The following is a 55,926-nucleotide window of genomic DNA, read 5'->3' as shown; positions in this document are numbered from 1 at the left end:
GGTGGCGGATTGGGGGCCGCCAAGCGGCTTGGCGGAGTGTGAGGTTGAAAAGTCCGGCATCCGGCTCCATCTGGGCACTTCTCCACGACAAATCCGGCCGCAGACGCCCCCGACAGTCCGTCTCACGGCTGCGACCGCCACCAACCTGCCGCAGGCGCCCATCACGGGCACTCCTGGCGCCGGTGAGCGCGAGCAACCTGCCGCATCCGCCCACCGCTGGACACTTCTTGTGCCGGTGAGCGCCCGCCAACTACCGGCAGGCACCCGCCCACCGCACTGGACCTACCGATGAGCGCCACCAACTGCCCGCAGGCCCCCTCACGGGCACTTCTGGTGCGGGTGAGCGCCCACCAACTACCCGCAGGCGCCTGCCCACCGCACTGCACCTACCGATGGGCGCTGGCGACTACTTGCAGACCCCGCCCACCGCACCTCTACGGTTGGTGGGCGCCACCAACTGCCCACAGACCCCCTCACGGGCACTTCTGGTGCGGGTGGGCGCCGCCCGCCCACGGGACTTCTTGTGCTGGCGGGTCCGCCCACTGGCCGCAGACGCCTGCCCACGGCACGTCGTCTGCAGGCGGGCGCCCCGCCGACCGCCCGCAGACGCCCGCCAGCCCCCACACCCACCCCATCGTGGGCGGCTTATGTCCAGCCCATGCCGGTCTGATCGCCGCCCACTCACCTCAGCCGCGTAGCGATTAGTGGCGGCCTATTCCCAGCCCCAGACGGCCGCCGGACGCTAAGCCGATAGGAGCGCGTAGCGATTTGAGGCGTCTGCGGCTCCGGATGGGCTTCTCGCCGCTGTTTCGTGCAGGTAGGGCCGCCCCCGACCCAGGACCTGCCTGCCAATGGGCCCCGGGCTGAGATCTGCCTGGTGCCCGTGGCGCCACCTCTGCCCGGCCTGGGTGGTGGGGTTTGGCTGGTGCCGGGAACCGGGCGGTCGCTCCCTGATCTCCCCGTCCCTGTGTCCTCTGACCCGTGCCGTTCTTTTGGGGGGTTCCCGGCAGTCTTCGTATTTCCGTGGCGGGACGGCCTGTCAAGGGTGGCCGAAGGCCATCGCGAAGCGACGCGACCGCAGGGAGCGCCCTTGACAGGCCGGCCCGACACGGAGAGACGATGAGACTGACGGGAAACCCCCAAACCCTCCCTGATACCGGATAGCTGGGTCCCGACCCCCGAAGCCACCGACCCGCAGCGCGAACCCGACGGGCCGGCTTTCGTTCGCCGTTCGCCGCTCGTCCCGATCCGCTGGGGTGGGTGGGCAACCCCCGGCTGGCCCCCGTTACATGCTCAGCGACCGCGCATAGTTGATCTGCCCCATCACCCGCTGGTACGCCATCGCGTCCGTGGCCGGGAGCATCGTGGAGTGGTGGCGGCCGCCGCTGGTGACCGTGATCTGGATGTAGCCCGTGGTCTTCTTCTCCTTCATCAGGAGGAAGAGCAGGCCGAGCAGGCAGAACAGGAAGAAGATGACGGCGAGCACGATGGCGTGCGCGGGGATCTTCTCCTCGGTGCGCGAGAAGTCCGTCGCGTTCCACATCGCGCCCCTGAGCGGCATCGAGCCCGACGGGGTGATGATCTGGTCGCCGGCGATGCTGATGTCGCCGAGGGAGAAGCCGGCGCCGCCCGGGGCGGCCGTGGGGTAGGCGGGGGTCGGCATGCCCGTGCCGCCGATGGTGGGCTGGTAGGCCGGGGCCACGGGGTAGGGCTGCGGGTAGCCGTAACTGGCCTCGCCCGGGCCCCACTTGTAGTCGCCGCCCTGGCTGGGGTCGCTCGCGTAAGGATTCGGCTGCTGCTCGCTCATGCGGCCGATCCTTCCACAACGACCCGCGCTCACATACCCCGGTCAGAGAGCCGCTTCGACAATCCCGACGACGCGCGCGATGACGTCCTGCTTGGTCGCCTCCGGGGTCGGCAGGAAGGAGTAGGTGACGATCCGTCGGCCGCCGGCCGTGCCGAAGGCGCCGTTGGAGTACTGGGCCATGCTGCCGGTCTTTCCCCAGACCTCGGTTCCGTCCGACAGTTTGGAGTACGCCAGCCCGCCCTGGCTGTACGGAAGTTCCTTGGAGGTCGCGGCGAGCTTGGGCATGACGAACAGCTGTGCCTGCTGCGCCGGCGGCAGCAGGCGGCCGCCCAGCAGGGCCTTCATGAAGCGCTCCATGTCGGGGGCGTTGGAGATCATCCCGCCCTCCGCCCACGCCCACGGCTCCTTCGGGGTCGGTTCGGCCAGCGACGGGCTCGGCATGGAGGCGTCCCCGGTCCGCGGGAGGTAGGTGTGGCGCAGGCCGAGCGGGCGGGTGATGCGGCGCTGGAGCTCGTCGGCGTAGGAGCGGCCGGTGACCTTCTCGATGGCCAGGCCGAGGATGAAGTAGTTGCCGCCGTTGTACTGCTGGGTGGTGACGGGGTGTTCGGGCGCCGGGCAGCCGTCCGCGGTCCAGGCGGCGACGACCTTCTCGGGGGTCAGGCCGAGCCCGTCCCGGAGGTCCCCGCAGGGCGCGCGCAGGCCGCTGGTGTGGCTGAGGAGCTGGCCGATGGTGATCGGCGCCCAGTGCGCGGGGATGGTGTCGGGGAGGACCTCGCGGATCGGGGTGTCCAGGGTGAACCGGCCCTCCGCGACCAGCTGCAGCACCAGGGTGGAGGTGAAGAGCTTGGTCATGCTGCCGATCCGGAAGGAGGCCGCCGGGTCCTGGGAGACCGGGCCCGCCGCCTTCGTCCAGTGGATGCCGGGGACGCCGGAGCCGGACACCCGCACCATCGTCCCGTTCGCGACGCCGTCGGGGGTCATGAGCTGCGCCAGCTTCTGCTCGTCGAGCGCGTACCGCTGGTCCCCGATGCGGGCGGTCGCCGGCGCCGGGGCCGGGTTCTGCCGGGCCGAGGCCGGCAGGGCGCCCGCGGTGACGGATGCGAGGGCCGCGCCGGCGGCGACCAGGGTGATCCAACGGGCTCTGTGGGTAGCGGAGTTGGAGGACTTCGAGGGCTTCGAGGGCTTGGGGTTCGCGGGGTTCGTCATGGCTGTAATGCTGCCGTGAGGAAGATCCACCGGACATGGGGGACGACCCCCACCCACCCCTGACGCGGCCCTGACCGGATGGAGGGTCCCGCCCCTGAGCGGACCGGCCGTTGTCAGTGCCCAGCCCTATGGTCGGGGGCATGGGAATGGTGACCTTCGTCGACGAGACGACTGCCGGGGGCCGCGCCGACGGCTGGGAACTGGAGATAGCCGAGGAGCGGCTGGCGCTGCGCGAGCTGATCCGGCGCAGGGTGTTCCAGGAGGTCGCGGAGTACCACGCGCAGCGCCCCGAGGTCTTCCGGGGACTGGTGCGGCCGGAGGGGACCGAGAGCATGCTGAACGGGTACGCGCTGCGGACGCCGCGCCGCATCGACCCGGAGCGGCAGACCGAGCTGGCGCTCAAGGCCTTCGAGCGGAACGGGTTCCTGGTGCTGGTGGGGGACCGGCAGGTCACCGCGCTGGACGAGGAGGTCGACCTTCCGCTCGGCACCGAGGTCACGTTCCTGAAGCTCGTCGCGCTGGTGGGTGGCTGATGACGACGAGGCACGAAGTCGAGGCGGAAGCGGTCGAACTGCTCGGCAAGGCACTGGGCGGGCGCTTCGGCCATCCCGAGGTGAAGGAGCAGCTCGCCCGGGTGCAAGCGCGCCCGGAAGCGGACCGGCGCCGGATGATCGAGGTGGTCGCCGACCGCTACCGGCGGGAGACCGACACGGAGAAGGTGCAGTGGCAACTGCTGACCCTGATCGCGATCGCCGGCCGAGGTCTGGACGCTCTCCCGCTGGCGCAGGAGCGGATCGCCCGGCTCGATGCCGTCTCCCGGACCCACACCTATTGGTACGGCGACCGGCACGAGGCCCTGGCCGAGGCCGAGCTCGCCGCCGGGCACGCGCTCTCTCCCGCCGTGATCGCGACCATCCGGCGCAGCGCCATGAGCGCGTACGGGGAGCGCGTCCTCACCGACCTCGCCGGGCGGCTCACCGAGCCCGTGCTCAATGTCGGCGAGGAATGGGCCGAGCGGGCCATGGCGGACGACCGCTCGCGGGAGCTGCTCGGGTACGCGCTGACCGCCACCGCCGCCAAGCCCTCCGCGAAGTGGGAGAAGGGCGGCCGGGCCGTCATCGAGGCGCTCGGCGCCGACACCGTCCGCGAGGCGGTGCTGTCGTGGCTCGCGCTCGTGGGGCGGCCCCGCACCTTCGAGCTGGAGCGGGGGCAGTACGAGCCGGACGTCAACAGTGCCTTCGATCCGTACAACGCCAACGCCCTGCGCGGCCTGGCCTGGCTGCTGTCCTTCCTCCCGCCGCACCCCGCCACGGTCCGCGCGCTGGGCGCGCTCGTGGAGAGCTCGCTGCGCAAGGCCGCCGGGCTCGGGCCGCGCAACCCCAAGGTGGCCAATGCGGCGGTCAACTCCCTGGCCCGGATGGAGGGTGAGGCCGCGCTCGCCGAACTGGCCAGGCTCGGCACCCGGGTGACGTACAAGGGCACCGCCAAGCTCATCGACGCGGCGCTGGAGACGAGGGCGGCGGCGCTCGGGCTGAGCCGCGAGGAGATCGAGGAGCTGGCCGTACCCGCGTACGGGCTGACCGGGGTCGGCCGCGTCGAGTACCGGCTGGGCGAGGTCGAGGCGCTGCTGGAGGTCAGGGGCAACCGCGCCGTGCTCTCCTGGCGGAACGCGGCGGGCAAGGCGGTCAAGAGCGTTCCGGCCGCCGTGCGGCGCGAGCACGCGGAGGAGCTCAAGGAGCTCAAGGCCGCCGTCAAGGACATCGACAAGACCCTGTCCGCGCAGGCGGAGCGCCTGGACCGGCAGTTCCTGGCGCGCCGCAGCTGGTCGTACGGGCCGTGGCGCGAGCGGTATCTCGACCACCCGCTGGTCGGTACCGTCGCCCGCCGGCTGCTGTGGACCGTCGACGGCACGGCCGTCGGTTTCGCGGACGGGGAGCTGCGCACCCTGGCGGGCGATGCGGTCACCGAGGGAGCCGATGTCGAGCTGTGGCACCCGGTGGACCGGGAGCCCGCCGAGGTGGTCGCCTGGCGGGAGTGGCTGGAGCGGCACGCCGTGACCCAGCCCTTCAAGCAGGCCCACCGCGAGGTGTACCTGCTCACCGACGCCGAGCGGAGGACGGGGAACTACTCCAACCGCTTCGCCGCGCACTTCCTGCGCCAGCACCAGTTCCACTCCCTGGCGTCGGTCCGGGGCTGGCGCAACAAGCTCCGGCTGTGCGTGGACGATTCGGCTCCGCCGGCCGTCCGCGAGCTGCCGCAGTGGGGGCTGCGCGCCGAGTACTGGATCGAGGGCGAGGGCGAGGACTACGGGGTCGACACCACCGAGGCGGGGACCTATCTGCGGCTGCGCACCGACCAGGTCCGCTTCTACCCGATCGACGCCCCGGAGAACCGGGCCGGCACGTACGGCGGCGAGTACACGATGTGGGTGCGCGACGGCCGGGACCGCGTCGAACCGCTGCCGCTGACCGGGATACCGGCGCTCGTGCTGAGCGAGGTGCTGCGGGACGTCGACCTGTTCGTGGGCGTGGCCAGTGTCGGCAACGACCCGACCTGGTCCGACGGCGGGCCCGAGGGCCGGTTCCGTGACTACTGGACCTCGTACGGCTTCGGCGAGCTGAACCAGAGCGCCGAGACCCGGCGGGTGCTGCTGGAGCGGCTGGTGCCGCGCCTGGCCATCGCCGACCGCTGTACGGTCCAGGGCCGTTTCCTACACGTGCGGGGCGAGCTGCACACGTACAAGATCCACCTGGGCTCGGGGAACATCCTGATGACGCCGGGCGACCAGTACCTGTGCATCGTGCCCGGCGGGTCGGGCGCCTCCGGAGCCCCCGAGACCGGCTACCTGCCCTTCGAGGGGGACCGCACCCTCGCGGTCGTCCTCTCCAAGGCGATGCTGCTCGCGAAGGACACGGAGATCACCGACCCGACGATCACCAGCCAGCTCCGCCGCTGACGGCCCACGGGAACGGACGAGGGCCCCGCCCCCGGGTGAACCGGGTGCGGGGCCCTCGTACAGGCACAGGCGGAATCAGAAACGGCGCGTGATCAGCGCACGCTTGACTTCCTGGATCGCCTTCGTGACCTCGATGCCACGCGGGCACGCGTCGGTGCAGTTGAAGGTCGTGCGGCAGCGCCACACGCCGTCCTTGTCGTTCAGGATCTCCAGCCGCTGCTCGCCGGCCTCGTCACGCGAGTCGAAGATGAAGCGGTGCGCGTTGACGATCGCGGCCGGGCCGAAGTACTGGCCGTCGTTCCAGAACACCGGGCACGAGGACGTGCACGCGGCGCACAGGATGCACTTGGTGGTGTCGTCGAAGCGCTCGCGGTCCTCGGCGGACTGCAGGCGCTCGCGCGTCGGCTCGTTGCCCTTGGTGACCAGGAACGGCATGACGTCCCGGTACGCCTGGAAGAAGGGCTCCATGTCGACGACGAGGTCCTTCATCACCGTGAGGCCCTTGATGGCCTCGACGGTGATCGGCTTCTCCGGGTTGATGTCCTTGATCAGCGTCTTGCAGGCGAGCCTGTTCTTGCCGTTGATCCGCATCGCGTCGGAGCCGCAGATGCCGTGCGCGCAGGAGCGGCGGAAGGTCAGCGTGCCGTCGAGGTCCCACTTGATCTTGTGGAGACCGTCGAGCACGCGCTCCTTCGGGTCGATCTCGATCTGGAAGTCCTGCCACTGCGCCTCGTCCGAGATCTCGGGGTTGAAGCGGCGGATCCGGAACGTGACCGTGATGAAGGGGGAAGCGGCGGCCGCCTCCTCCATCTTGTCCATCTTGTCCGTCTTGGACAGGGTCGGGGTTCCCATCAGTACTTACGCTCCATCGGCTGGTAGCGGGTGACGACGACGGGCTTGTAGTCCAGCCGGACGGAGTCCTTGCCGTCGTCGCCGACCTCGCGGTACGCCATGGTGTGGCGCATGAAGTTGACGTCGTCGCGGTTCGGGTAGTCCTCGCGGTAGTGGCCGCCGCGGGACTCCTTGCGCGCCAGCGCGGACACGGCCATGACCTCGGCCAGGTCGAGCAGGTTGCCCAGCTCGATGGCTTCCAGCAGGTCCGTGTTGAAGCGCTTGCCCTTGTCCTGGACGGACACGTTCTTGTAGCGCTCGCGCAGCTCCGCGATCTTCTCGACCGCGGTCTTGATGGTCTGCTCCGTACGGAACACCATCACGCACGCGTCCATCGTCTCCTGGAGCTCCAGGCGCAGCTCGGCGACCCGCTCCTTGCCCGTGGAGTTGCGCAGGTGCTCGACGAGGTCGATGACCTGCTGCGCCGGGTTCTCCGGCAGCTCGACGTAGTCGTTGGCGTGGGCGTACGCGGCCGCCGCGATGCCCGAGCGCTTGCCGAAGACGTTGATGTCCAGCAGCGAGTTGGTGCCCAGGCGGTTGGCGCCGTGCACCGACACGCACGCGACCTCGCCGGCCGCGTACAGGCCCGGGACGACGGTGGTGTTGTCCATGAGGACCTCACCCTCGACGTTCGTCGGGATGCCGCCCATGGCGTAGTGCGCGGTGGGCTGGATCGGGATCGGGTCCGTGTACGGCTCGATGCCCAGGTAGGTGCGCGCGAACTCGGTGATGTCCGGGAGCTTCGCGTCGAGCTGCTCCGGCGGGAGGTGCGTCAGGTCCAGGTACACGTGGTCGCCGGCGGGACCGCAGCCGCGGCCCTCGCGGATCTCGGTGTAGATGGAGCGCGAGACGACGTCACGGGACGCGAGGTCCTTCATGACCGGCGCGTACTTCTCCATGAAGCGCTCGCCGTCCTTGTTGCGGAGGATGCCGCCCTCACCGCGGGCGCCCTCCGTCAGCAGGATGCCCATGCGCCAGATGCCCGTCGGGTGGAACTGGAAGAACTCCATGTCCTCCAGCGGCAGGCCGCGGCGGTAGCAGGCCGCCTGGCCGTCACCCGTGAGGGTGTGCGCGTTGGAGGTCACCTTGAAGAACTTGCCGGTGCCGCCGGAGGCGTAGATGACGGACTTGGCCTGGAACACGTGGATCTCGCCGGTGGCGAGCTCGTACGCGACCACACCGGCCGACTTCTTGACGCCGTCCTCCTCGACCAGGAGCTGGTCCAGGACGTAGAACTCGTTGAAGAACTCCACGCCCTCCTTGACGCAGTTCTGGTACAGCGTCTGGAGGATCATGTGGCCCGTGCGGTCCGCGGCGTAGCAGGACCGGCGGACCGGCGCCTCGCCGTGGTTGCGTGAGTGGCCGCCGAAGCGGCGCTGGTCGATGGTGCCGTCCGGGGTGCGGTTGAACGGCAGGCCCATCTTCTCCAGGTCGAGGACCGCGTCGATGGCCTCCTTCGCCAGGATCTCGGCGGCGTCCTGGTCGACCAGGTAGTCACCGCCCTTGACCGTGTCGAAGGTGTGCCACTCCCAGTTGTCCTCTTCCACGTTGGCCAGCGCGGCGGCCATGCCGCCCTGCGCGGCGCCCGTGTGGGAGCGGGTGGGGTAGAGCTTCGTCAGCACGGCGGTGCGGCTGCGCTTCGTCGCCTCGATGGCGGCGCGCATGCCCGCGCCACCGGCGCCGACGATGACGGTGTCGTACTTGTGGATCTTCATGAGTCGAATCGCCTCAGCCCGTGCCTAGCGGATGTTCGGGTCGAAGGTGAAGATCACCAGCGTGCCCAGAAGGATGGTGAACACCGTGGCGGTGTAGAGCAGGCCCTTCAGCCACAGCCGCGTGTTGGCGCGCTCCGCGTAGTCGTTGATGACGGTACGCAGACCGTTGGCGCCGTGCAGCATGGCCAGCCACAGCATCAGCAGGTCCCAGACCTGCCAGAACGGGGACGCCCAGCGGCCGGCCACGAAGGCGAAGCCGATCTTGGAGACGCCGCCGTCGAGCACCAGCTGGATCAGCAGGTGGCCGATGACCAGGACGACGAGGACGATGCCCGAGAGGCGCATGAAGAGCCACGCGGCCATCTCGAAGTTGCCGCGGGTCGAGCGCGGGGTCTTGCCGGTGCGCTTGCGCGGGGCCTCGATGTACGGCGCGGGGTTGTCGGTGTCGTAGAGGGACACGCCCTCGACGTCACCGATGCCCTTTTCGAAAGAAGTGTCAGAAGACATGCGTGTCACTTCCCGAACAGTTCGAGGTACGCGTGGTTCAGGACGGGGTACACGGCCCCGGCCATCAGCACGATCCAAATGCTCACGACGGTCCAGAGCATCTGCTTCTGGTAGCGCGGGCCCTTGGACCAGAAGTCCACGGCGATGACACGGAGACCGTTGAGCGCGTGGAAGAGGATTGCGGCGACGAGGCCGTACTCCAGCAGCGCGACGATCGGGGTCTTGTAGGTAGCCACGACATCGTCGTACGCCTCGGGGGAGACGCGGACGAGAGCGGTGTCGAGGACGTGTACGAACAGGAAGAAGAAAATGAGGACGCCGGTGACTCGATGAGCCACCCAGGACCACATTCCTTCCCGGCCGCGGTACAACGTTCCAGCCGGCACGGAAAACCCTCCGGAAGCGGGGCGGGGGCCAGCCGGCTTCTTTGTCGGTCGGGCCCGGCCGGGTACGGTCCTCCGGCCCCGGACATCGTAGCGACGCTTTGTCGGTTCCCTCGCCCGGGGTCCTCCGGTGTGATCAAACAGGCACGTACGGGCTATCCCACAGGGGCGAATAGCCCGATTTCCGGAGCAGACGGCCCATTCGCAGAGGTCAGCCAGCGCGTCAGGTCCAGCAGTCGGGCCTGTGCGACCCGGCGCAGCTCGTCCGCGGAGATCGAGCGCTCCTCGTCCACCTCGTGCCCCATCCGCCGCCGGATCGCCGCCAGCAGCTGGTCCGCCTGCTCCTCCGGCGGATGCCCGTCGAGGCAGATCACGAAGGCGTGGCCGAACTTCCGTTCGTACTCGGCGTGGGCCGCGTCGAGGGCCAGCAGCGCGGCGTACGGGGCCCCGTGGGCCAGTTCCACCGAGAACTCGGCGGCCAGCGCCTCCGACAGGTCCGACTGGGAGAGGTCGTAGGAGGCCTCGTCCGCGGCGGCGAGCAAAGCGCCGGAATCGGGGTAGGGGCGGTGTGCGGCCACCCGGTGCGCCCAGCGCAGACTGCCACAGCAGTGCATCAGGGCCGCACGGGCGGCTTCGGGGGACAGGGCGTTGAACCGCGCCAGCCCGGAGCCGTGAGAGGAGTCGGAGCTGCCGCGGGCCTGTGCCGGAAGGTGGCTGGTGGACAGCAGGGGGCTCCTCGGGGCGTGGCGCGGGTGTACCGCCACGCTATCGACGCAAGGCAGGCTGTGTCGTACCCATTCGGGGATTTCACCCGGAAGTGAGCCGAAAGGATGACGTGGGCGCCAGAGACGGGAACGAGAAGGGGAGGGCGACCGAGGCCGCCACCCCCCACAGGAGAGGCCCCGGCCGCCATCCGTCACGGACTCGTGCGACAAGCCCGTACCCCTGTCAGCGCCCTGAGTGCGTTTTGTGTCACACCTCGCTCCGCGCAGGATTGGTTGCTCGTTGTACAACTCGTGGACGAGAGGTGCTTGAAAGCCGTAACGTGCTGATTTGCGCCACACGTACAGGACAGTGAACGGGTTGGGGACTTTGCTGGGGGACGACGCGGAGCTGACCGCCGCGGTGCTCGCGGCACAGGACGGCGACGAGAACGCGTTCCGTGCTGTGTACCGCGCCGTGCACCCGCGCCTGCTCGGATACGTACGCACGCTCGTCGGGGACGGCGAGGCGGAGGACGTGACCTCCGAGGCCTGGCTGCAGATCGCCCGCGACCTCGATTCCTTCACCGGCGACGCCGACCGCTTCCGCGGCTGGGCCGCCCGTATTGCCCGCAATCGCGCCCTGGATCACATCCGGATGCGCGGCCGCCGGCCCGCCATCGGCGGCGATGAGACGGAACTCACGGGCTGGGCCGCCGAGTGCGACACCGCGGGCGCGGCGATGGAGGCCCTCTCCACCGGAATGACCATGGCGCTCATCGCGCAGCTTCCGCAGGATCAGGCGGAAGCGGTCGTTCTACGGGTCGTGGTCGGACTGGACGCCAAGAGCGCCGCCGAGACCCTCGGCAAGCGGCCCGGAGCCGTACGCACCGCCGCGCACCGGGGCCTCAAGAAGCTGGCGGAGCTGCTCGGCGACGATCCGGACTCGGATCTGGAGGGCCGGGTCGGCCATAATGCCGGTGGCCAGGCACGGGACGGCGGGGGCGGGAGGGATCTCGACGCCGTACCCGCACAGCGCGGCCATGGCGGGGGCCTCGTAGAACAAACCGGTGTGACGCATTCACGTTGGCGGACGCAGAAGGACATGTGATGGCCGACGAGCGCGACAGGTGGCTGGACGCAGCCGCGGCGGAACGACTGCTGCGCGGAGAACCGGTGGAACCTGTGGGGCCGGCCGCCGAAACCCGAGGCCGCAACGAAGCGGCCCGGCTGCGCGCCGCCCTCGACTCCCTCGACGCACTGCGCGCCCCCGCGCCGGCCGGCGCGGAACTGCCCGGCGAGGCCGCGGCGCTGGCCGCCTTCCGCGCGGCGCGCGGCGCGGCCGGTCCGGCAGCGGCCGGCTCCCCGGCTCCGGGCTCCGGCGAACCCCTGGTCGACCTCGGCCGCACCGTCATCGGCAGCACCGCGGTCTCCGTACCCCGGCGCGGCCGGCCCGTGCGCTTCGGCCTGGCGGCGGCCCTGGCGAGCATCGCGGTCGGCGGACTGGCCGCCGCGGCCGGGGCCGGACTGCTGGACCAGCCCCGGCGCACCACCGCGGGCCCCGGCCCGGCCATGTCCGTCAGCGCGGACGGCAGCCCGACGCAGGGCGCCGCCGGCGAGTCGCCCACGCTCGGCCCGCAGCTCCGGCCCGATCCGCTGCCCCACGACCCCGGGGCGTCGGCGTCCGCGGGCACGGGGCGGACGCCGGGCGGCAGCGGGGAACTGTCGACGACGGACGGTGGAACCGCCGCGGGCTCCGGCGCCTCGCCGGGCGCCGGCGCGACCGGCGGCTCGGGCAAGGACGCCCAGGGCGGCAAGGACGGGGACCGGCAGGGCTTCGGCAGCGGAGGCGGAACCGGAAGCGGCGACAAGGACCGCGACCGGGACCGCGAGAACCACCGCAGGGCCGTGGACCTCTGCAAGGACTACCGGGCCGGCCACCTCAACGACGACCGGCGCAAGCGGCTCTCGGCCTTCGCAAACGGTCTCGCGCGGATCCCGTTCTACTGCGAGGCGCTGCTCGACGGGGTCACCGACGGCAGCCGGCGTGCCGAAGCCCCGGTGGACGGCGTGCTCAAGGCCCCGACCCTGGCGCCGGCCCTCTCGGGAAGCCCGACGACCGGCCGCTGACCGGCTGCCGATCCGCTGACGATCCGCCGTGGATCTGCCGTGGATCCGCCGCCGGGACCCGGGCCGGGACCCGATCCGGCACATGACCTGACGCATATGCCGACCCGCCTGTAACACTTTTCGAACCGGTGACGCAGTACGTAACGAGCCGACTGGTCATCGGCCGCGCATGAGCCGGGGTTCCCCCCGTACCTCTGGGCTCTGCGCAACCGGCGCGGGCGGGGCACGTTCCCCCGGCCCTGCCCGCGCCCTTTACTTCTGACCGGCCCGCCCGAGGGCGGCCGGCCCCCGGCCTCACCAGTAGACGACGACCTTGTCGCCGACCTGGACCTGGTCGAAGAGGGCGGACAGCTTCCCCTTGTCCCGGACGTTCACGCAGCCGTGCGAGGCGCCGTTGTAGCCGCGGGCCGCGAAGTCGGCCGAGTAGTGCACCGCCTGGCCGCCGCTGAAGAACATCGCGTACGGCATCGGCGTGTGGTAGATCGTCGACGTCCAGTCCTTGGCCTTCCAGCCCACGTTGAACACGCCCTCGCGGGTCGGGGTGTTCTCCGAGCCGAAGCGCACGTCCATCGTGGAGAGGACCTTGCCGTCGATCATCCAGGCGAGGGTGCGGCTCTCCTTGCTGATGCACATGACCCGGCCCTCCATGCAGCGCGGGTCCGGCGCGTCCGGCTCGTTGACCGTCGGCGGGTTCAACTCGTCGGCGGTGGGCTTCTTCGTGTCGCTCTGGATCTTCTTCCAGGTGGCCTCGTCGACCGAACCGGTCGGGTTCAGGCCGTTCTTCGACTGGAAGGACTTGACCGCCGCGGTGGTCTTCGTGCCGTAGAAACCGGTCGGTGCGACCGACATCAGCTTGAGCTGCCGCAGGCGTGCCTGGAGCTCGCGCACCTGATCGCTGTCGTCGCCGTTGGCCATGATCTGCTTCACGGCGGGCGAGGACGAGGCGGACGGGGACGCCGAGGCGGAGGCGGAGGGCGAGGCCGAGGTCGACGGCGAGGCCTCGGCCGGCTTGTTGTCCGTGGACGGCGATGCTTCGGGTGTGGCCCCCGCCGCGGGCGAGGACGGAGCCGAGGAAGCGGAGCCCGTGGACTCGGCCTTCTGCGGTCCGCAGGCGGTCGCGGCGAGCGCGACGGCGGTGGCCACCCCGAGCGCGCGGATTATGACTCTCTGGCGGTGCATTGCAGTCCCCCGATTTCTACGTCGTGTATCTAGGTGATGCCTCGCGCGCGTGGAGAGTTGCACTCCGTCCCGGGATGTTGCGCCATTGTGACCAGGGCCCGTCCGCGGCCTTACGAAGCGATGAGCGACCGGGGCACTCCCGGCGTTCGCCGGGGGAGTTGTATCAGCCCCGGGCCCGGTCGCTCTACGGAAGGTTCGTCACATGGCACGCACCGAGAGCGGAAACCCGATCGAACCCGTCTACGGGCCCGGCGATCTGACGGGATGGGACCCGGAGGTCGAACTGGGGCAGCCGGGGGCATTCCCGTACACCCGGGGCATCTACCCGAGCATGTACACCGGACGGCCGTGGACCATGCGGCAGTACGCCGGCTTCGGCACGGCCGCCGAGTCCAACGCCCGGTACCGGCAGCTCATCGCGGGCGGCGGGACCGGGCTGTCCGTGGCCTTCGACCTGCCGACCCAGATGGGGCACGACTCCGACGCCCCGCTCGCGCGCGGCGAGGTCGGCAAGGTCGGGGTCGCCATCGACTCCCTCGACGACATGCGGATCCTGTTCGACGGGATCCCCCTCGACCGGGTCTCCACCTCGATGACCATCAACGCGCCGGCCGCGCTGCTCCTGCTGCTCTACCAACTGGTCGCGGAGGAACAGGGCATCTCGGGCGCGCAGCTGACGGGCACCGTCCAGAACGACGTGCTGAAGGAGTACATCGCGCGCGGGACGTACATCTTCCCGCCCGGGCCCTCGCTGCGGCTGACGGCCGACACCTTCCGCTACTGCCGGGCCGAGATCCCCAAGTGGAACACCATCTCCATCTCCGGCTACCACATGGCCGAAGCGGGGGCCTCGCCCGCGCAGGAGGTGGCCTTCACGCTCGCCGACGGCATCGCGTACGTCCGTACGGCGCTGGCGGCCGGGATGGCGGTCGACGAGTTCGCACCCCGGCTCTCCTTCTTCTTCGTGGCCCGCACCACCCTGCTGGAGGAGGTCGCGAAGTTCCGGGCGGCCCGCCGGATCTGGGCCCGGGTCATGCGGGAGGAGTTCGGGGCGCGGGACCCGAAATCGCTGATGCTGCGCTTCCACACCCAGACGGCCGGGGTCCAGCTGACGGCGCAGCAGCCCGAGCTGAATCTCGTACGGGTGGCCGTGCAGGCACTGGCCGCCGTGCTCGGCGGCACGCAGTCGCTGCACACCAACTCCTTCGACGAGGCCATCGCGCTGCCGACGGAGAAGTCCGCCCGCCTCGCGCTGCGCACCCAGCAGGTGCTCGCGTACGAGACGGACGTGCCGCACACCGTGGACCCCTTCGCCGGCTCGTACGCCGTGGAGCGGATGACGGACGAGCTGGAGGCGGCCGCCCTCGACCTGATGCGGCGGGTGGAGGACCAGGGCGGGGCGGTGTCCGCGATCGAGAACGGCTTCCAGAAGGGGGAGATCGAGCGGAACGCCTATCGCATCGCGCAGGAGACCGAGAGGGGGGAGCGGGTGGTCGTCGGCGTCAACCGCTTCGCGCTGGAGCGGGAGGAGCCGTACGAGCCGCTGCGCGTGGACCCGGCGATCGAGGCGCGCCAGTGCGAGGCCCTCGCCCGGCTGCGGGCGGAGCGGGACGGGGCGGCGGTGGAGACCGCGCTCGGGGCGCTGCGCGAGGCGGCGGCGGGGACGGAGAACGTGCTCCCTCCGATGAAGGAGGCACTGCGGGCCCGGGCCACGGTGGGGGAGGTGTGCGGGGCGCTGCGGGAGGTGTGGGGGACGTACGAGCCGACGGATTCCACATGGTGAAACCCATTGGACTGTCAGGTGCGTCCTCATGGGACACTCCTGCACATGCTGGGTGTCACCGATCTGCCGACGTACCTCGCCGGCCTCGTACTGATCATTCTTCTGCCGGGTCCGAACTCGCTGTACGTGCTCTCCGTAGCCGCACGGCGCGGGGTGCGCACCGGCTACAAGGCCGCCGCCGGGGTGTTCACCGGCGACGCCGTCCTCATGCTGCTGACCGCGGTGGGCGCCGGGGCGCTGCTCCAGGCGAGCCCGCTGGTGTTCACCGTGGTGAAGGTGCTCGGAGCCGGGTACCTGGCATGGCTGGCCGTGGGGATGATGCGGGGCGCCTGGGCGCTGTGGCGCACGCGCCGCGAGCGCGGGGAGGCGCCGGCCGCCGCCCCCGCCGATCCGGGCGAGAGCGAGCGGCCCTACCGGCGGGCGCTGCTGATCAGCCTCCTCAACCCGAAGGCCATCCTCTTCCTGATGTCCTTCTTCGTGCAGTTCGTGGACCCGTCCTACGCCTACCCGGCCCTGTCGTTCCTGGTCCTGGGCGGGCTGCTGCAGACCGGCAGCTTCCTGTACCTGACGCTGCTGATCTTCGGCGGCACCCGCCTGTCCGCCGCCTTCCGCCGGCGCAAGCGGCTGTCGGCCGGCGCGACCTCGGCGGCGGGCGTGCTGTTCCTCGGTTTCGCGGCCAAGCTCGCCGTCAGCTGAGGACGCGGCGCAGCCGCCGGGCCACGCGCCGCACCGCCCGGCTCCGCGGCAGGAACGACAGCTGGGCGGGGATGCCGCCGGGCAGGCCGAGGGAGGTCAGCCGGCGGCGGGTGAAGTAGCGCCAGGTGCGGTCGGTCAGGTGCCGGGCCAGGTAGTCCTCGGCGGCCGGCCGGCGCGCGGTGAGGATGTTGGGCTGCATGGTGAACCCGACGGCGGTGACCAGTCCGGTGAGGTCGGCGGGCGACTCGCGGGGCTCCGCCCCGGCATCCGCCAGGTCCGGGACCAGGGCGTCCACCAGCGTCAGCGGGATCCGGTTGCTGTTCGGGTACGGGGTCAGGCGGGCCAGTATGGTGTCGGTACCGGTCCGGGCCACCGGGAGCCCGTACAGCGTGGCGGCGGTCAGCAGGCCGGTGGAGAAGCAGCCGACGACCAGCGCCGGCTGCAGCCGCTGGTAGAGGGCCTCGGCCAGGACCGGAGTGCCGATCACGGTCATGCGGGCGCCGAGCCGCTCGGCCTCCGCCTCCGCGCGGCGCGAGTAGGCGACGGGGGCGCTGGGGTGCGGTTTGAAGACCAGCTCGGTGTGGCCCAGCGCGTGCGCGCCCCGGACCATCGAGACGTGGAGCTCCTCCTCCTCGTCCGGGGTCATGAGGTCGAGCGCCGAGAGGTACTGGCCCAGGAGCAGCGCGGGGGACGCGCCGATGCCGTCCAGGTCGGGGTCGTGCGCGGGCAGCTCCGCCAGGACCTTCAGGAACGGCTCGGTCGGCACCAGCTCGGCCCGTACCCCGAACTCGGTCAGCAGCAGCGGCTCCAGTCCCGGTACGAGGTCCAGGTGGAGCACCCGCCGGACCCGCATCCCGAGCTGCGGGTCGAGGCGGAAGCGGGTGGGCCCGTAGCTCATCAGCCCGTCCGCGTAGACGTCGACCGCGGCTCCCGGGAAGAGCCGGCACAGGGTCTGGGCGGGCGGCACCTGGAGGGACTCGACGATCAGCTCGACGCGGTCCTCGCCGAGGCCCCACAGGGTGCGCAGCTGCCGTTCCCACAGGGGGACGTCCTCCGTGCGCGGGGCCCATGTGCTCGGGTGCTGCGGGGCGATGGTCCGGTTCCAGTCGAGCACCTCGTCGAAGCGGGTGCGCAGGGTGGCGAAGCCCGGCATGTCCGCCACGCCGGGGCTGACCTCGGCGGTGACCGAGTGGTTGCTGGTCAGCAGGATGCGGCGGTCGGCGGGCGGGAAGGAGCCGGCGTCGATGCCGGCGGCGAGGGTGGCCGCGCCGTAGAGGGTGGAGGCCAGGAAGATCTGCGTGGGCATCAGGCGGTCGCCCCCGAGGGGGAGGCGGTGCGGCCGACGCGGCCCCTGAGGCCGGCCAGGCCGGTGAGGCGGCCGCCGGCGCGCACGCGGCGCAGCAGGGTGGAGCGTTCCACGTCCATCGAGTCCAGGACCCGGTCCAGCACGTCCTGGGGCATGCGCGCGAGTGCGTCCGTGCTCATCGAACGGAGTTTTTTGGCCACAGCCGGTTCGAACCTCTCGATGGAACCGAAATGGTGCGCGATAATCGCGCAATATGTTCGGACGGCTTTCGGGAGCAGCAGGTCGGATTCCCGGTCGATGAGGACCTCCGACAGTACTTGATCAAATGCGCGGATGAAATCGAGCTGCCGTTCGTCACCGATTTGCGTCAGCGAGGTGGAAACCCCGCGCCGGTAGAAGATTCCGGGCAATCCGACCGCGGCGAAGGACTCCGCCTCACGGTGCAGCCGCCAGATCCACGGCCGGTCCTCCGCCGTCCGCAGACCGTCGGTGAAGTGCAGCAGCCCGCGGTCCAGCAGCCGCCGGTGGTACATGCCGGCCCACGCGTACGGGTAGTCCACCGAAGTGGCCCGGTCGGCGGGCAGGATCGCGGAGCGCGGGTCGGCCACGACCGACTGCGGACCGTACGGGACGCGGCGCACGCTCCGCGCCCTGCCGGTGCACTGCACGTGGTCGGTGCGGACGAAGTCGCATCTCAGGGCCTCTATGGCGGCCAGCGTGCGGGCCAGGTGGCCGGGGGCCAGCCAGTCGTCCCCGTCGAGGAAGGCGAGGTACTCGCCGCGGGCCGCGTCCAGACCGGTGTTCCGCGCGGTGGCCAGGCCGCCGTTCCGCTCGTGTCTGAGGAGCACCGCCCCGGGCAGCTCGCGCGCCGCCCGCTCCAACAGGCCGGGCGTCCCGTCCGTCGCGCAGTCGTCGACGAGCAGGAACTCGAAATCATCCCGGGCGTTGAGTTCGAGACTCTTCAGGGCATCCGGTGCGTATGTCTGCACGTTGTAGAACGGCACGACAACAGAGAGCTTGGGCACCCGCACGACATTAGGACGCCGCTTGGCATTCACTGTGGCCCGGATGAGGATTCCACATGAACGGCGCGGGGCGGGCGCATTAACCCAGACAGATTCGCATGACGTAGACGGGTTGTTAACCCTCTGTTGTGCATTCGTTGGGCCGATCACCGAATTTGCGGAATAGCTTCTGCCGCGTGCCAGAACGCAAACGCGTCGCCGTACTCGCCGATTCCGATACGCGATGGAAATGGGGCGCACTCACCGCCCGCCGTCTCGTGCCCGACCACCAGCTCACCGGATACCTGCTGCGCGGCAGAGCCACCCCCACCGCGCGCCAGCTCGGCGAGGTGGGGGTCCAGGCCGACCGGCTGACCGAGGTGACCTGCGCGGAGTTCCTCACCGAACTCGGGCAGGAGGAATACGACGTCGTCGTCCTCGCCCTCGTCGGCGGGGCCGTCCAGGCCGTCCTGCACGGGGCCCGCGCCCTGTGGCCCGCGCCGGCGGCCCGGCCCGTCCTCGTCACCGGCTACGTGGGCGTCGTATACGAGAAGCTCGCCGACGGGCTGCTGCTGCGGCACGGAGCCGACCTCGTCCTCGCCAACTCCCGCCACGACGCGGAGCGGTTCCGAGCCGTCTACGAGGGGGTCGGGGCGGACGCGGACGCCGTCACCGAGACCGCGCTGCCCTTCCTCGGCGGTGCGCCGTACGAGCCGGCCGGGAGCCGGGCCCACACGGTGGTCTTCGCCGTCCAGCCCTCGGTGCCCGACGGCCGTGCCGACCGCGCCTACCTGCTGGAGCGGGCGGCCCGGCACGCGCGGCTGCACCCCGAGCGGGAGGTGCTGATCAAACTGCGCAGCCGGCCCGGGGAGCACACCACGCACCTGGAGGAGCAGCCCTACCAGCGGCTCGCCGCCAAGATCCCCGGCGGGCTGCCGCCCAACTGCCGCCTCGTGTACGGGAACATGGGCGAGGTGCTGGACGGCACCGACCTGCTGGTCACCGTCTCCTCCACCGCCGCCCTGGAGTCCCTGCACCGCTCCATCCCGACGGCCGTCCTCACCGACCTCGGCATCCGCGAAGCCCTCGGCAACCACCACTTCCTCGGCTCGGGCTGCCTGGCCTCGTGGGACCAGCTCGACGCGGGTCTGCTCCCGCAGGGGGATGCGGAGTGGCTCGCCGCCCAAGGAGTCCGCCCTGCCGGGGCGGCTGCCGGGCATGCTGCGCACGTGGCGGGCTCGGCTGAGCCGGCGGTCGCCGCGCCGGCTGCGCCTGGGTCGGCTGCGCCTGGGTCGGCTGCGCCTGGGTCGGCTACGGCTGGGTCGGCTACGCCGCACGCGGCCCCGCCGGGTCCCGCTGCCGCGGGCGCGGACGCCTACACCGCCGCGCGGGCGCGGGTCGCCGAGCTGGTGGGACGGCCCCAACTACCCTCTCCCGCCCCGTACTACACGCTCACCACCGCCCCCGGGTACCTGCCCGGGATCCTCGCCCGGCACCACCTCGCCCCCGACGGGACACCGCTGCCCAGCGCTGCCCGCCCGACGGCGCGTGAGTCCCGGCTGCGCCGCCTGCTCCGCGCCCACCTTCGCGACGCCGCCCGGGGGGCGTACCGGCACGGCGTGCAGCGCGTGGCCCCCGTGATCCGCCGGATGGGGGAGCTGTGAGCGCCCGCCGCGGAACGCCCCGCGTGCTCGCCGTGATCCCGGCGCGCGGCGGCTCCAAGGGGGTTCCGGGGAAGAACCTCGCCGAGGTGGCCGGGGTCCCGCTCGTGGCCCGGGCCGTCCGGGCCTGCCTCGCCGCGCCGACCGTCACCGACGTGGTGGTCTCCACCGACTCCGCGGACATCGCCGGCGCGGCCCGCGCCGCCGGAGCCGATGTGATCTCCCGCCCCGCCGCCATCTCCGGAGACACGGCGAGCAGCGAAGCCGCCCTCCTGCACGCCCTCGACGCCTTCGAGGAGCTGCACTCCCTCACCGTGGACGTGGTCCTCCTCGTCCAGTGCACCAGCCCCTTCCTCACCCCCTCGGACGTCGAGTCGGTCGCCGCCGCCGTCGCATCCGGCGCGGCCGACTCGGCCCTCACCGTCGCCCCCTTCCACGGATTCCTGTGGCGGGACCACGACGGGGAGGGCGCCGGCGTCAACCACGACAAGGCCGTCCGGCCCCGCCGCCAGGACCGCCCCCAGGACCTGCTGGAGACCGGCGCCGCCTACGCCATGGACACCACCGGCTTCCGGGCCGCCCGGCACCGGTTCTTCGGCCGCACCCTCCCCGTCGCCACCGACCCCGCGCGGGTCCTGGAGATCGACGACCCGCACGACCTGGAGCGGGCCCGCCTGCTCGCCCCGCTGTTCGCCCCACCGCACCACGCCCCGCGTACCGAACGAAGGACGTCACCTGCCATGACCGCCGTCACCCCCAACTCCCGCCTGCGCCCCTTCGGTTCGCGCATCGCCGGCCCCGGTCACCCGGTCTACGTCGTCGGCGAGATCGGCATCAACCACAACGGCGACCTCGGCAATGCCTTCGCCCTCATCGACGCCGCCGCCGAAGCCGGCTGCGACGCCGTGAAGTTCCAGAAGCGGACCCCCGAGATCTGCACCCCGCGCGACCAGTGGGACATCGAGCGCGACACCCCCTGGGGCCGCATGACCTACATCGACTACCGCCACAAGGTCGAGTTCGGCGAGGCCGAGTACCGCGCCATCGACGAGCACTGCACCAAGCGCGGCATCGACTGGTTCGCCTCCCCGTGGGACACCGAGGCCGTCGCCTTCCTGGAGAAGTTCGACCTCCCCGCCCACAAGGTCGCCTCCGCGTCGCTCACCGACGACGAGCTGCTGCGCGCCCTGCGCGCCACCGGCCGCACCGTCGTCCTGTCCACCGGCATGTCCACCCCGAAGCAGATCCGCCACGCGGTGGAGGTGCTCGGCAGCGACAACATCCTTCTCTGCCACGCCACTTCGACCTACCCGGCCAAGGCCGAGGAGCTCAACCTGCGGGTGATCAACACCCTGCAGGAGGAGTACCCCAACGTCCCGATCGGCTACTCCGGCCACGAGACGGGCCTGCAGACCACCCTCGCCGCCGTCGCCCTCGGCGCCGCCTTCGTCGAGCGGCACATCACCCTCGACCGCGCGATGTGGGGCTCCGACCAGGCCGCCTCCGTCGAGCCCGGCGGCCTCACCCGCCTGGTCCGCGACATCCGCACCATCGAGACCGCCCTCGGCGACGGCATCAAGCGCGTCTACGACTCCGAGCTCGGCCCCATGAAGAAGCTCCGCCGCGTCCAGGGCGAGCTCGCCGCGGTCTGACCCGCGGTCTTGCCCCGAGATGAGCGGTCCGCCCCCGATATGAGGAGTACGCCGTGCCCCCTTCCGGCCCCACGCTGGCGTTCGTCGAGAGTCCGGTCCAACTCCTGAACGTGCTGGAGTGGGCACACGCGGAAAGTGCCGGGCCCCGAGGCCCGCGGCTGGACGGCGTCCCGCGCCAGGCCCGCCGCGCGGTCGCGCAGGACGCCGTGGCCGACCCCGCTGCCGGGCCCGCGTCCGACCCGGATCCCGACGCAGGCGCGGACGGGGCCGGCCCCGACCTCGACCACCGCCGGGCCGGCGCGGCCGAGTGGCTGCGGATCGTGGTCCTGCCGCCCACCGACCCCATGTCCAGGGGACAGCTGCGCCGGATCGCCGCGATCGCCCGCGACGAGGGGTGCGCCGTCCAGTGGCAGGAGGCCCGCGGCGGCTCGGGGGCTCCGCTCAGGGCGCTCGCCGCCCTCGCCGGGGACGTCCGCAAGGCCGGGCGGATCGTGGTGGGCGACCCCTTCTCCCGCTTCGTGCAGCTGCTGCTCTTCCCGGCCCGGGCCGCCGAGCTGGTGGTCGTGGACGACGGCACCGCGACCATGGAGTTCATGGCGCAGCTGGGCCGCGGGGAGCGGCTGCGCCGCTGGCACCGCACCGGCGGCGGGGCCCTCTCCCGGGTGCGCGAGCTCGTGTACGCCCCGGTCTCCGGGCGGGCCCGGCGGCAACTGACCCCCGGTGAGGGCCGCAGCGTGGAGGTCTTCACCTCCATGCCCGTCGTCCCGCTGCCCGGCATGACCCTCCGGGTCAACGACTTCGCCTGGACCCGCGCCCGCTTCGGCCCGCCCCGGCTCACCAAGGGCACCGACCTCGTCGGTACCTCGCTCGTGGAGACCGGGGTGGTGGACCCGGCCCGCTATCTGGACGCGGTGCGCGCCCTGACCGTGGAGCACGGCGCCACCCGCTACTTCGCGCACCGCCGGGAGTCGCCGGAGAAGCTGCGCGCGCTCAGCGAGGCGACCGGGCTGGAGATCGTACGGCCGGACCTGCCGCTGGAGCTGATCGCGCGGCGCGGACCCGTCGGACGTACGATCGTCAGCTTTCCGTCCACGGTCGTCCACACGCTGCCGTACGCCCTGGCCGGTACCGGTGTGACCGTCGCCGTATGCGATATCGACCCCGACTGGCTCACCGGGTCCGCGTCCCCGCGCGCCCGCAGCTTCCTCGCCGGGGTCACCGACACGGCCCGCGATGTGCACAGACTCGCAGCCCAGGCGGCTCCTGCGGCCGGATGAGCGCGCGAGTTTACCCCCCGGTCTGCCCGGTCATGCGTCCAGAGGCCGGGTTTCTTTCCCCTAACGGCATGAACTTTTCGTGATCCCCGGCCAGTTGACCCGTCCGTGCGCCTACCCTTCAACGGGTGAACCAGTTGATGTCCCGCGAGTCCCAGACCGCCCAGCCCGCCGTGTCCGAGCGGCCCGAGCTGCCCGGCAAACTTCCGGACCACCTGCGTGCCGAACTGATCGCCTTCCGCCGGGACTTGCACATGCACCCGGAGCTCGGACACCAGGAATTCCGCACCACGGCCGCGATCAAGGCCCGGCTCGAGAAAGCCGGCCTCCGACCACGGGTGCTGAAGTCCGGCACGGGTCTGATCTGTGACGTGGGCACGTGGGAATCAGAGGGGGCGCGCAGCTCGTTTGAGGGTGGTGGTGGGCGACGGGCGGGCGTACGGCCGATGCTGGCCCTGCGCGCGGACATCGACGCCCTGCCCATTCCGGACGCCAAGACGCACGTCTCGTACCGCTCGACCTTCCCGGACCGCGCCCACGCCTGCGGCCACGACGTGCACACCGCCGTCGTCCTCGGCGCCGGCCTGGTCCTCGCCGAGCTCGACCGCCAGGGCCTGCTGCCCCGGCCGGTGCGGCTGCTGTTCCAGCCCGCCGAGGAGGTGCTCCCGGGCGGGGCGACCGACGCCATCGAGTCCGGGGTCCTGGACGGAGTGGGGAAGATGATCGCCGTGCACTGCGACCCCCGGGTCGACGCGGGCCGGATCGGGCTGCGGCCCGGCCCCATCACCTCGGCCTGCGACCGGCTGGAGGTCAGCCTCTCCGGCTCCGGCGGGCACACCGCGCGGCCGCACCTGACCACCGACCTGGTGACGGCCGCCGCGCGGGTGGCCGTGGACGTCCCGGCCCTGCTGACGCGGCGGATGGACGCCCGGTCGGGCATGTCGGTCACCTGGGGCCGGATCGAGGCCGGACACGCCTGCAACGTCATCCCGATGCACGCGGAGCTGTCCGGAACCGTTCGGTGCCTGGACCTGAACGCCTGGCACGAGGCCCCCGACATGATCCACGCGGCGATCGACGAGGTCGCGACCATGCACGGGGCCAAGTTCGAGATCAACCACGTCCGCGGAGTGCCGCCGGTGGTCAACGACCCGGTGATCACCGAACTGCTCCGCGAGTCGATGACGGTCCGCTGCGGCGCCGAGTCGATCGAGGACACCGAGCAGAGCCTGGGCGGGGAGGACTTCTCCTGGTACCTGGAGCATGTCCCGGGCGCCATGGCCCGCCTGGGGGTCCGCATCCCCGGTGACACGGCCAAGCGGGACCTGCACCGGGGCGACTTCGACGTGGACGAGTCCGCGATCGCCGTCGGAGTGGAGTTCTTCACGGCCGCGGCCCTGCTGGACGGCCGCCGCACCGGCCATGTGAGGTAAAGCCCGGGGCAAGGTCCGTACAACATCTGCGCGCCTCCCGGCGCAGGTGTCCAGCCCTTGGTACACAAGGGCTGGACACCAGTCGTGTTACCGATCGGTCACTGTCCGGTTCACGACGATCCGATAACGACTCATGAACGGGCCTTTAACTGACATCTACGCGCGTTACGATCGCGGCGAAACCAGCGCCGGTCGTGGCGCTTCGGTCAGGTTTTGAAGGAGCCTCCCCTTGCGCCGGATCACCAGGATCGCCACCGTGGGCATCGCGTCCGCGGCGCTGGCCCTCTCGGCCACCGCCTGTGGCGGTAAGAAGTCGTCGGACACCGGATCTTCCCCCTCGGCGGGCGAAGCCAGCGCCGCCATCGCGTACGACATCGGTGGCCGCGGCGACCAGTCGTTCAACGACGCCGCGTTCGCGGGTCTCGAGCAGGCCAAGAACGACCTGAAGATCAAGACCGCCGAGGCGGAGCCCACGGACGGCGAGGGCGAGGCCGACAAGGTCCAGCGCCTCACCGAGCTGGCCCGCAAGGGCAACAACCCGGTCATCGGCGTCGGCTTCGCCTACGCCCCGGCCATCAAGAAGGTCGCGCCGAAGTTCCCGAAGACCACCTTCGGCATCATCGACGACACCTCGGTGACCGGCCCGAACATCGCCAACCTCGTCTTCAACGAGGAGCAGGGCTCCTACCTGGCCGGCGTCGCCGCCGCCAAGGTGTCCAAGACCGGCACGGTCGGCTTCATCGGCGGCGTCGAGGTTCCGCTGATCAAGAAGTTCGAGGCGGGCTTCGCCCAGGGCGTCAAGGACACCAACCCGAACGCCAAGGTGCTCTCCCAGTACCTGACCCAGCCGCCGAACTTCGACGGTTTCGCCAAGCCCGACCTCGGCAAGGCCGCCGCGCAGGGTCAGATCGACGCGGGCGCCGACGTGGTCTACGCCGCCGCCGGTCTCGCCGGCTCGGGTGCCATCGAGGCCGCCTCGGCCAAGGGCAAGTGGGCCATCGGTGTCGACTCCGACCAGTACAACCAGGCCGGCCTGGCGAAGTACAAGGAGCACATCCTGACCTCGGTCACCAAGGACGTGCAGGACTCGGTCTTCAACCTGATCAAGTCGGTCAAGGACGGCAAGCCGGAGACCGGTGAGATCCGCTACGGCCTGGACAAGGACGGCGTCGGCCTGGCCGACTCCAACCCCGAGTACAAGAAGATGGCCGACGTCATCGCCGCGGTGGAGAAGGCCAAGGCCGACATCATCGCCAAGAAGATCAACGTCAAGACCGCCCCGTAGGGCCGTCTCTGACAGGTAGTCGTGGTCTCCGGGGTCCGGGAAGCGGTCTCTATCGCTCCCGGGCCCCGGACCGCGTCCGCCCTTGAGTCCGTGATCCGCGTGGCCGGTTGGCCACAGGTTTTCACTTTCGACAGTGCTACGCGCGTAGAAGCATCGTGGACGCGATACTTTCTCTCCCCGCCCTGTCCTCCTGCCTCCCGCTCCTTCCGCGCCAAGGAGAGTGCGTCATCAACGCGTCCAGCCCCCCTCTCGCCGTAGAACTGCACGGCATCACCAAGCGTTTCCCCGGCGTCGTCGCCAACAAGGACATCGCGATCAGCGTCCGCAAGGGCACGGTCCACGCCTTGATCGGCGAGAACGGTGCCGGCAAGTCGACCCTGATGAAGATCCTCTACGGCATGCAGAAGCCGGACGAGGGCACCATCGCCATCGACGGGGAGCAGGTCTCCTTCAGCAGCCCCGGCGACGCCATCGCCCGCGGCATCGGCATGGTGCACCAGCACTTCATGCTCGCCGACAACCTCACCGTCCTGGAGAACGTGGTTCTCGGCGGCGAGAAGCTGTACGGCATCGGCGCGAAGGCCCGTAAGAAGATCAAGGAGATCTCGGACGCGTACGGCCTCGGCGTACGTCCCGACGCCCTGGTCGAGGACCTCGGTGTCGCCGACCGGCAGCGCGTGGAGATCCTCAAGGTCCTCTACCGCGGCGCGAAGATCCTCATCCTCGACGAGCCGACCGCCGTGCTCGTGCCGCAGGAAGTGGACGCGCTCTTCGACAACCTGCGCGAGCTCAAGGCCGAGGGCCTGACCGTCATCTTCATCTCGCACAAGCTGGGCGAGGTGCTTAAGGTCGCCGACGACATCACCGTCATCCGGCGCGGCACCACGGTCGGCACCGCCGACCCGAAGACCGCCACCACCAAGCAGCTCGCCGAGCTGATGGTCGGCTCCGAGCTGCCGTCGCCCGAGACCCGCGAGTCCACGGTGACCACCACCCCGATGCTCAAGGTCGACGGCCTGCGCCTGGCCGCGACCGACCCGGACGGTGTGGTCCGCGAGGTGCTCGCCGGCATCGACTTCACCATCCACAAGGGTGAGGTGCTCGGCATCGCCGGCGTCGAGGGCAACGGGCAGACCGAGCTCATCGAGGCCCTCATGGGCATGAGCATCCCCGACGGCGGCACCATCGCGCTGGACGGCGCGGACATCTCCACCGTCGCGACGCGCAAGCGCCGCGAGGGCGGCATCGGCTACATCCCCGAGGACCGCCACCGGCACGGCCTGCTGCTGGAATCCCCGCTGTGGGAGAACCGCATCCTCGGCCACGTCACCGAGGCGCCCAACTCCAAGCGCGGCATCCTCGACCCGAAGGCCGCCCGCAAGGACACCGAGCGGATCGTGCGCGAGTACGACGTCCGCACGCCCGGCATCGAGGTCACCGCGGCCTCGCTCTCCGGCGGCAACCAGCAGAAGCTGATCGTCGGCCGCGAGATGAGCCACAACCCGAAGTTCCTCATCGCCGCCCACCCCACCCGCGGTGTGGACGTCGGTGCGCAGGCGCAGATCTGGGACGCGATCCGCGAGGCCCGCCGCGAGGGCCTGGCCGTGCTCCTGATCTCCGCCGACCTGGACGAGCTCATCGGCCTGTCCGACACCCTGCGTGTGATCTACCGCGGCCGCCTGGTCGCGGACGCCGACCCCGCGACCGTGACCCCCGAAGAGCTCGGCACCGCCATGACGGGCGCCGCCTCCGGGCACCTGGAAGCCACCGACAACCACTCCGCCGCCGGTACCGACGCTGGTACCGACTCCCCGGAGGACGAGGTCCGATGAAGAAACTCGACAAGGACCGGCTGCTCCTCGGCTTCGCCGGGCCCGCGCTCGCGCTCCTCAGCGCCTTCCTGCTGACCGTGCTCGTGCTGGCCGCGACGGGCATCGACCCGATCGAGCCGCTGCGCCTGATGGTGGAGAACGCCGGCTACGAGGACGTCCAGGTCCTCATCGTGAACCAGGCCGGCACGTACTACCTGGCAGCCCTGGCCGTGGCCATCGGCTTCCGGATGAACCTCTTCAACATCGGCGTCGACGGCCAGTACCGCCTCGCGGCCATGCTCTCCGCCGTGGTCGGCGCGGCCGTGGCCCTGCCCGGTCCGCTGCACCTGCTGCTGATCGTCCTCGTGGCGATGCTCGTCGGTGCCTTCTGGTCCGGCATCGCCGGTGTCCTCAAGGCCAAGCGCGGGGTGAGCGAGGTCGTCTCCACGATCATGCTGAACGCCATCGCGACCAGCCTGATCGCCTGGCTGATGCTGACGAAGAACCTCGGCGTCCAGCTGGAGGGCTCCAACGACCTGACGACCGGCGACATCGCCGAGTCGGGCTGGTTCCCCGCCGTGACCATCGGCGACGGGCTGGAGATCTACGGCTTCACCTTCGTGGCCTTCGCCCTCGGCATCGTCTACTGGTTCGCGCTCAACCGCACCCGCTTCGGCTTCGACCTGCGCGCCACCGGCGCCAGCGAGTCCGCCGCCCAGGCCTCGGGCGTCGACGCCAAGAAGATGATCATCACTGCGATGCTCATCTCCGGCGCGGTCGCGGGCCTGGCCGGCATGCCGCAGCTGCTGGGCGAGACCCACACGTACAACCTGGCCTTCCCGACCGGTGTCGGCTTCACCGGCATCACCATCGCGCTGCTCGGCCGCAACAGCCCGGTCGGCATCCTCTTCGCCGCCTTCCTGATGGCCTTCATCGACAAGGCCTCGGCCTCGCTCGACCAGGCCGGGTACGCGAAGGAGATCGGCACGATCATGAAGGGCCTGATCGTGATCGCGGTCGTCGTCTCGTACGAACTCGTCCGCCGCTACGGCATCCGGCGCCAGCAGCAGAAGGTCGGCGAAGAGCTCGCCGCCGGGCACGCCATCAAGACCGACAAGGAGGTCGCGGCGTGAGCACCAGCACTGTTTCCGCGACGGCTGCCGCCCCGAAGAAGTCCGGCGGCCGCAAGAAGCTCACCCTGCCCTGGATCATGCTGATCATCGCGGGCGGCCTCGCGCTCGTCTCGGTGGTCCGCCTGATCAGCGGGGCGAACGACCTGACCTCCGTCGGCCAGGTCTCCGGCGCCCTCTCGCTCGCGGTGCCGATCGGCCTCGCCGGTCTCGGCGGCCTGTGGGCCGAGCGCGCGGGCGTCGTCAACATCGGCCTCGAAGGCATGATGATCCTCGGCACCTGGTTCGGTGCCTGGGCGGGCTACCAGTGGGGTCCGTGGACCGGTGTGCTCGTCGGCATCGCCGGCGGCGCCGTCGGCGGCCTGCTGCACGCGATCATCACGGTCACCTTCAACGTCAACCACATCGTCTCCGGTGTGGCCATCAACATCCTGGCGCTGGGCTTCACCCAGTACCTGTCGAACTTCACCTTCGCGGACGCGCCCGGCGGCTCCTCCAAGCAGTCGCCGCAGGTCGAGCCGATCTACAAGATCACCGTGCCGGGGCTGTCCGACTGGATGTCCGATCTGCAGGGCAAGCACTGGTTCTTCATCTCGGACCTCGCCGGCGTCATCGGCGGCCTGGTCACCGAGCTGTCGCTGCTGACGGTCGTCGCCCTGCTGCTGATCCCCGGCACCTGGTGGGTGCTGTGGCGGACCACCTTCGGTCTGCGGCTGCGCTCCTGCGGTGAGAACCCCACCGCAGCCGAGTCCCTCGGCGTCAACGTCTACAAGTACAAGTACATCGCCGTGATCGTCTCGGGCGCCCTGGCGGGCCTCGGCGGCGTGTACCTGTCCGAGGTCGCCAGCCCGATCTACCAGGAGGGCCAGACCGGCGGCCGCGGCTACATCGGTCTCGCCGCCATGATCTTCGGCAACTGGATGCCGGGCGGCATGGCGCTGGGCGCGGGCCTGTTCGGCTTCATCGACAGCCTCAAGCTGCGCGGTGGCGCCACGAACGTCCACGCGATGCTGCTGCTGATCGCGATCCTGCTGGTGCTGGTCTGCGCCTGGCAGCTGTACAAGAAGAAGTACCTCCAGGCCGGCATCTCGGCGGTCTGCGCCGCGCTGCTGTTCCTCTGGTACGCGCTCACCGACTCGGTGCCGAGCCAGTTCGTGGACGCCGCCCCGTACGTGACCACCCTGCTGGTGCTCGCGCTGTCCGCGCAGCGCCTGCGGATGCCGAAGGCGGACGGCATGCCGTACCGCAAGGGCCAGGGCAAGTGACGACGGCGCACACCGTCGACTGGGAGGCCCTGCGCGAGGCCGCCCGGGACGCCATGTCCCGGGCCTACGCCCCGTACTCGCACTTCCCGGTCGGCGTCGCCGCGCTCGTCGACGACGGCCGCACCGTCGTCGGCTGCAACGTGGAGAACGCCAGCTACGGACTCAGCCTGTGCGCCGAGTGCGGGCTGGTCTCCTCCCTCCAGGCCACGGGCGGCGGCCGGCTGACGCACTTCACCTGCGTCGACGGCCGGGGCGAGATCCTCGTCCCGTGCGGCCGCTGCCGCCAGCTGCTGTTCGAATTCGGCGGACCGGAACTGCTGGTGGAGACCCCGAAGGGGATCCTTCCGCTGGCGGAGATGCTGCCGCAGGCCTTCGGGCCCGACCACTTGAGATAGCCGTGCCGACGGCCCTCCACCCTCCTGGGCGGAGGGCCGTCGTACTTCCGCAAACCCCTCTCTCTATGCGCGTAGAAGGAAGCACCACATGGACGTCATCTCCGTCATCCGGACCAAGCGGGACCGCGGTGAGCTGAGCCCCGAGCAGATCGACTGGGTCATCGACGCGTACACGCGCGGTGTCGTCGCCGACGAGCAGATGTCGGCCCTGGCGATGGCCATCCTGCTGAACGGCATGAACCGGGCCGAGATCGCGCGCTGGACCGCCGCGATGATCGCCTCCGGCGAGCGCATGAACTTCGACTCCCTCTCCCGCCCGACCGCCGACAAGCACTCCACCGGCGGCGTCGGCGACAAGATCACCCTGCCGCTGGCCCCGCTCGTCGCGGCCTGCGGCGCGGCCGTGCCCCAGCTGTCGGGCCGCGGGCTCGGCCACACCGGCGGCACCCTCGACAAGCTGGAGTCCATCCCCGGCTGGCGCGCGCTGCTGTCCAACGAGGAGATGCTGCACGTCCTGGACACCACCGGCGCGGTCATCTGCGCGGCGGGCGACGGCCTGGCCCCGGCGGACAAGAAGCTCTACGCGCTGCGCGACGTGACCGGCACGGTCGAGGCCATCCCGCTGATCGCCTCCTCGATCATGTCGAAGAAGATCGCCGAGGGTACGGGCTCGCTCGTCCTGGACGTCAAGGTCGGCAGCGGCGCCTTCATGAAGAACATCGAGGACGCGCGCGAGCTGGCGCGGACCATGGTGGGCCTGGGCACCGACTCGGGCGTCAAGACGGTGGCCCTGCTCACCGACATGTCCACCCCCCTCGGCCTGACGGCCGGCAACGCGCTGGAGGTCCGCGAGTCGGTCGAGGTCCTGGCGGGCGGCGGTCCGGCGGACGTGGTCGAGCTGACCATCGCGCTGGCCAAGGAGATGCTGGACGCGGCGGGCATCAAGGACGCCGACCCGGCGAAGGCCCTGGCCGACGGCTCCGCCATGGACCACTGGCGCCGGATGATCGCGGCCCAGGGCGGCGACCCGGACGCGGCCCTGCCGGTGGCCCGCGAGCAGCACGTGGTCACCGCCCCGGCCTCGGGCGTCCTGACCCGCCTCGACGCGTACGCGGTCGGCGTGGGCGCCTGGCGGCTCGGCGCGGGCCGCGCCCGCAAGGAGGACCCGGTGCAGGCGGGCGCCGGCATCGAGCTCCACGCGAAGCCGGGCGACACCGTCACGGCCGGGCAGCCGCTGATGACCCTGCACACGGACACCCCGGAGAAGTTCGCGTACGCCCTCGCCTCCCTGGAGGGCTGCCACGACATCGCCCCGGCGGGCACGGCCGTCTCCGCCACGCCGATCGTCCTGGACCGCATCGCCTAGCCCGCGGGTTCGGAAGGGGCCCTGTCGGGCCGTCACCTCCCGTGCCACAGTGGACGGTCCCGCGCCGGTGCGCATGTGCGCCCGGCGCGGGACGGGTGACGGACGTCTGGGGGGACGCATGGGTTCTGCAACCGACCTGCAGGGTGACGGCAGGCCGTACGTCCTGGTACGCGATCTGGTGCGTGCGGTCGTGTCCGGTGTGGCCCCCGAGGAACTGCCGCTCGTGGACGGGCTCCGGCGCTTCGACGACGCGACGGTGGTGCGGCGGCTGAGCGGCCGGGGCCGGCGCCGTGAGCCGCTGGGCTTCGGCGCCGGTGAGATCGCGATGCTCGTGACGCCGGTGGTGTGGCTCGTGCTCGACGGGGTGGGCCAGCGGATGCTGACCGCGACGGTGGACCGCGCCGAGCAGGGGGTGATGGCCGCGCTGCGGCGGATCTTCCGGCGGCGTGCCGCTCCGGTCGGGGTCCCGCCGCTGACGCGCGAGCAACTGGTGGAGGTACGGGCCCTCGTCCTGGAGACGGCGGAGCACCGGGGCCTCTCGCGACGGCGGGCCGAGGAGATCGCGGACGCCCTGGTGGCCCGGCTGGCACTGTCGGACGAGCTCGGCTCATCCGCTCCCGGCGCTCCGGCCGTATCGGACACGGCGGCCGCTCCGGCCGTATCCGGCGCTCCGGCCGTATCGGCCGCTCCGGCCGTATCGGCCGCTCCGGCCGTATCGGCCGCTCCGGCCGTATCGGCCGCTCCGGCCGTATCGGCCGCTCCGGCCGTATCGGACACCCCTAGCACCCCGGCTGCCCAGGTCACCGCGGCCACCCCGAGCGCCCCGGCCACCCCGAGCGCCCCGGCCACCCCGAGCGCCCCGGCCACTCAGGCCGCCGCGGCCACCCCGGCTGCCCAGGCCACGCCGGCGACCCCGGGCATCGGCACCGGCCCCGGCCCCGGTACCGGCCAGGGTTAGGCGGGCGCCGATACCCCTGCCCGGGGCTCGGCCTCATGCCCCGGCCCCGCCCCGGCCCGAGCCGCGGATCGACGAGCGGGTGCTGGGCGCGGGAACCAGCGTCCGCCTGGCACGCGTACACCGTCCGGGGCGACCAGGGCGGCAGACGCTGCATCGAAGCCCTGGACGCGCGCGACAAGCCCGCCCTGCTGAACGCACTGCGCGGCCTGATCGCCGCCGGCCGCTGCGCGGCGTCGGTCAACGCCCGCATCGACAGGATGCCGCGGGACGACGGCCGGCGGGGCACGCTCCGCCCGCCCGCGACGGGGGCCGCCACCACGTGCGAGCGGCCGCCGATCAGACGCCCTGACCCGCCCGGAGCAGCGGCAGGGCCTCGCGCGGGAAGGGCTCGCGCCGCTGCTCCAGCCAGAACAGGTAGCCGCGCAGGTACGCCTCCAGGCCGTCGTCGAGGTAGGCGACGAAGTCCCGGTGGCCCTGCGCGGCTTCGTGGTGGTGCGCCGCGTACCGGGGGTCTTCGTCGTACGCGCCCCACTCGGCGGCGGCGGACACCGCCCACTCACGGACCCGCCCCCGGTCCCGCCACCAGTCGCGGACGGTCTCCACGGTCCAGTGGTCGTCGCCGTCCCAGCCGTAGTTGGTGTAGAGCTCCAGCTCGGCGGCGCTCACCACGGCCTCGGTCTCCAGGACGGTCACCGGCTGGCGGAAGACGAACTCGTGCTCGCCGTCGTAGGCGATGTGGTGCGGCGCCTCGTACCGCCCCATCTCCATGCAGTCGGTGTCCGCGCCGTAGAACGGGCCGGGCACGTTGCGCCAGTTCCGCTCGGCCCAGGTCCCGCAGAACACGGGGCTGCGTGTGGTTCCGTTCCCGATGATCCGGCGGGCGTGGGGCAACGGGTCCCAGTAGGCAGGTCGCATGCGGTCATTCTGCGGGCCCCCCGATGAGTTCCGGCAGGCAGGGGAGTCATCCCCTCGTGAAGATCAGACGACTCGTGCTGCCCGGACCCAGCCCGACCGGACGCGACGCCGCGCGGCTGTGCGAGCGGCTGGCCCGGCTGTACGCGGACGGGGCGACGGCGGTGGAGTGCGATGCCGGGGCCGTCACCGCGCCCGGGCTCGGCGCCGTCGAGGTGCTGGCGCGGCTGCGGCTGGCCGCCCGGGCGCACGGCGGGGCCTTCGCCGTCACCGGCGCCGGCCCCGCGCTGCGGGCGCTACTGGACCTCGTAGGCCTCGTCGAGCTGCTCGGGGAGCCCGAAGAGCGGGAACCACCGCGCGGTGTCCAGGAAGGCATTGAGCCCGACGATCTTGCCGTCTGAGATCTCCAGCACCTGCAGCGCCCACGGGACGTGGCCCGATCCGGAGGCCGCCGGGCGGTACTGGCCGAAGGCCGGCATGCCGTTCGCCGTGGTCGGGATCAGGCGGGAGCCCTTGCAGCCGATGCCCTGGTTCAGATGCCAGGCCGCGATGTCCTCGATGCCCCGCAGCCACAGGTCGAACGGCGGCATCGACAGCACCGCGTCCTCGTGCAGGAGGGTGGTGAGCCGCGAGATGTCGTACGCCTCGAAGGCGGACAGGTACTGCTCCAGCAGCTTCGCCTGGTCCGCGTCCAGCGGATCGGCGGCCTCGCTCTCGCGGATCCGGCTGCCGGCCAGCGTGGCCCGCGCCCGCTGCAGGGCGCTGTTCACCGAGGCCACCGTGGTGTCCAGGAGCTGCGCGACCTCGTCGGCCTTCCAGGCCAGGACCTCGCGCAGGATGAGCACCGCCCGCTGCTTCGCCGGCAGGTGCTGGAGCGCCGCGACGAACGCCAGCCGGACGGACTCCTTGGCCAGCGCCATCTCCGCCGGGTCGGCGGTCTGCGGCAGCACCCGGCCGTCCGGGACAGGCTCCAGCCAGGTCACCTCGGGCCGCTCGTTCAGCACGGCGGAGGCCTGGTGCTGCGGTGCGGTCAGGTCCATCGGGCGGGCCCGCTTCTTCCCCGCGTTCAGCAGGTCCAGGCAGACGTTGGTGGCGATCCGGTACAGCCACGACCGCAGCGAGGACCGGCCCTCGAACTTGTCGTGGCTGCGCCAGGCTCGGACGTACGTGTCCTGCACCGCGTCCTCGGCGTCGAAGGAGGAGCCGAGCATCCGGTAGCAGTAGCCGGTCAGTTCGACGCGGTAGCGCTGCATCGCCGCATCGAGGTCCGTGTCCGTCGCGAGGTCTGTCATGTCAGCCGATCCCCCTGGTAGAACCCGATACTTCGGAAACTACCGGAGGGCTCTGACAGCCGCAGCCCGACCGGCGGGATACCGCCGGGTACGACCCGGCGGCTCCTCTAGCGCGCCGCTGCCGCCCCGGCCGGGAGCCGGCGCTCCGCGCGGGCCGCGTGGGACCCGTACAGCGTGATCGACACGACGCCGAGCACCGCGAGCAGCGCGATGCCCACCGTGGCCGCCCACCCCGCGGAGTGGTAGGCGAGGGCGCCCAGGGTGCCGCCCGCACTGGAGCCCAGGTAGTACGCCGACTGGTAGAGGGCGGAGGCCTGCGCCCGGCCCGTCTTCGCCGTCCGGCTCACCGCCGCGGACGCCACCGCGTGGCCCGCGAAGAAGCCCGCCGTGATCAGGACCAGGCCGAGCAGGATCGCGGCCAGCGAGTCGGCCAGCGAGAGCAGCAGCCCCAGCGCCGTCGTCGTCACCGCCAGGTACAGCGCACCGCGCCGGCCCGTCCGCGCCACCAGCTGCCCGGCGGCCGCCGAGGAGACCGTACCGACCAGGTAGACCAGGAAGATCGACCCGACCACGCCCTGCCCGAGCGAGAACGGCTCGTCGACGAGGCGGTAGCCGATCACGGTGTACACCGCGCCGAAGACGGTCATGAACAGCGCGCCGATCCCGTACAGCCGCAGCAGCAGCGGATCGCGCAGGTGCCCGGCGACCGTACGGGCCACCGCGCGCGGGTTCAGCGACGCCGGGCGGAAGAACCGGGCCCGGGGGAGCAGCACCAGGAAGGCCACCGCGCAGGCCAGCGACATCAGCCCGACCGCCAGCAGGCCCGCCCGCCAGCCGCCCAGCTGCGCCGCCCAGCCCGTGACGAGGCGGCCGCTCATGCCGCCGATGGAGTTGCCCGCCACGAACAGGCCGATCGCACCGACCAGGGCCTTCGGCTTGACCTCCTCCGCCAGGTACGCCATCGCGGAGGCCGGGATCCCGGCGATCGCCGCGCCCTGCACGGCGCGCAGCGCCACCAGCCATTCCAGGCTCGGCGCGAAGGGCACCAGCAGGCCGACGCCGACGGCCACCGCCATCGACCAGGTCATCATCCGGGTGCGCCCGAACCGCTCGGACAGCGCGCTGAGCGGCAGGACGAACAGCGCGAGCGCGCCGGTGGCCGCGGACACCGTCCAGCTGGCCTGACCTGCCGTCACCCCGAAGCCGTCGGAGATCGCGGGCAGCAGCGCCTGGGTGGAGTAGAGGAGGGCGAAGGTGGCGAGACCGGCGGCGAAGAGCGCGAGGCTCATCCGGCGGTAGCCGGGGCGGCCGGGCTCCCGGCCCTCGGGGGTGCGGGTCTCGGGGTCCTGGAACGACAAGGTGGAGGCACCCGGGATGACGGGTGCCCCGGTATGAGCGGGAGGCATACGTCGAAGGTAGGCCCGTCGTTTTGATGCGTCCAATGCACGGATTCGCGATAATCGATCCACTCACGCATCAGCACAGCTCAGGGCGGCGCATGTCGATGAACCGTTACGAAGAAGACTTGTCGGTGACACGTTTGCTGGCCCCGCGCCTCGCGTACTTCGCGGCCGTCGCCCGGCACGAGCACGTCACCCGCGCCGCCCACGAGCTGGGCGTCCCGCAGTCCACCCTGTCGCGGGCCATGGTCCGCCTCGAACAGGACCTCGGCGTCACGCTGTTCGCCCGCAAGGGCCGCACCGTCGCCCTCACCACGGCCGGCCACACCTTCCTGGCCTCCGCCGAACAGGCCCTCGACGGCATCGCCCGCGCCGCCGAATCCGTCCAGCAGGACGCCGACCCGGCCTTCGGGAAGGTCGCTTTCGGCTTCCTGCACACCCTGGGCTCCGAGACCGTACCCGGCCTCATCCGCGCCTTCCGCGCCGACCACCCGCGCATCCGCTTCTCGCTCGTCCAGAACTACGGCGAGGCCATGCTGGAGAAGCTCCGGGCCGGCGAGCTCGACCTCTGCCTGACCTCACCGCTGCCCGACGCCCCCGACCTCGTCGCCCGCCGCCTCGACGAACAGCGCCTGCGCCTGGTCGTCCCCGACGACCACCGCCTCGCCGTCCGCAAGCGCGTCCGCCTCGCCGAGGCCGCGGAGGAAACCTTCGTGACCCTCGAACCCGGCTACGGCCTGCGCCGCATCACCGACGACCTGTGCGCGGAGGCCGGTTTCACCCCGCGGGTGGCCTTCGAGGGCGAGGAGGCCGAAACCCTGCGCGGCCTGGTCGCCGCCGGCCTCGGCGTGGCCCTCCTGCCACCCCCGGCCGTCGCCCGCCCCGGCGTCGTCGAACTGACGGTCACCGCCCCCCGCGCCGTCCGCGAAATCGGCGTCGCCTGGCTCGACGGCCACCCCGACACCCCACCGGTGGCGGAGTTCAAGCGCTTCCTCCTCTCCCGCCGGGGCCGCCTGATCGATTCCAGCCTCGCCGGCGTTTGAGGCGAACCCAGCCGGCTCTGCCGGGCGGACGGCAGCAGCCAGATCCAGCCCCGCCGGCGTTTGAGGCGCAGGGTCTGGGGCGGAGCCCCAGGTCCGGGCGCAGCCCGGCTAGCCCTCCGGCGGAGCCGGGGCCGGGCCTGGCCCCGGGGCCAGCAAATACCCCGCCTGAAACCGGGACTTGGCCCCAACCGCGCGCATGATCTCGGCAATGTGCCGCTGGCACGTCCGCTCCGACATCCCCAGCCGCCGCGCGATCACCTTGTCCTCCAGCCCCTCCGACAGCAACCGCACGATGTTCTGCCGCAGCTCGTCCGAGATCGACCGCGCCGCCTCCGGACTCACCGTCGTCGGGAACGGCTCCGCCCCCACCCACGACCGCTCGAACGCCGAGGTCATGAAGTGCACGACATTCGGTTCCCGCACCACCAGCGCCGCCCCGCTCCGGTCCGGCACCGCCATCAGCCCCGTGTGCCCGTCGAAGACCAGCATCCGCATCAGACCGTCGCCCAGCGTCCGTACCTGCGCCCCCAGCGCCGTCACCCGCTCGACGTACGCCGCCGTCGGCCGGGAGTACCGCGCCGTGTGCTGGTAGATCGTCCGCATCCGCACCCCGCGCGTCAGCAGCTGCTCGTCCCGCCCGATCGACTCCTCCAGCGTCTCCAGAGGCCGGCCCCCGCCCGGCTGCGAGGTCAGCAGCTCCGTCTCGCACGCCGCGACCAGCTCCGCGATCAGCCCCCGCACCGCACCCAGGTCCGTGACCAGCTCCAGGCGCCCCGCCCCGCTCAGGTCCCGGTGCGCCGTCCCCGCCTCGTACGCCGGCACCAGCGCCTCCAGCCGCCCCCGCAGCCGGTCCATCTCGTCGTGGGTCTCCCGCACCAGCAGGGCCAGCGGGGCCAGCGCCCGGGCCGCCGCCGCCCGGGGTGCCACCGCGCTCCACCGGTCCGGCGCGCCGCCCGGCGCCCGCTGGAGCAGGTGCGCGGCGGCCAGCTCGGTGATCGCGGCGGCCGCGCGCACGCCCAGCGCCTCGGTGGCCTCGCCCGTGTCAAAGGCGTGCCGCTCGACCGCGTACGCGTAGAGGCGCCGCGCCGCGGGGCTCAGGTCACCGGCTTCTTCGGCTGGCATATGCGTATTGGTCCCGGATTGCATGCCTTTATAAACCCCTCGTGTTCCCGCAAGGCGGCAAGACGACGCCTGGCCGGCGGCAATCGGCATATGCCGAAGGGGCACAGTGGCTCCACGGCGTGAGGGGGGAGCGCGGTATGCAGGAGCGGACACCCAGTAGGGGGCGGGGGCCCGTGGCCGTCCTGCTGAGCCCGCGACCAGCCGTGGTGGCTGCCGCCCGCCGTGCGGGCGCGCGCACCGTGGTGGTCGCGCCGGGTCCATCGGTGCCATCCGACCGTGAGGGGGCGGAGCGGCGGGTACGGACGGACTGGCGCGACCACCGACTCCTCGTCGGGGCGGTCGGCCGGCTGGAGGCGGTACGGCACGGCCGCGCCGCCGTCTTCGGCTTCGACGCCGCCGGAGCGCTCGCGGCCGCCCGCGCCAACGAGGAGCTGGGGCTGCCCGGCACCCCCACCTCCGCCGTGACCGCCCTCATGGACAAAGCCGCCCTGCGCGCCCGTTCCAACACCCTGCACCCCGCCCGGCCCGTGTCCTTCGCGCGCTGCGGCCGCGCCGCGACGCTCCCTTTCCTCACCACCCTCATCGGATACCCGTGCGTCATCAAGCCCCGCGCCGGCACCGAAGGCGAAGGGGTCCGGCTCGTCCGCGACGAGGCCGAGGCGCGCGCCGCCGCCCGCGGCTACCCCGAGGTCACCGACCTGCTCGTCGAGGAGTACCTCGAAGGGCCGGAGCTCACCGTCGAGGCCCTCTCCCGGACGGGCCGCCACCGCATCCTCGGCTGGAGCCGCCGGCTCACGGGCCCCCGGCTCACCGCCACCGGCCACGACGTCCCCGTCGCCCTGGATCCGGCGACCGCCGAGGCCGTACGGGCCCTCGTACGCGGCGTCCTCGACCTCGCCGGGCACCGCGACGGCCCCTCCCACACCGAGGTCATCCTCACCGCGCGCGGGCCGCGGCTCGTCGAGGCCCATGCCCGCCCCGGCGGCGAGGAGTTCAGCCGGCTGCTGCGGGCCGCCCACGGCACGGACGTCCTCGGCCTCGCGCTCGCCGCCGGGCTGGGCCTGCCCGATCCGGTGCGCAGCCCGCGCGCCGCTTACGCCGGACTGCGGTACGTGGACTTCCCGCCCGGCCGCCGCGTCGACGGCTTCCGCCCGGGACTGGCCGCCGCACGGGCCGTCCCGGGTGTGGTCAGGGTGCAGCTGGAGATCCCGCCGGGCGCGACGGTCCGCCGCCCGCCGACGGGCGCACGGCACCACGCGTACGTCCTCGCGACCGCGGCGGGGGCGGACGCCGTGGCCCGCGTCCTGGACCGGGCAGCGGGGCTGATGTCTCAGCCGGAGGCCGGCTTCGCGAACTGTCCGTAGCCGGTCCAGTCCAGTACGACGCACTGCTCGTCGCCCAGGACCCAGGCGTCGTGCCCGGGGGCGATGCTGATGAAGTCGCCGGCGCCGACCTCGCCGCTCTCCCCGTCGTTCATGACGATCTTCATGCGGCCGCTCACCACGTACCCCGTGTGCGCGGCCTCGCAGCTGTCCGTGCCGGCCAGCGGCTTGATGTGCTCCGACCACTTCCAGCCCGGCTCGAACACGGCACGCCCGACGGACCCGCCGTCGGTCTCCAGGACGTCCAGATGGCCCTTGCCGTCCTCGAACGGCCGCCTCTCGTCCGCCTTGTCGAAGTTCCTGTACACCAGTCCGGCCATGAGTGATCGCCTCCGGGAGACATGGGCCCCGAGTCCACTCCTCACTTTACGCTCGGGGCCCGCGGCTCACCCGCGCAGCGAGCGCCCGAACCCCGAGGCGAGGGGCATCCGCAGACCCAGCGGCGGCGGAGCGGCGAGCGCGTCCGTCACCGGCCGCGAGTACCGGCCCGAGAACACCGCCCCGAGGACGAAATCCACGGACAGGGCCACCACTTCCGCCTGGTGCTCGCGCAGCGCGTGCCCGTCCGAATGCACCTCGAACCGGCACGTCGCCCGGTTCGCCTTCTTCGCCCGCGCCGCCAGCCGGAAGGAGGTCTCCGGGTCGCTGCGGGCGTCGTTCGTGCCGTGCACGATCAGCACCTGACGGCCCGACAGTTGTTTCACCGGTTCCGGCGAATCCGCCGCGGCGGCAGATTCCCCTAAACAAGGGGCGAGCGCCAGGACCGAGTTGACGGCCTCGTGGCCCGCCGCCCGCAGCGCGGCCACGCCTCCCGCGTCGTAGCCGGCCAGGCACACCGGCACGTCCCCGTACCGCCGCACCACCTCGTCCGCGGCCCAGCCGGCCTCCTCCTCGCGGGAGGCGCCCCCGCCGTGGATGAGGGTGTGCGCGACCAGCCCTTCCGTCCCGCCCGCCCGGGCCAGCGCCCGCGCGAGCGGACGTACCGGACCGGGGGAGAATCTGGACGCCCCGGGGAGCAGGAGCACCACACCACTGACCGTCGATCCCGAGCCGTTCGCGCCGGCTGCCCGTCCCAGACGGACCCCGCGCGCCGGCGGCGCATGCTGTGCCATGGCGGAACAGTCTCAGACTTGGAGGTGTACGCCATCCGTCGGTGCGGTCTCTGTTACATATCGGCGCACGCCGCGGGCACGCGCTCTACGCGCGTAGGAGCTAGAGTGCCCAGATGACGAGCGAGACCCCCAACCTGCCGACCCCGGATCAGATCCGCCGCTCCCCGAAGGTGCTGCTCCACGACCACCTCGACGGTGGGCTGCGCCCCGGGACCATCATCGAGCTGGCCAATGAGGTCGGGTACGAGAACCTCCCCGAGACCGATGCCGACAAGCTCGGCATCTGGTTCCGCGAAGCCGCCGACTCCGGCTCCCTCCCGCGCTACCTGGAGACCTTCGCGCACACCTGCGCGGTCATGCAGACGAAGGCCGCCCTCTTCCGGGTCGCCGCCGAGTGCGCCGAGGACCTGGCCGAGGACGGCGTCGTGTACGCCGAGATCCGCTACGCGCCCGAGCAGCACCTGGAAGCCGGCCTGACCCTCGAAGAGGTCGTCGAGGCCGTGAACGACGGCTTCCGCGAGGGCGAGCGCCGCGCGAAGGCCAACGGCCACCGCATCCGCGTCGGCGCCCTGCTGACCGCGATGCGCCACGCCGCCCGCGCGCTGGAGATCGCCGAGCTGGCCAACCGCTACCGCGACAACGGCGTGGTCGGCTTCGACATCGCCGGCGCCGAGGCCGGGTTCCCTCCCACCCGCCACCTCGACGCCTTCGAGTACCTCAAGCGCGAGAACAACCACTTCACGATCCACGCGGGCGAGGCCTTCGGCCTGCCGTCGATCTGGCAGGCCCTGCAGTGGTGCGGCGCCGACCGCCTGGGTCACGGCGTGCGGATCATCGACGACATCGAGGTCGCCGAGGACGGTTCCGTGACGCTGGGCCGCCTGGCCTCGTACGTCCGGGACAAGCGCATCCCCCTGGAGATGTGCCCGACCTCGAACCTCCAGACCGCCGCGGCCACCTCGTACGCCGACCACCCGATCGGTCTGCTGCGGAAGCTGCACTTCAGGCTCACGGTCAACACCGACAACCGTCTGATGAGCGGCACCAGCATGAGCCGCGAGTTCGAGCACCTGGTCGACACCTTCGGCTACTCGCTCGACGACATGCTGTGGTTCACCGTCAATGCGATGAAGTCCGCGTTCATTCCTTTCGATGAACGACTGGCCATGATCAACGAAGTGATCAAGCCCGGTTATGCGGAGCTGAAGTCGGAGTGGCTGTTCCAGCAGACCGCCTCCACCAGCGGTTCTGTCTCGGCTTAGGTCATGGCATGACGTACTGAAAGCGCCCGGGAGGAGCAATTCCCGGGCGCTTTCTCATATTTACCGATGTTTGCGGGCGGGGGTTTGAAGTGACTAGTTTGCGGAGCCGCTCAATTCCCCGTCGCAAGGACACGTTTTCATGAAGAAGTCAGCTGCCAAGACCCTCGGTGCCGCCGCTCTGGGCGCCGCCTTCGCCGTCGCTGCCGCCGGTACGGCCTCGGCCGCTCCGGCCGTCGGCCTCACCGACGCGCTGGGCCCGGTCACGAGTGCGCTCCAGGGTGCGACCAGCCAGCAGCACATGGGCGCGGAGGGCGAGCAGTCGAGCGACCCGACCTCTCAGGTCACCGGCCTGCTGAACCCGCTCACCAACAGCCTGAACGGCCTCGGCGGCTGATCCTGCCGCGAAACGTACGCGCGTGCGGCGGGCGCACGCCTCTTCGACGAGGTGTGTGCCGCGCCGCGCCGTGTGCCACGATCACCACCAACTGCCCGCCGACGCACTCGGTATGAGGTCATTGGTCATGCGCATGAAGGCACGAGCGACGATGGTCGCGCTGGTCCCCGTCCTGCTGTTCGCGGCCATGGGGTGCAGCAGTACGGACACCCCCGCGAAGGGCAAGGGACCGGACCCCAAGGGGTCGGCCGCACCCGCATCGGGCGCGCCGGGCGCCCCGGCCGCGTCCACCCCCGCCGGATCGGCCGCGCCGAAGACCGGCGGCACCAGGCTGGAGCGGTCCGCGCTGGAACAGGGCGACCTGGCCGGCTACCAGATCTCCGCCCAGGGCAAGAACCCGAACGCCCCGGACGGCCAGCCCCAGGCCGACAGGAAGGCCTGCCAGCCGCTGGCCGACATCATGGGCGACAAGCCGGACCCGGCCGCACGCGAGACCGTCAACCGCGGCATCGGCTCCCAGAAGCAGGTCGGACTCGCCGTGTCCGCCTCCGTCAGCTCCTACGCCGCGAGCGACGCCAAGGCGCTGATCGCCCGGCTCAAGGACGCCGTCGCCGCCTGCGGTACGGGCTTCTCCGCCAAGGTCGAGAAGCAGACCGGCAGCTACCGCGAGGTGCAGGCGGCCGACTTCCGCACGGCCGGCGACGAGAGCGTCAGCTGGACCATGGTCGCGTCCGCCGAGGGCGTCTCGGCGCAGGTCCACCTCGTCGTCGTGCGCGAGGGCGACACCGTCGCGCGGCTGATGGCCCTCAACGTGGCGGCCGGCTCGCAGAAGGCGCGGGTGCCGCAGGAGGTCGCCGACAAGCAGCTCGACAAGGTCAAGCACGCGGGCTGACCCCGCCGCGGACTACCAGGCGGTGGAGGCGGACTTCTCGTTCGGCAGGAGCAGCCACAGCGCCAGGTAGACCAGGAACTGCGGGCCGGGCAGTAGGCACGAGACGACGAATATGACGCGCATCGTGTTCGCGGACATTCCGAAGCGGCGCGCCAGACCGGCACAGACTCCGCCGATCCATCGTCCGTCACGGGGGCGGGCAAGGGCGCTCATGGTTTCTCCTTCGTCGGTATCGCTGCTTCGCAAACCTGCCCGGTTCGCGATGCCTCAATACTCCCGCGGAACCGCCGACAGAACCTCGGTCCACGGGCCGAGCCCGACCCTGGTAATTCTCGGGGTAGCCCCCTGATAAGCGGCCTGTGAGGCCGCTCGGGCACGCCGCAGACGGGCGCGCAGCGCCGGTACGACGGCCACGTGCGCGAGCAGCACCCCGAGGGTGTTCAGGAGCACCGAGTCCACGTCGACGACCTGGCCCGGCACGGCGGTCTGGAGCATCTCGATGCACACCGAGACCAGCGCGCCCGCGGCGGCCGTGCGGGCCAGCGAGGACCAGGCGGACAGCGGCGACGGCGCGAGCCGCCCGCTGACCAGCGGCAGCAGGACGCCGAGGGGGGCGAGCAGCACCAGCCCCTCGCCGATCCGGCGGGCGGCCTCCAGCGGTCCGTAGGCGAGGTCCGCCCTGATCCCCTCCAGCGGGGTCAGATTGGCGGCCGCGGCCCAGGGGACGTCCAGTGGTCGCAGGGTCAGCCACCCGACGATCAGGAGGTGGGCGGCCAGCAGGGCGGCGGCCAGGAGCCGGGCCCGGAGAGGGATGGCGTTGGCGGGGCTGCCGCCTGCCTCATTGCGCTGCACACCTGCGAGGACGCACCCGGCGGTAGCGCCGGTTCCGCCGGTCGGGGGACGGGTCCGGGCGGTTTGTCCGGACCGCTCGGAGGCCGGTCAGCCGGTCGGCCCGCGGGCCCGGCGGTTCGGCGGCTCGCCGGCTCGTCAGCTCGTGGCGAGGAGCACGATCAGCAGCAGCGCGCCGGCCACGGCGGGCACGATGATCTCGTACGACCAGTGCACGTGCACGCTGCCCTGGGCCCCGGCGCGCGAGGCGCCGCGCTCGGCCAGCTCCCGCAGCTCGTCGACGACCTGGTCGGCATGGGCGCGCGGCGGCCCGGCCGGAGCGGCGGCCGTGTCGCCCTCCGGGGCGGAGAGGCCCTTGCCCTTGAGCCCGCCGCGGCGGGAGAGCTGGCCCCGGCTCGCCTTCTTCCGCTCGCGCAGCGAGACGGGGACGGACCAGAGCTGGTACTTCGAGCCCTCGGCGAGTACCTCGGCCGAGTACCCGGCGCGCACCGCGTCCACGGCCGCCCAGGGCAGCTCGATGACCCGGAAGGGGTTCCGCACGCGCATCCGGTCGTCATTGGCGAAGACGGCGGGGCGGAGGGTGAAGGCCACGGTCAGCGGGACCGCGCACAGCGCGATCGCGAGCGCGATCCACGGGGTGTTGCCGGAGCCCCGCACCACGGCGTCGCCGCAGAGCCACGCGATCAGGGCGAGCAGCGCGACACCGCTGGCCACGGCCATGGAGGAGCGGTAGACCCGGTCGTCGTAGACGGGCTCGTCGGTCGGCTGCTGCTGGCTGCTCATGGGGCCGATTCTGCCCCACGCCGTCTCACCCCACGAGATCGGCGTACAGAATGATGTTGTCGGGCCGGTGGCCGTCGGTGATCTGCCCGCCGCAGGTGATGACGCGCAGCTCCGGGCGCGCGGTGTCCCCGTAGACCTTGTCGGTCGGGAACCGCTTCTTGTCGACCTGCTCCAGCTCGCGGACGCGGAAGACGGCGGTGCTGCCGTCCGCCCGGGAGACCGTGATCTCGTCGCCGGTGCGGACCCGCGAGACGTCCTTGAGCACGGCCGGTCCGCGGGCGGTGTCGAAGTGGCCGATCAGCACGGCGGGGCCGGTCTCGCCGGGGGTGACGCCCTTGTCGTACCAGCCGATCTTGTCCCCGTCGGCCACGGAGGGCACCTCGACCGTGCCGTCGGCGGCCAGCCCCAGGGTCAGCAGCGGCGAGGCGTCCACCCCGGCCGCGGGGATCCGTACGCGTACGGGCACGGAGGCGGGCAGCGGGGCGGCCGACGCCGGGGCCGCGGGGGCGGCCGTGGGGGTGACGGCGGGCGGGGCGGCCGAGCCGGCCGCCGGCGGGGCGCCGGTGGTGGCGGCGGCTCCGCATCCGGTCAGGGCGGCCGAGAGGAGGGCGGTGGCGAGCAGGAGGCGGACGCGGTGGGCCATGGCGGTGCTCCGGGAACGGTTCCGGCGGGCCACCGCGAGGGTGGCCCGCCGGAAGGAGTGGAGGGTCGGGAGGAACGGGAGGGACGGGAGCGTCAGCGCTGGGCGCCGGCGCGGCGCTTGCGGTGCAGGGTGGCCGCACCCAGCGCGGCGACGATCGCGGCGAGACCGGTGCCGGCCAGGGCGGTGGTCGAGTCGTCGGTGTCCTCGGTGGCGATCTCGGCGCCCGCGGCGACCCCGCCCTTGGGGACGACGGAGGTCTGGCCGGCGGTCTGCGGCTTGGGCGCGGCCGGCGTGGCGGCGCTCGGCTTGGCGGAGGGCTTCGCGGTCGGCTCGGTGGACGGCTTGGGGTCCGGCTGCGGCTTCTGGGTCGGCTGCTCGAGCTTGTAGTCGTACTCGCAGCCCTTGGGCAGCTTCGGGAAGGCCTGGTGGCCGTACGGCATGCCGCCGCCCTGGGTCTTCCACTCGAAGACCGGCTCGGCGGAGCTCGGGTTGAGGATGCGGGCGACGATGCCGGCGCCTTCCGGCAGGGAGGGCGTGGTGCGGGTCAGCGTCTCGAAGGTCTTGTCGCCGGCCTCCGAGAACAGCTGGGCCTGCGGACCCTTCGGGGAGGTGAACAGCCGGGCTCCCATGCCCGCGCCGATCGATATGTGCGTCGGCTCGCTCATGCACTCCGGGCCCTGGCCCTTCGGCAGCGGGTAGGAGCTGGTCTTGCCGTCCTTGGTCACGGTGAGGATCGGGTGGTGGACGTCCTCTTCGACGAGTTCGAGCTGCAGGCCCTCGACCGAGGCCTTGGGGTGCTCGAAGTCCAGCTTGGCCAGGACCTTGCCGATGTAGTCGTCGCCCGGCTTCCAGTCCGGGGAGACGGCGCGGACCCAGACCTCGGGGCCCTCGGACTTGTTGCGCAGCACCGCGACCACACCCTTGCCGATGGAGACGGGCGTACCGGCGTAGCGGTCGGGGACGGAGGAGGCCGCGGCCGCGGCACTCAGCGGAGTGGCGGCGAAGGCGGCGCCGGCGGGGGCGAGGAGGGCACCGGCGAGCACGGCGGTGGCGATGGCGGTACGGACGGCGGTACGCATAACGACTCCTTAAGCAGGTTTCGGAAAAGGAAGGAGAGCCGCATGCCGCGTTTGTCTCTGTCGGGTTTTCGTCCGGGTGAGGTTCTGGCGGGCTGCTGAGAACAAATTTATGGATCTTGTACGGCCGGACGATTCGCTTCCTGTCATGGCCGCGTAACAGAGAGTGGAGGTGTCGATTCCATAGCGGATCGGGCGGAATCGAGGGGAGGGGGTGACAGGTCGCTACGCGCGTAGATATGCTCATCTGGTGACCATGCCCACCACCCTCACCGCATTCGCTGACGTGACGACGTCCGACAGCGCGCTGCGCCGCTTCCTGCACGGGCTGCCCGGCGTCGACGCCGTCGGCCTGGAGGCCCGCGCGGCCGCCCTCGGCACCCGTTCGATCAAGACGACGGCCAAGGCGTACGCCATCGACCTGGCCATCTCGATGATCGACCTGACGACGCTGGAAGGCGCGGACACCCCGGGCAAGGTCCGGGCGCTCTCCGCCAAGGCCGTCAACCCTGATCCCACCGACCGTACGACGCCCATGACCGCCGCGGTCTGCGTGTATCCCGACATGGTGGCCACCGCGAAGGCGGCGCTGAACGGCGCCGACGTCAAGGTCGCCTCCGTCGCCACCGCGTTCCCCGCCGGCCGCGCCGCCCTGCCGGTCAAGCTCGCGGACACGGCCGACGCCGTCGCCGCCGGCGCCGACGAGATCGACATGGTCATCGACCGTGGCGCCTTCCTCGCCGGCCGGTACCTGGAGACGTACGAGCTGATCAAGGCCATCAAGGAGGCCTGCGTCCGCCCCGACGGCACCGCGGCCCGCCTCAAGGTCATCTTCGAGACCGGCGAGCTGTCGACGTACGACAACATCCGCCGCGCCTCCTGGATCGGCATGCTCGCGGGCGCCGACTTCATCAAGACGTCGACCGGCAAGGTGGGCGTCAACGCCACCCCCGCGAACACGCTGCTCATGCTCGAAGCCGTCCGCGACTTCCGCGCGCAGACTGGAATCCAGATCGGCGTGAAGCCGGCCGGCGGCATCCGCACCACCAAGGACGCGATCAAGTTCCTGGTCCTGGTCAACGAGACCGTGGGCGAGGACTGGCTGAGCAACCACTGGTTCCGCTTCGGCGCCTCCAGCCTGCTCAACGACCTGTTGATGCAGCGGCAGAAGCTGAGCACCGGCCGTTACTCCGGTCCCGACTACGTGACGGTGGACTGATCACCATGGCATCTGTATTCGAGTACGCACCGGCTCCCGAGTCCCGCTCGGTCGTCGACATCGCCCCCTCCTACGGGCTCTTCATCGACGGCGAGTTCACCGACGCCGCCGACGGCAAGGTCTTCAAGACCGTCTCGCCGTCCTCCGAGGAGGTCCTGGCCGAGGTCGCCCAGGCGGGCGCCGCCGATGTGGACCGCGCCGTCAAGGCCGCCCGCAAGGCCTTCGCGTCGTGGTCCGCGCTGCCCGGCTCCGAGCGCGCCAAGTACCTCTTCCGCATCGCCCGGATCATCCAGGAGCGCAGCCGCGAGCTGGCCGTCCTGGAGACCCTGGACAACGGCAAGCCGATCAAGGAGACCCGCGACGCGGACCTCCCGCTGGTCGCCGCGCACTTCTTCTACTACGCGGGCTGGGCCGACAAGCTCGACCACGCGGGCTACGGCCCGAACCCGCGCCCGCTGGGCGTGGCCGGCCAGGTCATCCCGTGGAACTTCCCGCTCCTGATGCTCGCGTGGAAGATCGCCCCGGCGCTCGCCACCGGCAACACGGTCGTGCTGAAGCCGGCGGAGACGACCCCCCTCTCGGCGCTGTTCTTCGCGGACATCTGCCGCCAGGCGGGCCTGCCCAAGGGCGTCGTCAACATCCTCACCGGCTACGGCGACGCGGGCGCGGCCCTCGTCGAGCACCCGGACGTCAACAAGGTCGCCTTCACCGGCTCGACCGCCGTGGGCAAGAAGATCGCCCGCCACGTCGCCGGCACCGACAAGAAGGTCACCCTGGAGCTGGGCGGCAAGGGCGCCAACATCGTCTTCGACGACGCCCCCATCGACCAGGCCGTCGAGGGCATCGTCAACGGCATCTTCTTCAACCAGGGCCAGGTCTGCTGCGCGGGCTCCCGCCTGCTGGTCCAGGAGTCGATCCACGACGAGCTGCTGGACAGCCTCAAGCGCCGCCTGTCGACCCTGCGCCTCGGCGACCCGCTCGACAAGAACACCGACATCGGCGCGATCAACTCCGCCGAGCAGCTCGCCCGGATCACCGCGCTCGCGGAGACCGGCGAGGCCGAGGGCGCCGAGCGCTGGTCCCCGGCGTGCGAGCTGCCGTCCGCGGGCTACTGGTTCGCCCCGACGCTCTTCACGAACGTCACCCAGGCGCACACCGTCGCCCGCGACGAGATCTTCGGCCCGGTGCTGTCCGTGCTGACCTTCCGTACGCCCGACGAGGCCGTCGCCAAGGCCAACAACAGCCAGTACGGCCTGTCCGCCGGCATCTGGACGGAGAAGGGCAGCCGCATCCTCGCGGTCGCGAACAAGCTCCGCGCGGGTGTCGTCTGGGCCAACACGTTCAACAAGTTCGACCCGACCTCGCCCTTCGGCGGCTACAAGGAGTCGGGCTTCGGCCGCGAGGGCGGCCGCCACGGCCTGGAGGGCTACCTCGATGTCTGAGTCGACCCGTCTGAACGTCTTCAAGACCTACAAGCTGTACGTCGGGGGCAAGTTCCCCCGCTCCGAGAGCGGCCGGGTGTACGAAGTGACGGACTCCAAGGGCAACTGGCTGGCCAACGCCCCGCTGTCCTCCCGCAAGGACGCGCGTGACGCGGTCGTCGCGGCCCGCAAGGCGTTCGGCGGCTGGTCGGGCGCGACCGCGTACAACCGCGGGCAGATCCTCTACCGCATCGCCGAGATGCTGGAGGGCCGCCGCGACCAGTTCGTCCGCGAGGTCGGCGAGGCCGAGGGCCTGTCCAAGTCCAAGGCCGGCGCGGTCGTGGACGCGGCCATCGACCGCTGGGTCTGGTACGCGGGCTGGACCGACAAGATCGGCCAGATCGTGGGCGGGGCCAACCCGGTCGCGGGCCCGTTCTTCAACCTCTCCACCCCGGAGCCGACCGGTGTCGTGACCGTGATCGCCCCCCAGGACTCGTCCTTCCTGGGCCTGATCTCGGTGATCGCCCCGGTCATCGCGACCGGCAACACGGCGGTCGTGATCACCTCCGAGAAGGCCCCGCTGCCGGCCCTCTCCCTGGGCGAGGTGCTCGCCACCTCCGACCTGCCCGGCGGCGTGGTCAACATCCTGTCCGGCAAGGCCGCCGAGATGGGCCCGCACCTGGCCTCCCACCAGGACGTCAACGCGATCGACCTGGCGGGCGCGGACACCGCGCTGGCCAAGGAGCTGGAGATCGCGGCGGCCGACAACCTCAAGCGCGTCCTGCGTCCACAGCCTGTGGACGACTGGACCGCGGACCCGGGCACGTCCCGCATGACGGCGTTCCTGGAGACCAAGACGGTCTGGCACCCGACGGGTTCGCTGGGCTCGGGCGGATCCTCGTACTAGACGGATCCCCACATGAACCGGCCCCGGCAGCGTCCCCCGCGCTGCCGGGGCCTCCGTGCTACCCGGTCCCGCCGCTACTTCGGGGGCAGCAGGGGCCCGAGCAGCGAGGACGCGGCCGCGGCGGGCAGCTCGCCCACGGACGGCCCCTGCGTCAGGATCCCCGTGACCATCCCCGTGCCGACGGCCGGGAAGTCGGCCACCCTGGTCCCCACCCCGTTGTCGAGGGGGTCCACGCCGGTGTGCGCGAGGGGGTTCACCTTGAGGTTCGCGATCGGGTCGGTGACCCCGGCCAGGGCCGCCGGGACATCGAGCTCACCGGCCTGCGCACCCCCGGCCGCCATCGCCAGGGCCGCGCCGGCCATCGAGACGGTCAGGCCCGCGGAGCGGAGCCGGCTGCTTGCGGAGGGGGCTGCTGAGTGGCGTGCCATGGGGAATCCCGCCCTGTGGTCGTACGTACTCGGTCGTAGTCGCGTGCGCACGCAGCGTAGTGGAGGTGTGATCCTCGATACCAACCGGCCACCGGGAGGATCCCCTACCCGGGGGAATGGTTCAGACTGGTGTCCCGTGAGCTGTTCTTCTCCTTCGCCGACCCGAGTCGTCCTGCTGACCGGTCCGTCGGGCTCCGGAAAATCCGTACTGGCCGCCCGCTCCGGGCTGCCCGTGCTGCGCCTCGACGACTTCTACAAGGAGGGCGACGACCCCACCCTCCCGCTGGTCGACGGCAGCTCCGACATCGACTGGGATTCGCCGCTGTCCTGGGACGCGGAGGCGGCCGTGGCCGCGATCGCGGAGCTGTGCGCGTCCGGTCGTACGGACGTCCCGGTCTACGACATCTCGACGAGCGCGCGTACGGGGGCCGAGGTGCTGGACATCGCGAGGTCGCCGCGGACGCCGCTGTTCATCGCGGAGGGCATCTTCGCCGCCGACATCGCGGCGCGCTGTCAGGAACTGGGCCTGCTCGCCGACGCGATCTGCCTGCGGGGGCGGCCGTCGACGACCTTCCGGCGGAGGCTGGCCCGTGACCTGCGGGAGGGGCGCAAGTCGGTCCCCTTCCTCCTGCGGAGGGGCTGGCGGCTCATGCGGGCCGAGCGGGGGATCGTGGCCCGGCACATCGCGCTGGGCGCGCATGCGTGTGCCCGCGACGAGGCTCTCGGCCGCCTGGCCGCCGCCGCGGCGGGCCGCCACCGGGCCGCCGCCGTGGCGTAGCCGCCCGCCTGCGGCGCCGTTGCACGGGGCTCCGCCCCGGACCCTCCCCCAGACTCCGTCCGGGGGGACCCCCCACGCCTCAAACGCCGGCGAGGCTGGATATGCCCCCGCCGTCCCGCGCGTGCGGAAGGTTGCGCTACGCGCACTTGCAGGCCGAGGCCGGCCACATCCAGCCCCGCCGGCGTTTGAGGCGCGGGGTCTGGGGCGGAGCCACAGGTCCCGGCGGAGCCGGGCTGGCCGGCCACGCTCCCGCGTCGCGCGGGCTCGGCGGAGCCCCAGGTCCCGGCGGAGCCGGGTTGGTCGGCCACGCTCCCGCGTCGCGCGGGCTCGGCGGAGCCGGGCTGGACCGCACACGCGAAAAGGCGGGACCCTGCGGACCCCCGGCCGCATGATCCCGCCTTTTCCCCCCGCGGCCCCCGCCCCACCCCCGTAGGACGGGCCCCCTGGCCCGATGGTCCGTGCGCGCCGCCCTCAGGCGACGAGCTCCTCGAAGGACTCCGCCTCGTCGCGGCCGAAGCTCAGCGCCTCGTCCTCCCGCAGCCGCCGCAGCGACCGCCAGATGCTCGACTTCACCGTGCCGACGCTGATCCCCAGGATCTCCGCGATCTCCGGGTCCGTGCGGCCCTCGTAATACCGCAGCACCAGCATCGTGCGCTGCGGCTCCGGGATCCGGGTCAGCGCCTGCCACAGCACCGCGCGCAGTTCCGTACCGCGCATCGCGTCCGTGTCCGACGCCGTCTCCGGCAGCTCCTCCGTCGGGTACTCGTTCAGCTTCCGCCGGCGCCACGCGCTGATGTGCAGGTTCGTCATCGTGCGGCGCAGGTACCCGCCGACGGCGGCCTTGTCGCTGATCCGGTCCCAGGCGCGGTACGTCGAGAACAGCGCGCTCTGCAGCAGGTCCTCGGCCTCGTACCGGTCGCCGGTGAGGTGGAAGGCCGTCGCGTACAGCGCCGCCCGGCGCTCCTGCACGTATGCCGTGAACTCCGCCTCCGAGGTGGAGGACGGGGTGGGCCGTTCGGGAACCGCCTGGTACTGGTTAGCGTCAATGGCTACGAGATGGGCCGGCCGGGGACGGGCGACCGTCACCGAACGGCCACCCGCCCGACGGTTCACATCGTGCAGCCGCGTGACAACCGCGCTGGTCGTGGTGCTGTGCAGCGTGTTCATCTCGCGCCCCCCGTCGTGGAGTCTGCTTCGGTTCCGTGCTTTCGTTCGCTGATAGAAGACTGCCCGGCCGACTTAACCGGGGTGTCCGCCGACTGTCACAGGCCTGTCACAGCGACCTCCGGCAGATCCCGTGTCCCCGACGGTCGAACTACCGACGGCCGATGGGACAGAATGAGCCCGTGCCTTTCCTGTTGCTGATCGAGGACGACGACGCCATCCGCACGGCCCTCGAACTCTCCCTGTCTCGCCAGGGCCACCGTGTGGCCACCGCGGCGACGGGCGAGGACGGCCTCAAACTGCTGCGCGAGCAGCGGCCGGATCTGATCGTGCTGGACGTCATGCTGCCCGGGATCGACGGCTTCGAGGTGTGCCGGCGGATCCGCCGCACCGACCAGCTGCCGATCATCCTGCTCACCGCGCGCAACGACGACATCGACGTGGTCGTCGGCCTGGAGTCCGGCGCCGACGACTACGTGGTCAAGCCCGTCCAGGGGCGCGTCCTCGACGCCCGGATCCGGGCCGTGCTGCGCCGCGGCGAGCGCGAGTCCAGCGACTCCGCGAGCTTCGGCTCCCTCGTCATCGACCGGTCCGCCATGACGGTGACGAAGAACGGCGAGGACCTCCAGCTCACGCCGACCGAGCTGCGGCTGCTGCTGGAGCTGAGCCGCCGCCCCGGACAAGCCCTCTCCCGCCAGCAGTTGCTCCGGCTCGTCTGGGAGCACGACTACCTCGGCGACTCGCGGCTCGTCGACGCCTGCGTGCAGCGGCTGCGCGCCAAGGTGGAGGACGTGCCGTCCTCGCCCACCCTGATCCGGACCGTCCGGGGCGTCGGCTACCGCCTGGACTCCCCGCAGTGATCCGCGCGCTGCTCGCGGGCCGGCGCTGGACCAGCCTGCGGCTGCGGCTCCTCGTCGTCTTCGCCCTGGTCGCGCTGACGGCCGCGGTATCCGCCTCCGGGATCGCGTACTGGCTCAACCGCGAGGCGGTCCTCACCCGTACCCAGGACGCCGCCCTCGGCGACTTCCGGCAGGAGATGCAGAACCGTGCCGCCGCGCTGCCCGCCGACCCGACGGCCGAGGAGATGCAGCGCACCGCCGAGCTGATGGCGGGCAGCAGCCCCGGGTACAGCGTGCTGCTGGTGCAGGAGCGCAAGGACGGCCGGCAGGTGTACGGGCAGGCGGGGCCGGACGCCTTCCGGCTGGCCGACGTACCGAAGTCCCTCCAGGACGCGGTGAACGACCGGCAGAAGACGACGGCGGCGAACGACGCGGAGTACCACGTCTACTGGCAGCGGACGAAGCCGCGCGGCAATCCGTACCTGGTCGGCGGGACGCGGATCGTGGGCGGCGGGCCGACCGGCTACATGTACAAGTCGCTCGCGCAGGAACGGGACGACCTCAACGCGCTCGCCTGGTCGCTGACGATCGCGACGGGGCTGGCGCTGCTGGGCTCGGCGCTGCTGGCGCAGGCCGCGGCCCGTACGGTGCTCAAGCCCGTGCAGCGGCTGGGCGACGCGGCGCGCCGGCTGGGCGAGGGGGAGCTGGACCACCGGCTGGACGTGTCGGGCACGGACGAACTCGCCGATCTGGCGCACACCTTCAACAAGACGGCGGAGGCGCTGGAGAAGAAGGTCGCCGACATGAGCGCCCGGGAGGAGTCGAGCCGGCGCTTCGTCGCGGACATGTCGCACGAACTGCGCACGCCGCTGACGGCGTTGACGGCGGTCGCCGAGGTGCTGGAGGAGGAGGTCGACGACCTCGATCCGATGATCGCACCGGCGGTGGCGCTCGTCGTCAGCGAGACGCGGCGGCTGAACGACCTGGTGGAGAACCTGATGGAGGTCACCCGCTTCGACGCGGGTACGGCCCGGCTGGTGCTGGACGACGTGGACGTCGCCGACCAGGTCACGGCCTGCATCGACGCGCGGGCCTGGCTCGACGCGGTCGAACTCGACGCCGAGCGCGGCATCGTGGCGCGGCTCGACCCGCGCCGCCTCGACGTCATCCTGGCCAACCTGATCGGGAACGCGCTCAAGCACGGCGGCTCGCCGGTGCGGGTCAAGGTGGTCGTGGAGGGCGAGTGGCTGGTGATCGCGGTGCAGGACAACGGGCCGGGCATCCCGGAGGACGTCCTGCCGCACGTCTTCGACCGCTTCTACAAGGCGAGCGCGTCCCGTCCGAAGTCGGACGGGAGCGGGCTGGGCCTGTCGATCGCCATGGAGAACGCGCACATCCACGGCGGTGACATCACCGCCGCCAACGGGGCGGGGGGCGGGGCGCTGTTCACGCTGCGGCTGCCGGTGGACGTGGGGAAGGTGATCGCGGGTGAAGAGGCGTAGTTCCCTCCCTGTGGTGGCGCTGGTCTCGCTCTTGCTCTCGGGCTGCGTTTCCGGGTGCGGGATCAGGGCGACGACCGTGCCGGTGGACGTGGGTCCGGCGCCTTCGCGGGTGTCGTGCGACACCCCGGCGCAGCCGGGCGGGCAGAGCGGGGAGCAGGGCTTCCGGGCCACGGTCGAACTGGTCTGCGGATCGCAGCTGGTGGGCGTGGACCGGGTGGTTCCGGTACCGGAGAAGCGGGTGCTACGGGATCCCGTGGCGCTCGTCGCGCAGGCGCTGCTGGAGGCCCTGGAGCGGACGCCGTCCGGGGAGGAGCGGGACGCGGGCTTCACGACCGGGGTCCCGACGGGGCTGACGGCGGTCGCGCCGAGGGCGGGGGATCCGGCGGGCACGGTGCGGTTGAGCCGCAAGCCGGAGGACCTGCCGCCGGTGGCGCTGTCGCAGATCGTGTGCACGCTGGCGGGCAACGACGCCGTGTCGGCCGGGCCGGGCCCGGTCGTCCTGGGCGGCCCGAACGAGGACCCGCCGCGCGCCTGGGAATGCACGGACGCGGTCCGCTCCAGGCCGGAGTCGGTGCCGACATTGGGCGAGATCGTGCGGCCTTCTGGGGCGGCGGGGGGCTGAGGGGGGCCTCGGTGCCGTTGCGTGGGCGGGGCGCTGTTGTTGGGGCTCCGCCGCAGATCGGGCCCGCTATCTCCCCCTCGGGCTCCCCGGGCTCGGTCGGTGGTTGCCCACCCGCCCCCCTCAGCGGCGCAGCTGAGGTTCGGCAGCCGGCGGTCGGGGTCGGGCGGAGCGGCATTTTGCTCCGGTGGGTCGGCCTGCCGATCGGTGGCTTCGGGGGTCGGGATTCAAGTGGGGGGCATCAGGGAGGGTTTGGGGGTTTCCCGTCAGTCTCATCGTCTCTCCGTGGCGGGACGGCCTGTCAAGGGCGCTCCCTGCGGTCGCGTCGCTTCGCGATGGCCTTCGGCCACCCTTGACAGGCGGCCCGGCCACGGAAATACGAAGACTTCCGGG

General features: G+C 71.7%; 53 protein-coding genes and 1 pseudogene. 31 read left to right on the top strand and 23 right to left on the bottom strand.

Features of this window, described 5'->3' with window-relative positions:
- Window positions 1-1,285: 1,285 nt before the first annotated feature.
- Both ACFWBN_RS31520 and ACFWBN_RS31515 read right to left on the bottom strand, forming a co-directional pair.
- Complete coding sequence (locus ACFWBN_RS31520) at window positions 1,286-1,807, bottom strand: hypothetical protein (protein WP_385182393.1); 522 nt, start codon at window positions 1,805-1,807, stop codon at window positions 1,286-1,288.
- Between the two features lie 42 nt (window positions 1,808-1,849).
- On the bottom strand, window positions 1,850-3,013 hold the full coding sequence (locus ACFWBN_RS31515) for a serine hydrolase domain-containing protein (RefSeq protein WP_385182390.1): 1,164 nt from the start codon (window positions 3,011-3,013) through the stop codon (window positions 1,850-1,852).
- A gap of 140 nt (window positions 3,014-3,153) precedes the next feature.
- On the opposite strand from ACFWBN_RS31515, the gene ACFWBN_RS31510 reads away from it, so the two are divergent.
- Both ACFWBN_RS31510 and ACFWBN_RS31505 read left to right on the top strand, forming a co-directional pair.
- The gene (locus tag ACFWBN_RS31510; RefSeq protein ID WP_385182387.1) at window positions 3,154-3,546 is read left to right on the top strand and encodes a hypothetical protein; all 393 of its coding nucleotides are present in this window, start codon (window positions 3,154-3,156) and stop codon (window positions 3,544-3,546) included.
- A complete protein-coding gene (locus ACFWBN_RS31505; protein ID WP_385182384.1) occupies window positions 3,546-5,969 on the top strand; it encodes a DUF4132 domain-containing protein in 2,424 nt (807 codons plus the stop codon). Before ACFWBN_RS31510 ends, ACFWBN_RS31505 begins: the two co-directional genes overlap by 1 nt.
- A gap of 75 nt (window positions 5,970-6,044) precedes the next feature.
- On the opposite strand, the gene ACFWBN_RS31500 is transcribed toward ACFWBN_RS31505, so the two are convergent.
- The 5 genes from ACFWBN_RS31500 to ACFWBN_RS31480 form a co-directional block, all read right to left on the bottom strand.
- Window positions 6,045-6,821 (bottom strand): succinate dehydrogenase iron-sulfur subunit, encoded by a 777-nt coding sequence (locus ACFWBN_RS31500; protein WP_385182381.1) that lies wholly within the window; start codon window positions 6,819-6,821, stop codon window positions 6,045-6,047.
- On the bottom strand, window positions 6,821-8,575 hold the full coding sequence (gene sdhA / locus ACFWBN_RS31495; protein ID WP_385182378.1) for a succinate dehydrogenase flavoprotein subunit: 1,755 nt from the start codon (window positions 8,573-8,575) through the stop codon (window positions 6,821-6,823). The genes ACFWBN_RS31500 and sdhA overlap by 1 nt, the downstream gene beginning before the upstream one ends.
- Before the next feature lie 24 nt (window positions 8,576-8,599).
- Window positions 8,600-9,082, bottom strand: a complete 483-nt coding sequence (locus tag ACFWBN_RS31490; protein WP_385182375.1) for a succinate dehydrogenase hydrophobic membrane anchor subunit — start codon at window positions 9,080-9,082, stop codon at window positions 8,600-8,602.
- 5 nt (window positions 9,083-9,087) lie between these two features.
- Entirely contained in the window at window positions 9,088-9,468 is a 381-nt protein-coding gene (sdhC, locus tag ACFWBN_RS31485) for a succinate dehydrogenase, cytochrome b556 subunit (protein ID WP_365917729.1), read from the bottom strand.
- A gap of 152 nt (window positions 9,469-9,620) precedes the next feature.
- The gene (locus ACFWBN_RS31480) at window positions 9,621-10,229 is read right to left on the bottom strand and encodes a 2-oxo-4-hydroxy-4-carboxy-5-ureidoimidazoline decarboxylase (RefSeq protein WP_385182370.1); all 609 of its coding nucleotides are present in this window, start codon (window positions 10,227-10,229) and stop codon (window positions 9,621-9,623) included.
- Between the two features lie 328 nt (window positions 10,230-10,557).
- On the opposite strand from ACFWBN_RS31480, the gene ACFWBN_RS31475 reads away from it, so the two are divergent.
- Complete coding sequence (locus tag ACFWBN_RS31475; protein ID WP_385182410.1) at window positions 10,558-11,277, top strand: RNA polymerase sigma factor; 720 nt, start codon at window positions 10,558-10,560, stop codon at window positions 11,275-11,277.
- Window positions 11,277-12,296, top strand: a complete 1,020-nt coding sequence (locus ACFWBN_RS31470) for a hypothetical protein (RefSeq protein WP_385182366.1) — start codon at window positions 11,277-11,279, stop codon at window positions 12,294-12,296. The genes ACFWBN_RS31475 and ACFWBN_RS31470 overlap by 1 nt, the downstream gene beginning before the upstream one ends.
- 294 nt (window positions 12,297-12,590) lie before the next feature.
- On the opposite strand, the gene ACFWBN_RS31465 is transcribed toward ACFWBN_RS31470, so the two are convergent.
- Window positions 12,591-13,475, bottom strand: coding sequence for a peptidoglycan-binding protein (locus tag ACFWBN_RS31465; RefSeq protein WP_385182363.1), 885 nt, complete (start codon window positions 13,473-13,475; stop codon window positions 12,591-12,593).
- A gap of 202 nt (window positions 13,476-13,677) precedes the next feature.
- Here ACFWBN_RS31465 and ACFWBN_RS31460 point away from each other — a divergent pair, with 202 nt between their 5' ends.
- On the top strand, window positions 13,678-15,258 hold the full coding sequence (locus tag ACFWBN_RS31460; RefSeq protein ID WP_385182360.1) for a methylmalonyl-CoA mutase: 1,581 nt from the start codon (window positions 13,678-13,680) through the stop codon (window positions 15,256-15,258).
- Between the two features lie 45 nt (window positions 15,259-15,303).
- Window positions 15,304-15,954 carry a leucine efflux protein LeuE gene (leuE, locus tag ACFWBN_RS31455; RefSeq protein WP_385182358.1) on the top strand — a complete coding sequence of 217 codons (651 nt, stop codon included), beginning with the start codon at window positions 15,304-15,306 and terminating at the stop codon, window positions 15,952-15,954.
- Here leuE and ACFWBN_RS31450 read toward each other — a convergent pair.
- Complete coding sequence (locus tag ACFWBN_RS31450; protein ID WP_385182356.1) at window positions 15,947-17,260, bottom strand: polysialyltransferase family glycosyltransferase; 1,314 nt, start codon at window positions 17,258-17,260, stop codon at window positions 15,947-15,949. The genes leuE and ACFWBN_RS31450 overlap by 8 nt on opposite strands.
- Complete coding sequence (locus tag ACFWBN_RS31445; RefSeq protein ID WP_385182353.1) at window positions 17,260-18,285, bottom strand: glycosyltransferase family 2 protein; 1,026 nt, start codon at window positions 18,283-18,285, stop codon at window positions 17,260-17,262. The genes ACFWBN_RS31450 and ACFWBN_RS31445 overlap by 1 nt, the downstream gene beginning before the upstream one ends.
- A 176-nt stretch (window positions 18,286-18,461) precedes the next feature.
- Here ACFWBN_RS31445 and ACFWBN_RS31440 point away from each other — a divergent pair, with 176 nt between their 5' ends.
- From ACFWBN_RS31440 to ACFWBN_RS31385, 12 genes and pseudogenes are all read left to right on the top strand, one after another.
- The gene (locus ACFWBN_RS31440; protein ID WP_385182350.1) at window positions 18,462-19,928 is read left to right on the top strand and encodes a DUF6716 putative glycosyltransferase; all 1,467 of its coding nucleotides are present in this window, start codon (window positions 18,462-18,464) and stop codon (window positions 19,926-19,928) included.
- Window positions 19,925-20,338, top strand: a pseudogene (locus tag ACFWBN_RS31435) (cytidylyltransferase domain-containing protein); the annotation flags it as partial. The gene ACFWBN_RS31440 and the pseudogene ACFWBN_RS31435, both read left to right, overlap by 4 nt.
- Window positions 20,339-20,665: 327 nt before the next feature.
- Entirely contained in the window at window positions 20,666-21,577 is a 912-nt protein-coding gene (locus ACFWBN_RS31430; protein ID WP_385182407.1) for an N-acetylneuraminate synthase family protein, read from the top strand.
- Between the two features lie 53 nt (window positions 21,578-21,630).
- The gene (locus ACFWBN_RS31425) at window positions 21,631-22,854 is read left to right on the top strand and encodes a hypothetical protein (RefSeq protein ID WP_385182348.1); all 1,224 of its coding nucleotides are present in this window, start codon (window positions 21,631-21,633) and stop codon (window positions 22,852-22,854) included.
- 137 nt (window positions 22,855-22,991) lie between these two features.
- Entirely contained in the window at window positions 22,992-24,284 is a 1,293-nt protein-coding gene (locus ACFWBN_RS31420; protein ID WP_385182405.1) for an amidohydrolase, read from the top strand.
- Between the two features lie 229 nt (window positions 24,285-24,513).
- Window positions 24,514-25,569, top strand: a complete 1,056-nt coding sequence (locus ACFWBN_RS31415) for a BMP family protein (protein ID WP_385182345.1) — start codon at window positions 24,514-24,516, stop codon at window positions 25,567-25,569.
- Between the two features lie 227 nt (window positions 25,570-25,796).
- A complete protein-coding gene (locus ACFWBN_RS31410; RefSeq protein WP_385182403.1) occupies window positions 25,797-27,401 on the top strand; it encodes an ABC transporter ATP-binding protein in 1,605 nt (534 codons plus the stop codon).
- Window positions 27,398-28,513, top strand: coding sequence for an ABC transporter permease (locus ACFWBN_RS31405; RefSeq protein ID WP_385182343.1), 1,116 nt, complete (start codon window positions 27,398-27,400; stop codon window positions 28,511-28,513). Before ACFWBN_RS31410 ends, ACFWBN_RS31405 begins: the two co-directional genes overlap by 4 nt.
- Window positions 28,510-29,775 (top strand): ABC transporter permease, encoded by a 1,266-nt coding sequence (locus ACFWBN_RS31400; protein WP_385182341.1) that lies wholly within the window; start codon window positions 28,510-28,512, stop codon window positions 29,773-29,775. The genes ACFWBN_RS31405 and ACFWBN_RS31400 overlap by 4 nt, the downstream gene beginning before the upstream one ends.
- Window positions 29,772-30,170, top strand: a complete 399-nt coding sequence (locus ACFWBN_RS31395) for a cytidine deaminase (protein ID WP_385182338.1) — start codon at window positions 29,772-29,774, stop codon at window positions 30,168-30,170. Before ACFWBN_RS31400 ends, ACFWBN_RS31395 begins: the two co-directional genes overlap by 4 nt.
- Window positions 30,171-30,258: 88 nt before the next feature.
- Complete coding sequence (locus ACFWBN_RS31390) at window positions 30,259-31,536, top strand: thymidine phosphorylase (RefSeq protein ID WP_385182336.1); 1,278 nt, start codon at window positions 30,259-30,261, stop codon at window positions 31,534-31,536.
- Between the two features lie 118 nt (window positions 31,537-31,654).
- Window positions 31,655-32,494, top strand: coding sequence for a hypothetical protein (locus ACFWBN_RS31385; protein ID WP_385182333.1), 840 nt, complete (start codon window positions 31,655-31,657; stop codon window positions 32,492-32,494).
- A gap of 336 nt (window positions 32,495-32,830) precedes the next feature.
- Here the strand turns inward: ACFWBN_RS31385 and ACFWBN_RS31380 are convergent, their stop codons facing one another.
- Window positions 32,831-33,409, bottom strand: coding sequence for a ferredoxin (locus ACFWBN_RS31380; RefSeq protein WP_385182331.1), 579 nt, complete (start codon window positions 33,407-33,409; stop codon window positions 32,831-32,833).
- Between the two features lie 56 nt (window positions 33,410-33,465).
- On the opposite strand from ACFWBN_RS31380, the gene ACFWBN_RS31375 reads away from it, so the two are divergent.
- The gene (locus ACFWBN_RS31375; protein WP_385182327.1) at window positions 33,466-33,807 is read left to right on the top strand and encodes an STAS domain-containing protein; all 342 of its coding nucleotides are present in this window, start codon (window positions 33,466-33,468) and stop codon (window positions 33,805-33,807) included.
- On the opposite strand, the gene ACFWBN_RS31370 is transcribed toward ACFWBN_RS31375, so the two are convergent.
- The gene (locus tag ACFWBN_RS31370) at window positions 33,703-34,698 is read right to left on the bottom strand and encodes a sigma-70 family RNA polymerase sigma factor (protein WP_385182324.1); all 996 of its coding nucleotides are present in this window, start codon (window positions 34,696-34,698) and stop codon (window positions 33,703-33,705) included. The two genes, ACFWBN_RS31375 and ACFWBN_RS31370, sit on opposite strands and share 105 nt — an antisense overlap.
- Before the next feature lie 107 nt (window positions 34,699-34,805).
- A complete protein-coding gene (locus ACFWBN_RS31365) occupies window positions 34,806-36,104 on the bottom strand; it encodes an MFS transporter (protein ID WP_385182321.1) in 1,299 nt (432 codons plus the stop codon).
- 98 nt (window positions 36,105-36,202) lie between these two features.
- Between ACFWBN_RS31365 and ACFWBN_RS31360 the strand changes: the two genes are divergently transcribed.
- Window positions 36,203-37,141, top strand: a complete 939-nt coding sequence (locus ACFWBN_RS31360; protein WP_385182400.1) for a LysR family transcriptional regulator — start codon at window positions 36,203-36,205, stop codon at window positions 37,139-37,141.
- A gap of 108 nt (window positions 37,142-37,249) precedes the next feature.
- Here ACFWBN_RS31360 and ACFWBN_RS31355 read toward each other — a convergent pair whose 3' ends face one another.
- Complete coding sequence (locus tag ACFWBN_RS31355; RefSeq protein WP_385182318.1) at window positions 37,250-38,263, bottom strand: LuxR C-terminal-related transcriptional regulator; 1,014 nt, start codon at window positions 38,261-38,263, stop codon at window positions 37,250-37,252.
- Between the two features lie 263 nt (window positions 38,264-38,526).
- Here ACFWBN_RS31355 and ACFWBN_RS31350 point away from each other — a divergent pair, with 263 nt between their 5' ends.
- On the top strand, window positions 38,527-39,627 hold the full coding sequence (locus ACFWBN_RS31350; protein ID WP_385182315.1) for an ATP-grasp domain-containing protein: 1,101 nt from the start codon (window positions 38,527-38,529) through the stop codon (window positions 39,625-39,627).
- On the opposite strand, the gene ACFWBN_RS31345 is transcribed toward ACFWBN_RS31350, so the two are convergent.
- Complete coding sequence (locus ACFWBN_RS31345) at window positions 39,594-39,965, bottom strand: cupin domain-containing protein (protein WP_385182312.1); 372 nt, start codon at window positions 39,963-39,965, stop codon at window positions 39,594-39,596. The genes ACFWBN_RS31350 and ACFWBN_RS31345 overlap by 34 nt on opposite strands.
- Before the next feature lie 66 nt (window positions 39,966-40,031).
- A complete protein-coding gene (locus ACFWBN_RS31340) occupies window positions 40,032-40,757 on the bottom strand; it encodes an alpha/beta hydrolase (protein WP_385182310.1) in 726 nt (241 codons plus the stop codon).
- A 113-nt stretch (window positions 40,758-40,870) separates the two neighbouring features.
- Here ACFWBN_RS31340 and ACFWBN_RS31335 point away from each other — a divergent pair, with 113 nt between their 5' ends.
- The 3 genes from ACFWBN_RS31335 to ACFWBN_RS31325 all read left to right on the top strand — a co-directional run bounded on the left by ACFWBN_RS31335 (window position 40,871) and on the right by ACFWBN_RS31325 (window position 43,305).
- A complete protein-coding gene (locus tag ACFWBN_RS31335; RefSeq protein WP_385182307.1) occupies window positions 40,871-42,019 on the top strand; it encodes an adenosine deaminase in 1,149 nt (382 codons plus the stop codon).
- A gap of 139 nt (window positions 42,020-42,158) precedes the next feature.
- Window positions 42,159-42,413 carry a hypothetical protein gene (locus ACFWBN_RS31330; protein ID WP_385182304.1) on the top strand — a complete coding sequence of 85 codons (255 nt, stop codon included), beginning with the start codon at window positions 42,159-42,161 and terminating at the stop codon, window positions 42,411-42,413.
- A 127-nt stretch (window positions 42,414-42,540) separates the two neighbouring features.
- Window positions 42,541-43,305, top strand: a complete 765-nt coding sequence (locus ACFWBN_RS31325; RefSeq protein WP_385182302.1) for a hypothetical protein — start codon at window positions 42,541-42,543, stop codon at window positions 43,303-43,305.
- Window positions 43,306-43,317: 12 nt separating this feature from the next.
- On the opposite strand, the gene ACFWBN_RS31320 is transcribed toward ACFWBN_RS31325, so the two are convergent.
- From ACFWBN_RS31320 to ACFWBN_RS31300, 5 genes are all read right to left on the bottom strand, one after another.
- A complete protein-coding gene (locus tag ACFWBN_RS31320) occupies window positions 43,318-43,518 on the bottom strand; it encodes a PspC domain-containing protein (protein ID WP_385182299.1) in 201 nt (66 codons plus the stop codon).
- A 54-nt stretch (window positions 43,519-43,572) separates the two neighbouring features.
- Complete coding sequence (locus ACFWBN_RS31315) at window positions 43,573-44,157, bottom strand: VanZ family protein (protein ID WP_385182296.1); 585 nt, start codon at window positions 44,155-44,157, stop codon at window positions 43,573-43,575.
- Window positions 44,158-44,292: 135 nt separating this feature from the next.
- Window positions 44,293-44,937: a PH domain-containing protein gene (locus tag ACFWBN_RS31310; protein WP_385182292.1), complete on the bottom strand. Its 645-nt coding sequence runs from the start codon at window positions 44,935-44,937 to the stop codon at window positions 44,293-44,295.
- Between the two features lie 25 nt (window positions 44,938-44,962).
- Window positions 44,963-45,580 (bottom strand): class F sortase, encoded by a 618-nt coding sequence (locus ACFWBN_RS31305; RefSeq protein ID WP_385182288.1) that lies wholly within the window; start codon window positions 45,578-45,580, stop codon window positions 44,963-44,965.
- A gap of 92 nt (window positions 45,581-45,672) precedes the next feature.
- Complete coding sequence (locus ACFWBN_RS31300) at window positions 45,673-46,659, bottom strand: hypothetical protein (protein WP_385182285.1); 987 nt, start codon at window positions 46,657-46,659, stop codon at window positions 45,673-45,675.
- A 253-nt stretch (window positions 46,660-46,912) separates the two neighbouring features.
- Here ACFWBN_RS31300 and deoC point away from each other — a divergent pair, with 253 nt between their 5' ends.
- From deoC to ACFWBN_RS31285, 3 genes are read left to right on the top strand one after another with little or no spacing between them, the layout of a single operon-like run.
- Window positions 46,913-47,875 carry a deoxyribose-phosphate aldolase gene (gene deoC / locus ACFWBN_RS31295; protein WP_385182398.1) on the top strand — a complete coding sequence of 321 codons (963 nt, stop codon included), beginning with the start codon at window positions 46,913-46,915 and terminating at the stop codon, window positions 47,873-47,875.
- Between the two features lie 5 nt (window positions 47,876-47,880).
- Window positions 47,881-49,317, top strand: coding sequence for an aldehyde dehydrogenase family protein (locus tag ACFWBN_RS31290; RefSeq protein WP_385182282.1), 1,437 nt, complete (start codon window positions 47,881-47,883; stop codon window positions 49,315-49,317).
- On the top strand, window positions 49,310-50,203 hold the full coding sequence (locus ACFWBN_RS31285) for an aldehyde dehydrogenase family protein (protein ID WP_385182279.1): 894 nt from the start codon (window positions 49,310-49,312) through the stop codon (window positions 50,201-50,203). The genes ACFWBN_RS31290 and ACFWBN_RS31285 overlap by 8 nt, the downstream gene beginning before the upstream one ends.
- A gap of 74 nt (window positions 50,204-50,277) precedes the next feature.
- On the opposite strand, the gene ACFWBN_RS31280 is transcribed toward ACFWBN_RS31285, so the two are convergent.
- Complete coding sequence (locus ACFWBN_RS31280; RefSeq protein WP_385182276.1) at window positions 50,278-50,631, bottom strand: hypothetical protein; 354 nt, start codon at window positions 50,629-50,631, stop codon at window positions 50,278-50,280.
- A 70-nt stretch (window positions 50,632-50,701) separates the two neighbouring features.
- On the opposite strand from ACFWBN_RS31280, the gene ACFWBN_RS31275 reads away from it, so the two are divergent.
- Entirely contained in the window at window positions 50,702-51,409 is a 708-nt protein-coding gene (locus ACFWBN_RS31275) for a uridine kinase (RefSeq protein ID WP_385182395.1), read from the top strand.
- A 471-nt stretch (window positions 51,410-51,880) separates the two neighbouring features.
- Here the strand turns inward: ACFWBN_RS31275 and ACFWBN_RS31270 are convergent, their stop codons facing one another.
- Window positions 51,881-52,576: a SigE family RNA polymerase sigma factor gene (locus tag ACFWBN_RS31270; protein ID WP_385182273.1), complete on the bottom strand. Its 696-nt coding sequence runs from the start codon at window positions 52,574-52,576 to the stop codon at window positions 51,881-51,883.
- A 179-nt stretch (window positions 52,577-52,755) separates the two neighbouring features.
- Here ACFWBN_RS31270 and afsQ1 point away from each other — a divergent pair, with 179 nt between their 5' ends.
- The 3 genes from afsQ1 to ACFWBN_RS31255 are packed head-to-tail and all read left to right on the top strand — an operon-like array spanning window position 52,756 to window position 55,536.
- Window positions 52,756-53,433, top strand: coding sequence for a two-component system response regulator AfsQ1 (gene afsQ1 / locus ACFWBN_RS31265; RefSeq protein WP_215018238.1), 678 nt, complete (start codon window positions 52,756-52,758; stop codon window positions 53,431-53,433).
- Window positions 53,430-54,914 (top strand): ATP-binding protein, encoded by a 1,485-nt coding sequence (locus ACFWBN_RS31260; RefSeq protein ID WP_385182269.1) that lies wholly within the window; start codon window positions 53,430-53,432, stop codon window positions 54,912-54,914. Before afsQ1 ends, ACFWBN_RS31260 begins: the two co-directional genes overlap by 4 nt.
- Complete coding sequence (locus ACFWBN_RS31255) at window positions 54,901-55,536, top strand: hypothetical protein (RefSeq protein ID WP_385182266.1); 636 nt, start codon at window positions 54,901-54,903, stop codon at window positions 55,534-55,536. The genes ACFWBN_RS31260 and ACFWBN_RS31255 overlap by 14 nt, the downstream gene beginning before the upstream one ends.
- Window positions 55,537-55,926: the final 390 nt, after the last annotated feature.

Source organism: Streptomyces sp. NPDC059989 (genome assembly GCF_042736975.1).
In the GTDB taxonomy this organism is placed as follows: Bacteria; Actinomycetota; Actinomycetes; order Streptomycetales; family Streptomycetaceae; genus Streptomyces.
Note: the sequence above shows the minus strand (reverse complement) of the source record. Positions and strands in the feature narration are given on the sequence as shown.

Bases quoted from the DNA above. Each gene is read 5' to 3' on its own strand.
- ACFWBN_RS31500 (WP_385182381.1), bottom strand. From the start codon at position 6,821: ATGGGAACCCCGACCCTGTCCAAGACGGACAAGATGGACAAGATGGAG.
- ACFWBN_RS31320 (WP_385182299.1), bottom strand. From the start codon at position 43,518: ATGAGCGCCCTTGCCCGCCCCCGTGACGGACGATGGATCGGCGGAGTC.
- ACFWBN_RS31490 (WP_385182375.1), bottom strand. From the start codon at position 9,082: ATGTCTTCTGACACTTCTTTCGAAAAGGGCATCGGTGACGTCGAGGGC.
- ACFWBN_RS31325 (WP_385182302.1), top strand. From the start codon at position 42,541: ATGCGCATGAAGGCACGAGCGACGATGGTCGCGCTGGTCCCCGTCCTG.
- ACFWBN_RS31370 (WP_385182324.1), bottom strand. From the start codon at position 34,698: ATGACAGACCTCGCGACGGACACGGACCTCGATGCGGCGATGCAGCGC.
- ACFWBN_RS31460 (WP_385182360.1), top strand. From the start codon at position 13,678: ATGGCACGCACCGAGAGCGGAAACCCGATCGAACCCGTCTACGGGCCC.
- ACFWBN_RS31355 (WP_385182318.1), bottom strand. From the start codon at position 38,263: ATGCCAGCCGAAGAAGCCGGTGACCTGAGCCCCGCGGCGCGGCGCCTC.
- ACFWBN_RS31450 (WP_385182356.1), bottom strand. From the start codon at position 17,260: ATGCCCACGCAGATCTTCCTGGCCTCCACCCTCTACGGCGCGGCCACC.
- ACFWBN_RS31365 (WP_385182321.1), bottom strand. From the start codon at position 36,104: ATGCCTCCCGCTCATACCGGGGCACCCGTCATCCCGGGTGCCTCCACC.
- ACFWBN_RS31505 (WP_385182384.1), top strand. From the start codon at position 3,546: ATGACGACGAGGCACGAAGTCGAGGCGGAAGCGGTCGAACTGCTCGGC.
- ACFWBN_RS31305 (WP_385182288.1), bottom strand. From the start codon at position 45,580: ATGGCCCACCGCGTCCGCCTCCTGCTCGCCACCGCCCTCCTCTCGGCC.
- ACFWBN_RS31300 (WP_385182285.1), bottom strand. From the start codon at position 46,659: ATGCGTACCGCCGTCCGTACCGCCATCGCCACCGCCGTGCTCGCCGGT.
- ACFWBN_RS31465 (WP_385182363.1), bottom strand. From the start codon at position 13,475: ATGCACCGCCAGAGAGTCATAATCCGCGCGCTCGGGGTGGCCACCGCC.
- ACFWBN_RS31335 (WP_385182307.1), top strand. From the start codon at position 40,871: ATGACGAGCGAGACCCCCAACCTGCCGACCCCGGATCAGATCCGCCGC.
- ACFWBN_RS31310 (WP_385182292.1), bottom strand. From the start codon at position 44,937: ATGAGCAGCCAGCAGCAGCCGACCGACGAGCCCGTCTACGACGACCGG.
- ACFWBN_RS31390 (WP_385182336.1), top strand. From the start codon at position 30,259: ATGGACGTCATCTCCGTCATCCGGACCAAGCGGGACCGCGGTGAGCTG.
- ACFWBN_RS31510 (WP_385182387.1), top strand. From the start codon at position 3,154: ATGGGAATGGTGACCTTCGTCGACGAGACGACTGCCGGGGGCCGCGCC.
- ACFWBN_RS31345 (WP_385182312.1), bottom strand. From the start codon at position 39,965: ATGGCCGGACTGGTGTACAGGAACTTCGACAAGGCGGACGAGAGGCGG.
- ACFWBN_RS31515 (WP_385182390.1), bottom strand. From the start codon at position 3,013: ATGACGAACCCCGCGAACCCCAAGCCCTCGAAGCCCTCGAAGTCCTCC.
- ACFWBN_RS31285 (WP_385182279.1), top strand. From the start codon at position 49,310: ATGTCTGAGTCGACCCGTCTGAACGTCTTCAAGACCTACAAGCTGTAC.
- ACFWBN_RS31330 (WP_385182304.1), top strand. From the start codon at position 42,159: ATGAAGAAGTCAGCTGCCAAGACCCTCGGTGCCGCCGCTCTGGGCGCC.
- ACFWBN_RS31340 (WP_385182310.1), bottom strand. From the start codon at position 40,757: ATGGCACAGCATGCGCCGCCGGCGCGCGGGGTCCGTCTGGGACGGGCA.
- ACFWBN_RS31470 (WP_385182366.1), top strand. From the start codon at position 11,277: ATGGCCGACGAGCGCGACAGGTGGCTGGACGCAGCCGCGGCGGAACGA.
- ACFWBN_RS31420 (WP_385182405.1), top strand. From the start codon at position 22,992: ATGTCCCGCGAGTCCCAGACCGCCCAGCCCGCCGTGTCCGAGCGGCCC.
- ACFWBN_RS31270 (WP_385182273.1), bottom strand. From the start codon at position 52,576: ATGAACACGCTGCACAGCACCACGACCAGCGCGGTTGTCACGCGGCTG.
- ACFWBN_RS31380 (WP_385182331.1), bottom strand. From the start codon at position 33,409: ATGCGACCTGCCTACTGGGACCCGTTGCCCCACGCCCGCCGGATCATC.
- ACFWBN_RS31360 (WP_385182400.1), top strand. From the start codon at position 36,203: ATGAACCGTTACGAAGAAGACTTGTCGGTGACACGTTTGCTGGCCCCG.
- sdhA (WP_385182378.1), bottom strand. From the start codon at position 8,575: ATGAAGATCCACAAGTACGACACCGTCATCGTCGGCGCCGGTGGCGCG.
- deoC (WP_385182398.1), top strand. From the start codon at position 46,913: ATGCCCACCACCCTCACCGCATTCGCTGACGTGACGACGTCCGACAGC.
- leuE (WP_385182358.1), top strand. From the start codon at position 15,304: ATGCTGGGTGTCACCGATCTGCCGACGTACCTCGCCGGCCTCGTACTG.
- ACFWBN_RS31430 (WP_385182407.1), top strand. From the start codon at position 20,666: ATGACCGCCGTCACCCCCAACTCCCGCCTGCGCCCCTTCGGTTCGCGC.
- ACFWBN_RS31405 (WP_385182343.1), top strand. From the start codon at position 27,398: ATGAAGAAACTCGACAAGGACCGGCTGCTCCTCGGCTTCGCCGGGCCC.
- ACFWBN_RS31385 (WP_385182333.1), top strand. From the start codon at position 31,655: ATGGGTTCTGCAACCGACCTGCAGGGTGACGGCAGGCCGTACGTCCTG.
- ACFWBN_RS31280 (WP_385182276.1), bottom strand. From the start codon at position 50,631: ATGGCACGCCACTCAGCAGCCCCCTCCGCAAGCAGCCGGCTCCGCTCC.
- ACFWBN_RS31520 (WP_385182393.1), bottom strand. From the start codon at position 1,807: ATGAGCGAGCAGCAGCCGAATCCTTACGCGAGCGACCCCAGCCAGGGC.
- ACFWBN_RS31290 (WP_385182282.1), top strand. From the start codon at position 47,881: ATGGCATCTGTATTCGAGTACGCACCGGCTCCCGAGTCCCGCTCGGTC.